The following is a 57,671-nucleotide window of genomic DNA, read 5'->3' as shown; positions in this document are numbered from 1 at the left end:
CACATCGTCCCGCCGTTCAAAAATGCCGCGACAGGGTTCACAGCAGGCGCACACTGCGCCAACGTGAATCATCGGCCTTTGGCCAAGCGTCTGGCACACTGACGTCAATGCTCGCGCTACGCCGTAATCGAGACGCCGATGCCCTCCGAACGGATCATCAAGAAATATCCGAACCGCCGGCTGTACGACACCGAAGTCAGCCGCTATATCACCCTCGAAAACATTCGCCAACTCGTGATCGCCAACGAAGACTTCAAGGTCGTCGATAAGCGCAGCGGCCGCGATATCACACGCAGCATCCTGTTGCAGGTGATCAGCGAGCAGGAAGAAGGCGGAAACCCGATCTTTCGGACCGAGGTGTTACGCAACATCATCCGTTTTTACGGCGATTCGATGCAGAGCACGATGAGTTCCTATCTCGAACTGTCGCTGGAGTTCTTCAACGAACAGCAGTCACAGTTCCGAGGGCGCCTCCGCCGCTTACTGGGCGCCAACACCCCGCTGGCCGCCCTACGTGAGCTGTCGCAGGATCAGTTGCCGATATGGCGAAGTGTGCGGCGCGAGTTTCTTTCCAATCTGGCGCGACGCGATGCATCCCCGCCTCAAGAGTTACAGACGACCGACGAAGACCCGGACACGCCCGATAGCCACGAGGCTCGCTCATCGGACTGACAACCCTAAAAATTTTCCGATCGTCGTTGCTTGATTTATACGAAAGTCGTACTATACTTAGGTCTCGGTCGCCAAGGCGACCCTCGAATCTCCTCCGAAAGGCCTAACGGCCTTTCTCGCACTTAGCCCCCTTACCCAAGGGGGCTTTTTTTATGGTCACGATCCCATCGTCGGAGTTTTCAGGGCTCTCGCCCTGAACATGAACCGCTCATTCGGCGGCCGCGCGCATCAAAAGTTCTTCGCGGATTTCTTCAGGCGCCATACCTGAAGCGTCTCGATTCACAGGGCGCCATGGCCTTGTGAATACGCGAACCCCATAAAAAAAGGTTCATCGCGGGTTAGTGGGGCCATGATTCCGGCGAGTCCCGGGGGTTCAGGCATGGGTAGATACGACTAAGCCATGCAATGGGTCAGCCCCTCCGACCTCGCACTCGAACAGTCTAACCTGCGGGTCTTCGCCGGCCTTTGGTTTCGCGCTGCAGCGCGAGTCACTTCTCTTGCTTGCTCAAGAGAAGTAACCAAGAGAAGAGCACCCGGCACAGCGCTGGCTTCGCCGGTTCACGGCGAGGCGTGGTGCCGGCGGGATGCGCCCACCTGGTCGATGACAATGGCGCATCGCTTTGGCGATGCTCAGACAGGCTGGACGCACCGGCGCCGTGCGCCGGACACCCGCCGACACCACGCCTCGCCGTCGCCGCACAACGGGACGGGAATACAGACGCGGCGCATTAGGGCTTAGCGTATTCCGTGAACGGTGGCACCGCAGCCCACCTAACCATCCAGCCGAGACCATGATCCGGTTTTGCATCGGCCCGCTAATATGCGAAGAGCCATAAAAAAGGCGCCTCCGGAGAGGCGCCCTTCGCGTTGCCGTTATGGCTCGCTGCCGAAGCGAAATTACTCTTCGGCGCTTTCCTCGGGTTCAGCCAGTTCCTTCATCGACAGGCGCACACGGCCCTGACGGTCGACTTCCAGAACCTTGACCTTGACCATCTCGCCTTCGGACAGCTCGTCCGAGACGTTCTCGACCCGATGCTGGGCGATCTGCGAGATATGGACCAGACCATCACGGCCCGGCGCCAGATTAACGAAGGCGCCGAAGTCGACGATGCGAACGACCTTGCCCTCGTAGATCTGACCGGCTTCGATATCCTTGGTGATCTCCTCGATCCGTTTGATCGCGAGATCGGCCGCCGACTTGTCGACTGCGGCCACGTGGATCGTGCCGTCGTCCTCGATGTCGATGGACGCCCCGGTTTCCTCGGTGATCGAGCGGATGGTGGCGCCGCCCTTGCCGATGACGTCGCGGATCTTCTCGGAGTCGATCTTGATCGTGAAGATGCGCGGCGCCCACTCGGAGACTTCCTTGCGCGGGGCGTCGATCGCCTCGGACATCACGCCGAGGATGTGCATCCGGCCTTCCTTGGCCTGATCCAGCGCGACTTCCATGATCTCGCGGGTGATACCGCCGATCTTGATGTCCATCTGCAGCGCGGTGACGCCGTTCTTGGAGCCCGCCACCTTGAAGTCCATGTCGCCGAGGTGATCCTCGTCGCCCAGGATGTCGGTGAGCACGGCGAACTTGTCGCCTTCCTTGATCAGGCCCATGGCCACGCCGGCCACCGGCGCCTTGATCGGCACACCGGCGTCCATCAGTGCCAGACTGGTGCCGCAGACCGAGGCCATCGACGACGAGCCGTTGGATTCGGTGACTTCCGAGACCACACGCATGACGTAGGGGAACTCGTTTTCGAGGTCCGGCAGCACGCCCATGATGCCGCGCTTGGCCAGCTTGCCGTGACCGATCTCGCGGCGCTTGGGGCTGCCCATGAAGCCGGTCTCGCCGACGCAGTACGGCGGAAAGTTGTAGTGCAGCATGAACGGATCTTCATACTTGCCTTCCACCGCGTCGATCAGCTGTGCATCGCGGCCGGTACCCAGCGTGGCCACCGCCAGCGCCTGCGTCTCGCCACGGGTGAACAGCGCGGAACCGTGAGTCCGCGGCAGCACGCCGGTGCGGATCGTCAGATCGCGCACGGTGCGGGTGTCGCGGCCGTCAATACGCGGCTGACCTTCGAGGATGCGCGAACGTACCGTCTTCTTCTCGAGGTCGCCCAGAGCGGCCTTGACGTCTTCGGACGCATAGCCATCCTCGCCTTCGGCCGCGGCCAGTTCCTCGACCACCTTATCCTTGATCTCGCCCAGGCGCGCCTGGCGCTCCTGCTTATCGGCGATCTGGTAGGCGGCGGTGACGTCGTCGGAGGCAACGCGCGCCACGGCTTCAGCCAGCGACTCGTCCTTGGCCGGCGCCTGCCAGTCCCAGGCCGGCTTGCCGGCTTCGGCGGTCAGCGCCGAAATCGCCTTGATGGCCGCCTGCAGCTGTTCATGGCCGAACAACACGGCACCCAGCATGATCTCTTCCGACAGCTGCTTCGCTTCGGATTCGACCATCAGCACCGCGTCGGAGGTACCGGCGACGACCAGGTTGAGGTCGCTGTCCTTGAGCTGGGTCGCGCTCGGATTCAACACGTATTCGCCGTTGGCGTAGCCGACGCGCGCGCCGCCGATCGGGCCGTCGAACGGCATGCCGGACAGTGCGAGCGCGGCCGAGGCACCGATCATCGCCGGAATGTCCGAATCGATTTCCGGATCGACCGACATCACGGTCGCGATGATCTGGACTTCGTTATAGAAGCCCTTCGGGAACAGCGGACGGATCGGCCGGTCGATGAGACGACAGGTCAGCGTCTCCTTCTCGCCCGGGCGCCCTTCGCGCTTGAAGAACCCGCCCGGAATCTTGCCGCCGGCGTAGGTCCGTTCCTGATAATTGACGGTCAGCGGAAAGAAATTGGCGTCGGGCTTGGCTTCCTTCTTGCCCACCGCGGTCACGAGAACCACGGTGTCGCCCATGCTGACCATGACCGCGCCGTCTGCCTGGCGCGCGATTTCACCGGTTTCCAGGGTGACGTTGTGCTCACCGTACTGGAAGGTTTGCCGGCTGGTGACTTCTACTTTACTCACGTATTTTTTCCTGACTTCCTGCTTTCGAAAACAAAAAAGCGCCCGACTCGGGCATCCCGAGGGGCGCTTCGTACGATCAATCGGAACCGACCGCGCGTTTAACGGCGCAGACCCAGGTCCTGAATGATCGCCTTGTAGCGATTGGCGTCATGACGTTTGACGTAATCGAGCAGCTTGCGGCGACGATTGACCATTTTCAGCAAGCCGCGACGCGAATGATGGTCGCCCTTGTGCTGGTCGAAATGAGCGCCGAGCTGGCTGATGCGAGTCGTCAGCAGCGCGATCTGTACTTCGGGCGAACCCGTGTCGTTCGAACCGCGTCCGTATTTCTCGATGACGTCGGCTTTTTCTTGCGTCGACAGAGCCATAATCACTCCTGGAGTTGTTTTGGCGAGTCCGCACAACTGGATTGTGATGCAGTCTGGCTTTTTCCAAACCGGGGCCAAGTCGACGTTCAGCTCACCGTTTGGAAAAAGCCCGTGCGCGGCCAGTTGTTAAGAATGGACCGCCGGATTCAATGGAGCGCGTATTCTAGCGGCGAAGTGGCCACGGCACAACCGATGCCGCCCACTATCTTAGGGGATTTAGGCGCATTTACGGCTGTGGGCGCGCAAACAGGCGCTTCGGCCGCAATTCGCCCTCGATTTCACAACGCCCGAGCCCGAGCAGCAGACCGTCATCCGACTCCAGCCGGACCAATGTGTCGCCGGCTTCCCAGTCGCCACGCAGGCGTTGACCGTGTAATACAGCCTCTGTCTGCTCGGAATCCAGCCGTACCCGCGGCCAATCGGCGATCAAGGACGAGATCGGCTGCAACCAATTCCCGAGCCGGGCGGGATCTTCGTTGGCCGCGGACTCGATCTGCTCGAGATCGATCATCGGCCGCTCGAAGCCCAACGGGCCAACCCGGGTCCGGCGCAGCGCCGCGACGTGGGCACAGCCGCCCCAGGCCCGGGCGATGTCCTCGACCAGCGTACGGACGTACGTGCCGCTGCTCACGGCGACGTCGAGCGTGAGTCGGCCGTCTCCGGCCTCAACGAGCTCGACAGAATGGACGGTGATCGGCCGCGGCGCGCGTTCGATCGTCTGTCCTTCGCGGGCATATTCGTAAAGGGGCTTGCCGTCGACCTTCAGCGCCGAATACATCGGCGGAATCTGCTGTTGCGGGCCCACGAAGCCGGCCAGCAGGGTATCGAGCGCAACGCCCGTCGGCATATCGACATCGCTGGCACGCGACATCTCGCCTTCGGCGTCACCGGTCGTGGTCTCGTATCCGAGCCGCGCGGTGACGCGATAATGCTTGTCCGACTCCAGCAGATAGGACGAGAGCTTCGTTGCCTCGCCGAGGCATATCGGCAACAAGCCGGTGGCCAGAGGATCGAGACTGCCGGTATGGCCGGCCTTGCGGGCGTCGAAAGCGCGTCGGACGCGCTGGAGGGCGTGATTCGAGGACAAGCCCAACGGCTTGTCCAGCAAAATCACCCCGTCGACGTCACGTCCTTTTTTACGACGCGCCACGATCCGGGTCTGTCGAGTCTTCGTCCGTGGGCTCGGCGGACTCTGCATTCGCGCGATCCTCACGCACCGCACTGGAGATGATCTGGTCCAGGCGCTGCGCCTCGCGCTCGGTGGCGTCCTCCACGAAGCGGAGATCCGGCATTACGCGCAGACGAAGCCGTTTGCCGAGCTGTTTCTTCAGATAACCGCGGGCCGCGCGCAGCCCTTCGACGGCCTCCGCCGACTTCTCGGCAGGCGCGGTCACGTCGAAATTGCCGACGTACACCTTGGCGTGTTTCAGATCCGGGGACACATCGACATCGGTGATGGTCACCAACGACACCCGCGGATCCTTGACCTGCGTGGTGATGAGGATCCCAAGCTCACGCTTGAGTTCCTCACCTACACGCTCACGACGTGAGAATTCTCGTGCCATTACCGATATCAGGCCGTTTCGGTATCGGCGACCTTGCGCTGCACCTCGGTGCGCTCATACACCTCGATCTGATCGCCCGGCTTCACGTCGTTGTAGTTCTTCACGCCGATACCGCACTCGGTACCCGCCGGCACGCGGTCCACAGCGTCCTTGTGACGACGCAGCGACTCGAGCTCGCCTTCGTAGACGACCACGTTATTGCGCAGCACGCGGATCGGCTGACCTCGCACCACGGCGCCGTCGACGACCACACAACCGGCAATCGCGCCGAGCTTGGACGAGCGGAACACGTCGCGAACCTCGGCTAGGCCGATGATCTCTTCGCGCAGCTCGGTACCGAGCAGACCGCTGACGGCGTCGGTGACGTCCTGGATCGCTTCGTAGATCACGCTGTAATAGCGCACGTCCACGCCGGTTTCCGCGATCGTCTTGCGCGCCTTGTTATCGGCACGAACGTTGAAACCGATGATGATCGCCTGTGACGCGAGCGCCAGTTCCACGTCCGACTCGCTGATACCGCCCACGCCGCTCGACACGATACGGATCTTGACCTCTTCGCTCGGGATCTTGCGCAACGACTCGACCAGCGCTTCCACGCTGCCTTGCACGTCGCCCTTGATGAGCAGGTTGAGATCCTTGCTCTCGGCCGGGCCGTCTTCGCCGATCGCGGAGAACACTTCCTCGAGCCGAGCCGCCTGCTGTTGGGCCAGCTTCGACTCGCGCTGGTGTTCCTCGCGCTGGGCAGCGATTTCGCGGGCCTTTTTCTCGTTGGCCACAACGAAGGCATCGTCGCCGGCTTCCGGCGTACCCGAAAGACCGAGCACCTCGACCGGAATCGACGGGCCGGCTTCTTTCACCTGTTCGCCGAGCTCGTTGAACATCGCGCGAACGCGGCCGTAGTGCGGCCCGGCGAGGATGCTGTCACCCCGCTTGAGCTTGCCCGCCTTGACCAGAATCGTCGCGACCGGGCCACGGCCCGTCTCGAGGCTCGACTCGATCACCACGCCGCGCGCGGCGACGTCGATCGGCGCCTTGAATTCGCTGACTTCGGCCTGCAGCAGCACCGCGTCCAGCAGATCGTCGACACCCTCGCCAGTCTTGGAGGAAACGGGGACCACCTGGATGTCGCCGCCCCAATCTTCGGGAATGAGATCTTCGCTCGCCAGACCCGACTTGACCTTCTCGATATCCGCGCCGGACACGTCCATCTTGGTCACCGCAACCACGATCGGTACGCCCGCCGCGCGCGCATGCTGGATCGATTCCTTGGTCTGCGGCATGACGCCGTCATCCGCGGCCACGATAAGGATCGCGATATCGGTGATTTCGGCGCCACGCGCCCGCATGCGGGTAAACGCGGCGTGGCCGGGCGTATCGATAAACGTGATCGCGCCCTTGTCGTGCTTCACGTGATAGGCGCCGATATGCTGCGTGATGCCACCGGCTTCGCCGGCCTGCACCTTGGTCCGCCGGATGTAGTCTAGCAGCGAGGTCTTGCCGTGGTCGACGTGCCCCATGATCGTAACCACGGGCGCACGGGCGACGCCTTCGACCTGATCTTCTTCGGCGCGTACTTCCTGGGCCAGCGCTTCCTCGGCGGTTTCCGAGCTCACAGGCTTGGGGTTGTGCCCCATCTCCTCGACGATGATCTGCGCGGTTTCCTGGTCGACCGTCTGGTTGATGGTCGCCATGACGCCCAGCTTCATCATGCGCTTGAGCACTTCGCCGCCCTTGACCGCCATCCGCTGTGCCAGATCGGCCACAGTGATGAGTTCCGGGATTTCGACGTCGCGCACAACCGGCGCAGTCGGCCGCTCGAAAGTGTGCTCGGTAGCCACGTTGACATTCTTCTGTCGACGGCCGCCGCCACGCTTTTTCTTGTCCTTGCGCCGGCCCTGCTTGCCTTCCGCGACATGCAGTTCCTTGCGCGACTTACCCTTGCCCTTGCCGGCATCGCCCGCGGCGTTAGCAGGCTGGGCTTGTCCGCGCGCGGCGCGTTCGCGCTCGCGTTCACGCGCCACGTCTTCTTCGGTCCGGCCATGGCTTTCCGCGGCACGACGCAGGTTTTCCTGCGCCCGGGAGCGCGCGGCGTCCACGCGCACGCCAAGGCGCGCACGTTCACGCTCCATGGCTTCGCGGTTGGCCTGAGCCTCGGCTTCCTTCTGTGCCTGGATCTGGGCCTGACGCTTGGCTTCGGCTTCAGCGCGCTGGCGTTCTTCTTCCTCGCGACGCGCGCGCTCTTCGGCCTCCTTGCGTTCTTCTTCCTCGCGGCGGGCACGCTCGGCGGCCTCGGCTTCCGCGCGTTCCTGCTCGGCTACGCGCTGGGCCTCGGCCTGCTCTTGCGTGATCTCGCTCGCCTCGGCTTCAGGCGCGCGCGCCGGAGCCTGCTCATCGTCGGACTGCTGCCCCCGATTCGCATAGGTCCGGCGTTTGCGCACCTCGACGCTGACCGTGCGTCCCGACGATCCACCACGCCCGGTGTTTACCTTGAGCTCGGACGTCGAGCGGCGTCGCAGGGACACGCTCGAACGCTTCGCACCCAGCTTTCCACCCGACCGGCTACTTTCCGCCGAGCGCAAGTGACGCAACAGCTTGAGTTTATCGTCGTCGCTGATCTGATCGTCGGCCGACGAAGCGGACACGCCCGCCTCGGCCAAGCGCGAGACAAGTCGCTCCACCGGAATACCGACTTCCGATGCCAGCTGTTTGACTGTCGTTTGCGCCATATTTTGCTTACTCCGTGGTGCCACGCGTTGTTCGCGCCGGCAATCCGTCTGTCTTATCGCCCTATTATTCTGCGCTGGCCTGCTCGTCGGCAAACCAGTGCGCACGGGCGGCCATGATCAATTCGCCAGCGGCTTTCTCATCGATCTCGACCAGCTCGATGAGCTCGTCGGCGCCGAGTTCGGCCAACTCGTCGCGCGATTTAATGCCTGCCGCGGCCAACTGACCCGCGAACTCTTCGTCGACCCCGTCGACTTCGAGCAGATCCGCATCAAACTCCGCACTACCACCCTCGGCGCTCGAAATTGCCTTGGACAGCAGATAATCGCGGGCGCGGCTGCGAAGCTCGTCGACGATATCCTCGTCGAATTCCTCGATCTCGAGCAGCTCCGCTTCGGGAACGTAGGCGATTTCCTCGGTGGAAGTGAAACCTTCCTGTACGAGGATGACCGCCACTTCGTCATCCACGTCGAGCTGGTCGCGGAACATGGCCTGAAGCTGCTCGCCCTCAGCCTCGCTCTTCGCGTCCGCATCCTCGAGCGTCATGACGTTGAGCTTCCAGCCGGTCAACTCCGATGCCAAGCGGATATTCTGCCCGCCCCGACCGATGGCCTTGGCCAACGATTCCTCGGCAACCGCCAGATCCATACTACCCGAATCTTCGTCGAGGACGATCGATTCCACATCCGCCGGCGCCATGGCGTTGATCACGAACTGCGCCGGATTTTCGTTCCACATGATGATATCGATACGCTCGCCGGCCAGCTCGTTCGATACGCTCTGTACGCGCGATCCGCGCATTCCGACGCAGGCGCCGACCGGGTCAATGCGACGATCCTTGGCCTGTACGGCGATCTTCGCACGTAGCCCCGGATCACGCGACGCACCGCGCAGCTCGATGAGCCCTTGTCCGACTTCGGGAACTTCCAGTTTGAACAACTCGATCAGAAACTCGGGCTTGCTGCGCGACACGAACAATTGCGGGCCGCGTTGCTCGGGCCGTACATCGTACAGATATCCACGCACGCGATCACCCGGACGCATGGGCTCGCGCGGAATCATCTGATCGCGCGGGATAATCGCTTCGGCGTTGCCGCCCAAATCCAGAATGACCGCGCCGCGCTCCATGCGTTTGACCAGCCCGGTAATGAGCTCGCCCACGCGGTGCTTGTAAGCGTCGACGATCTGAGCACGCTCGGCTTCGCGCACTTTCTGCACGATAACCTGCTTGGCCGCCTGCGCGGCGATGCGCCCGAACTCGACCGACTCCATCGGCTCTTCGATATATTCGCCGGCTTCGACTTCGGGATGCGTTTCGCGCGCGGTTTCAAGCGAGATCTCGCGCTCCGGCGCTTCGATGAACACGGGTTCACCGTCTTCACCCTCGGCGCCCGGATCGATCACGAGCCAGCGACGATAGGTTTTGTAATCGCCTGTCTTACGGTCGACATCGACGCGCACGGCAATCTCGCCACCGTGTTTCTTGCGCGTAGCCGAGGCCAGGGCCGCTTCGATCGCCTCGAAGATGATCTCGCGATCGACGCCTTTTTCGTTCGATACCGCTTCGGCGACCAAAAGGACATTTTTATTCATAACACCACCTGAGTGTTTCTCTTACGCCGACCCTTGACGAGCCGTTGCGGGCCAAATCCGTCGCCTTAATCGTCGCTGTCGAATACCGGCTCCAGTCGCGCTTTGGCCATATCGCCAATAGGTAGGTCATATGTGGCGTCATCGCATGCCAACTCAACCACCTCGCCCTTTACGGCGCGAATCTGGCCTTTGAATTTACGCTGCCCTGCTACGGGCGCGAACATGTTGACGCGCGCACGCTCGCCGATGAAGCGCTCGAAATGCGCTGCACTGGCAAGCGGGCGATCCAGCCCGGGCGACGAGACCTCGAGCTGATAACTGTCGCCACGATCGTCGTCGGCCACGTCCAGCGCCGCGCTGACCTCGTGACTTACCGCTTCGCAGTCTTCGATACCGATGCCTTCGGACGAGTCGATATAAAGACGCAATACGGCGTTCTTGCCGGCACCCACCGATTCCAGGTGCCACAACTCATAACCCAGATCGGTTACTACGGGCTCGAGCAGCTTGTGCAGGCGGTGCGGCATAGACGTGATGACTCGGCGATTATGAGTCGCCAACAAAAAAGCCCCACATCGGGGGCTTTTCAATAACCAGTTGTGGTAGCGGGGGCAGGATTCGAACCTGCGACCTTCGGGTTATGAGCCCGACGAGCTGCCAGACTGCTCCACCCCGCACCCGATGAGCGCGAAACTATATCTAGTTGCGGACTAAATTGCAAGGCGAAATTTGCTTCGACTTGCTTTTGAAGCCCGCCCGATTGGCTGTCCAATCGGTCAACGCGAGGCGCAGATTACCATAGACACCGGTAGACGCAAGCCTTTTATTGCGAGTTTATTTCACAAGTGTCGCAAAGCCCGGCATGACGGGCGATGGCGACGTCGGAGCGCCCCTTTGCCGCCAGGCTCATCGCGGTGTCCGCGCCGCCGGCAGCTCCGTTCTCGGATCAATGTCTTCCGGCCCCGTTGCCGTTGATTACGACATCGCGCCGGATACCGCAGAACAAACGCACCTGCTCCGTCTCACGAGACGGCATCGGAACAGGCGTCTTTCGGCTTTCGGGACCTCCTTCCTCTAAGAGGCCACCCGCAGACAATGCAGATCGCCGACCGGGTTTTCGCGGCCTATGGTCTGTTGAGGTTTCGTGGGAGTCCGCGCCAAGCGCAGTTTGGCAGCGAGACGAGGCATAGCGCACGCTGGCGTTCGCGCCATGGGCTCATAGCGCCGCCGACGCTTAACCGCTTCAGCTGCGTAAATCTGCATCGATCCGCGGATCGATGTCTCAAGGAACGAAGCGACACACCTGAAAACCGAATACGTTGCGCGCTCCGTCAGCCAATGAACGCAGATGAAGCAAATGGCGAGCGGGTGTCGACTTGGTTGATGCAGGGCGCCGTTGTGTGTTCCGGACTTCGTTCGGCGAGGAAAACGACTCGCAGATTACACAGATGAGGTTGCGCTTTCGCGATGTAGCGCATTCGAGACGCTAACTGGCGGCAGAGCTAGCGAGAACATCCAAATCCAAAACTCTCGTTGACGACGAAGCGCATTTAGCCGTCCGCGCCACGGCCTGTTTGTTGCCCAAACGCTTAACGGCCATCTGTGTAATCTGCGCAATCGGCGGATACACGTCTTCAGAAACGGAGAGACAGCTCAAAAGGTGCCCGGGACCGTGGCGGTCGAAAAACTCGGTCCGCCATTTGCGCTGTCTGCATTCAGCGGCGGACTACCGACGCGAAATGCCGCCGATCCGGGAACGCCAACGCACCGCCATCGCCCGGACTACGCGGAGATGGACAAAAAAAAGCCGCGCCCTGAAACAGGACACGGCTTTAGATGGTGCCGACGGCCGGACTCGAACCGGCACAGCTCTCGCTACTGCCCCCTCAAGACAGCGTGTCTACCAATTCCACCACGTCGGCAAAATCGTCCCGTGGGCTAGTCGGGGATCTTGGGCCCGTTGTTCTTGCTCTTATCGCTCGATGCGCTGCCAGCCGATCCGGAGGATTGCCCACCCTGAACCTTCTTGGCCTGATCGCCAGCGCCCTTGTTCTCGGTCTGTTGCTGCACCACCGACGCGCCGCTACCGGCGCGCTGGGTCAGCTGATCGGTCACGCTACCGCCGCCAGCGCCAACGCTCGCTCCGTTAACCAGGTACGCCAACGTCAGACTGGTCAACATGAACAACGTGGCCAGCCCCGCGGTAGCACGGCTCATGAAATTGGCCGAGCCCTTGGCGCCGAACACGGTGCCCGAGGCGCCACTGCCGAATGCCGCACCGGCGTCGGCGCCCTTACCGTGCTGTAGCAGAATCAGCGCGATGAGAGCCAACGCGATGACGACCTGCGCAATGACCAGAATCGTATAAACCATGCAACCTAATGTCCGCTCGGCGCGCTAGATAACAGCGCGCGCGATATCGACGAATGAGTCCGCTTTGAGCGATGCCCCGCCGACGAGCGCCCCGTCGACGTCAGCGCCAGCGAAAAGCGCCGACGCATTATCCGGTTTTACGCTGCCGCCGTAAAGTATCGGCAGCGAGTCGGCTATTGTAGCATCCCAATTCGCGATTTGGGACCGCACGAAGGCATGAACCGACTGAGCCTGCTCCGGGGTGGCCGAGCGGCCGGTACCAATGGCCCAGATCGGCTCATAAGCGAGCACCATGGCTTCCAGCGTGCGTCGCTCGCAGCCCCGTGTCAGCGCGCCGATCTGGCGCGCCAGCACATTTTCGGTCTCGTCCGCCTCGCGCTGTTCCAAGGATTCGCCGATGCATACGATCGGCGTCAGACCAGCCGCAATCGCGGCCTCGGCCTTAGCGACCACGATGTCGTCGGTCTCGCCGAACATTTCGCGGCGCTCCGAGTGCCCGACCACGACATAGCGCGCGCCGCACTCAGCCAGCATGCTGCCGTTGATCTCGCCCGTAAACGCGCCCGGATCCACTTCGCTCGACAGATCCTGGGCGCCGGCGGCAACATGCGTCGACTCGAGTGCGCGCGCCAGGCGTTCGACATAAACGAACGGCACGCAGACCGCCAGATCGCAGTCCAGCGACGGCGCGGCCTCCACCAGCGCGCGGCCGAACGCATCGACCTGCCCCACGCTGCCGTTCATTTTCCAGTTACCGGCAATGAATTTGCGACGCGTCATGGTTTCTCCGTCGATAGTGAATCGCGTTTGGATCAGACTGCGGCGCGCTGGTCGACCACGTCGGCCAGACGCCTGGCATGGCGCTCGACCGCCTCGCCATCGCGCCCCTCGACCATCACTCGCAGTAATGGCTCGGTGCCCGAGGGGCGCAATAATACCCGTCCGTCGCCGCCAAGCGTAGCCTCGACTTCGGAAACGGCCTGTGCCACCACATCGTCTTGCATCAGAGCTTCGGCTGCGCCGCGCCCGACGCGTACGTTGATCAGAGTCTGCGGGCATTTTTCCACCGGGGCCACCAGACTCGACAACGGTTCGCCGCGATCACACATTGCGGTCAGCACCTGCAGCGCGGATACGGTTCCGTCACCGGTTGTCGCACGGTCCAGACAGAGCAAATGCCCGGACGATTCGCCGCCGATGATGCCGCCGCGCTCCTGCAGACGTTCGAAGACGTAGCGATCACCGACGCGGGCGCGTTCGAATTCGACACCGCGGGCCTCAAGAGCGAGCGCGAGCCCGAGGTTGCTCATGAGCGTGCCCACCACCGGCCCGCGTAATTCCCCGGCTCTCCGACGCTCTTCGGCGATGACATAGAGCAGCTGGTCACCATCGACCACGGCACCGCTTGCGTCGATCATGATGCAGCGGTCGCCGTCGCCATCGAGCGCAATGCCCGCATCCGCACCGCGACGCCGGACTTCGGCGGCCAGGTTGGCGGGATGCGTCGAACCACACTCCTGGTTGATGTTGAGACCGTCGGGCGTATTGCCGATGACATGCACCGTAGCGCCGAGCTCGCGGAATACCTCCGGCGCGGTCTGGTATGTCGCGCCGTTGGCGCAATCAACCACCAGGCTGAGGCCGCGCAGGCCACCGTTCGCCAGACGTGCGGTGGATTTGCAGAATTCGATATAGCGGCCCGAGGCGCTCTCCACACGCCGTGCGCGCCCGAGCTTGTCCGAGGCGACGCACGCCAGCGGCTCATCGAGCTCGGCCTCGATCTCGGCCTCGAGCGCGTCGTCCAGCTTTTGGCCATGATGGGAAAAGAATTTCACCCCGTTGTCCGCAAACGGGTTGTGCGACGCGCTGATCACGACGCCGGCCAGCGCACGGAACGTGCGTGCGAGATAGGCAATGCCCGGCGTGGCCAGCGGCCCGACCAGCAGCACATCGACGCCGGCTGATGCGAATCCGGCCTCGAGGGCGGATTCGAACATATAACCCGACAGCCGCGTGTCCTTGCCGATAACGACGCAGGGACGCGCGCCGCGCACATCATCGCCCGAGCGTTCGTTGAGCCGTCGCAGTAGAACGCGACCGGCCGCCCACCCCAGGCGCAGTGCAAAATCCGGCGTCATCGGATACTCGCCGACTTCTCCGCGAATACCATCCGTTCCGAAATATTTCTGACCCAAGTCCGTTCTCCCCGTTGCCGTGTCTATCGCGACACGCCTCAACCACCGTGAAGCGGCATCAAACGATAGGCGAGACACACCATCTCGGCTGTCTCGCGCACATCGTGGCAGCGAATAATACCGACGCCCCGTAGCGTCGCCCAGAATGCGGCGCCCAAGCTGCCGTTGATGCGCGAGCCCATATCGTCGCGATCGAATAGATGCGCGAACATCGATTTTCTCGATACGCCCATCAGGACCGGGCAGCCCTCGACGCCGAGCTCATCCACGGCGCGCAGCAGCGCCAGATTGTGTGCCAACGTTTTGCCAAACCCGAATCCGGGATCGACCGTGATGCGATCGAGCGTCATGCCGGCGGCACAACACGCCGCGACACGCTCGGCCAGATAGCTTTTGATCTCGCCGACGACATCGTCGTAAACCGGTTTCGTTTGCATAGTGGCCGGCTCGCCCTGCATGTGCATGACGCAGACGGCCGCGTCGGCGGCGATCGCAGCTTCCAGCGCGCCCGGCCGCGTTAAACCACGAATATCGTTGATCATGTCGGCGCCGGCCGCGCAGACGGCCTCGATTACCTCGGGGTTACTCGTATCCACCGAGATGAAGATATCGCTGCGCGCCCGCAGTGCTTTGACCACGGGCAAAACACGATCCAGTTCGGCCCCGGTCGATACCGGGGAGGCGCCGGGACGCGTCGATTCACCGCCGATATCGATGATCGCGGCGCCCTGCTCGATCATGGCGAGCGCCCGCTCGACCGCGGCGTCGGCCGCCGCATAGAGCCCGCCGTCGGAAAACGAATCGGGCGTAACGTTGAGCACGCCCATGACCGCGGGTGGTTCGAGCGCGACTTGTCTTTGGGCGCCGTTAACGACCCGGCGCGGCGTCTGTCGAGTATTGAAAGCCATGCGCTACCTACAAAAAAGCCGGCGACTTCTACCAGAAGTCGCCGGCTCGTTTCCCAGGTCAGGATTGTCGGTGATGCGCCGGACTCGGCACGCTATCGCCGCCACTTTGCTTGCCGCTGCCGGATTCGCTCGCGCCTTCATCCGTCCCGACGCTCGCACCGGAACCACCATTGCCCGGGCCCGAGGCATCGGAATCGCTCCAGCTCTCCGGCGGACCCGGCTCGTGGCCCTGCATGATCTCGTCGATCTGTTTGCGGTCGATGGTCTCGTACTTCATGAGCGCATCGGCCATCAGATGCAGCTTATCCATGTTGTCTTCAAGGATCTGGCGCGAGCGCTCGTAGCAGCCGTCGATGATCGCGCGGATCTCTTCGTCGATGGCATGCACGGTCTCGTCCGAGATACCGCCGCCCTGGGTCGCGGCCTTGCCGAGGAAGGGCTCGCTGTCCTCGGTGTTGTACGCGATCGGCCCCATGCGATCGGACAGACCCCACTTGGTGACCATGTTGCGGGCGATCTCAGTCACGCGCTCGATATCGTTCGAGGCGCCGGTCGTGACCATGTCCTTGCCGTAGATGATCTCTTCGGCCAGACGACCGCCGTACAGCGAGCAGATCTGGCTGATCAGACGCTGTTTGGAATAACTGTAGCGATCTTCCTCGGGCAGGAACATCGTCACACCGAGGGCACGGCCACGCGGCACGATGGTGACCTTATGCACCGGGTCGTGCTGCGGCACGGACAGACCGATGATGGCATGGCCGGCCTCGTGATAGGCCGTCATGCGCTTGTCGTCCTCGTTCATGATCATGGATTTGCGCTCGGCGCCCATCATGATCTTGTCCTTGGCGCGCTCGAAGTCGTCCTGCGTGACTTCCTGGCGATTCGCGCGGGCGGCGAACAATGCCGCTTCGTTGACCAGGTTCGCCAGATCGGCGCCCGAGAATCCGGGGCAGCCGCGCGCCAGAATGCTCGGCTTGACGTTCTCGTGCACCGGCACATTCTTCATGTGCACCTTGAGGATCTGCTCGCGGCCGCGCACGTCGGGCAGCGGCACCACGACCTGGCGGTCGAAACGGCCCGGGCGTAGCAACGCCGGGTCAAGCACGTCCGGGCGGTTGGTGGCCGCGATGACGATCACGCCTTCGCTGCCCTCGAAACCGTCCATCTCGACCAGCAGCTGGTTAAGCGTCTGCTCACGCTCGTCATGGCCGCCGCCGAGACCAGCACCGCGCTGGCGGCCGACCGCATCGATTTCGTCGATGAAGATGATGCACGGCGCCTGCTTCTTGGCCTGCTCGAACATATCGCGAACACGCGAGGCGCCGACGCCGACGAACATTTCGACGAAATCGGAACCCGAGATCGAGAAGAACGGCACCCCCGCCTCGCCGGCGATCGCCTTGGCCAGCAGCGTTTTGCCGGTACCCGGGGAACCCACCATCAGCACGCCGCGCGGAATCTTACCGCCGACCCGCTGAAACTTGGATGGGTCCGACAGGAACTCGACCAGCTCCTGCACCTCGGACTTGGCTTCCTCAACGCCGGCCACATCGGCAAAGGTCAGCTTGATCTGATCCGCGGCCATCATCTTGGCCTTGGATTTACCGAACGACATGGCGCCACCGCCCTTGCCGCCGCCCTGCATCTGGCGCATGAAATAAATCCACACGCCGATCAGCAGCAGGAACGGGAACCAGGAAATCAGGATCTGCTTGAGGAATGACCCCTGATTCGGCGGCTCGCCCGTGATCTCGACGTTATGATCCAGCAGCGTGCCGATCATCGCCTTGTTGTCGGTTTCCGGGCTGTAGGTATGGAACTTCTGCCCAGAGGTCAGCTGACCCGAGATCTGATGATCCTCGATATGCACCTGAGAGACATTGTCGTTCTTGACCTTCGTCAGAAAGTCCGAATACGCCATGCTCGATCCGGTCGAGCCGGACGGCGCGAAGCTGGAGAACACACTCATCAGCACGAGCGCGATCACCACCCAGAGCAGCAGATTCTTCGCAAGTTCGTTCAAGATTGTCGTCCTCGATCGCCGACCTCGGCGATCGTATTGGTTATTCGTTCGACTCTATGCCGACAGTGTAAACCATCATGTACCTACACTACGCGGTCGACCGATGCGACCGACGCATCGATTCAATCGCCCTGCCAGCCCATACCCAGCAGATACATTTCGCGGCTCGCATCCCGAGAGGCCTTGGGTTTGCGAACCGCGACCCGGGCGAAGCGCGAGCGCATGTCGGACAGCAGCTCGTCGAAACCCTCACCCTGGAAAACCTTGATCAGCAGCGCGCCATCGGGACGCAGTACATCGCTACACAGGGCGAGCGACAGTTCGGCAAGCTGCATCACGGCGGCCTGATCGGCTGCCTTTACGCCGGTTAGATTGGGGGCCATATCGGAAAGTACAAGATCGACCGGCGTGCCATCGAGTTCGGCCATCAGCGCGTCGAGGCCTTCCTGTTCACCAAAATCGACTTGCAGAAACCGGACACCGTCGATCGGGTCCATGGGCAGGCGATCAAGCGCGATCACGCGGGCGTCCGGCTGCTTCCGCCGCACATACTGACTCCAGCCGCCCGGCGCCGCGCCCAAATCGATTACGCAACGAGCGCCGGCAAGCAACCGGTCCTTGTCGTCGACTTCGGCGAGTTTATAAACCGCTCGCGATCGATAATTGTCGGATTGGGCCGCCTTCACGTACGGGTCCGACCGGTGCGCCGCCAACCAGCGTTTGGTGTCGCTTCGCTTGCTCATGGCTTTATACTGCTCGTTTGCTCGTACACGTGGACACCATGCCCGTCGCCCTGGATAAAACGACCCGACTTTCGCTCAAGAAGCAGGCCCATCATCTGAAGCCGATCGTGCAGTCGGGGGCGGCCGGATTGTCCGACGCCGTGCTCGCCGAAATCGACCGGGCGCTGACCGATCACGAACTGGTAAAGGTCAAGCTGGTGGCGGATGACAAGGCCGCGTTCAAGGCGGACGTTGAACAAGCCTGCGAGGCCATGGACGCGGTCTGCGTCCAGCAGATCGGTCGGACTGCCACACTTTATCGGCCGAATCCGGACAAAGGCGACGACTGAGACCGTCGCCGCCTTTCACGTCTTAACGGTAGCGTACCTCGACCACTTCCAGAGTACGCTTGCCGCCGGGCACTTCGACGTCGACGACATCGCCTTCGCTCTTGCCGATCAGCGCCCGCGCGATCGGCGACGCGAACGACAACAGGCCTTTCTTGATATCGGCTTCGTCCTCGCCAACGATCTGATAGGTCAGCTCGTCTCCGGAATCTTCATCGGCCAGGTCCACCGTGGCACCGAAGATGATCCGGCCGTTAGCCTGGGCACCGGCCTTGGCAACATCGACGATCTGGGCGGAAGCGAGCTTTGACTCGACTTCGGCGATCCGGCCTTCGTTGAAGCTTTGTTCTTCTTTGGCGGCGTGGTACTCCGCGTTCTCTTTGAGATCGCCATGCGCGCGCGCTTCCTCGATGGCCGCGACGATACGCGGACGCTCCGTCTTCTTCAGACGTTCGAGTTCTTCGCGCAGCGCTTTCGCACCGCTTTCAGTCAGTGGCGTACGATCCATCAAACCACCTCGGTATGATTCATAGCGTTGAAAACAAAACGGTCGCCCGAGACGGCGACCGTTTCGCGACGTTCGAAAATGGGAGCGCAGGGCGTCGCCCGTACGCGAATGGCACAGGCTAGCAGCGCGCGTGATTCAAGTCGAGACAGCGTGATCGATCCCTTCCGCGGCCACTTCGGCCAGATGATCGATCTGCTCCGGCGAGATCACATAGGGCGGCATAAAGTAGATCGTGTCGCCCAACGGGCGCAGCAACGACTGCCGAGTCAGCCCGTGGCGATAGACACGCAGGCCGCGTCGCTCGCGCCAGTCGAACGGCGTGCGACTGGCCTTGTTCTTGACCATTTCGATGGCCAGCACCATGCCCGTCTGACGTACTTCCGCGACGTTCGGGTGATCGGCCAATGGCGCCGTCGCCTGGGCCATGCGCTCGGACAGTACACGGTTGGCGTTGATCTGGTCGCGCGCGGCGAACTCGTCCAGGGTCGCCAGCGCCGCCGCACAGGCCAACGGGTTGCCCGTATACGAATGCGAGTGCAGAAACGCGGTGAGATTCTCGTATTCGTCGTAGAACGCGTCGTAGATTTCGTTGGTGGTCATCGCCACCGACATCGGTAGATAACCGGCGGTAATGCCTTTCGACAGACACATGAAATCGGGGGTGATGCCGTTGTCGCCGGCCTGCTCGCAGGCGAACAGCGTCCCGGTGCGCCCGAAGCCGGTGGCGATCTCGTCGGCGATCAAATGCACGTTGTAGCGGTCACAGGCTTCGCGCAGCAGCTCGAGATACACCGGATGGTACATGCGCATGTGGCCGGCGCATTGCAGCAGGGGCTCGACAATCACTGCGCAGGTTTCGTGCGCATGCTCGGCCAGGAGCGCCTCCATGTCGGCGAACACCAAACGGCTGTGCTCTTCCCACGACATGCCCGGCTCACGGTGGAAGCAATCCGGCGAACGCGCGGTTAGAGGTTTGAGCAGCAACGGCTCGTAGGTCTTCTTGTAGAGCGAGACATCGCCGACCGCGAGCGCGCCGAGCGTTTCACCGTGATAGCTATTGCTCAGATTGATGAAACGCGTCTTTTCGCCGTGGCCCGTATTACGCCAGTAGTGAAAGCTCATCTTGAGCGCGACTTCCACCGCGGCCGAGCCGTTGTCGGCATAAAAGACCTTGTCGAGGCCCGGCGGCGTGATATCCACCAGGCGCTCGGCCAGCTCGACCGCCGGCTCATGGGTGAACCCGGCCAGCATGACATGCTCGATCGTATCCAGCTGGGTCTTGATGCGGGCGTTGATGGCCGGATTGGCGTGGCCGAAGATATTGACCCACCAGGAACTCACGGCGTCGATATAGCGGTTGCCGTCGAAATCCTCGAGCCAGACGCCCTCGCCGCGCCGCATCGGAATGGGCGGCAGCTGCTGGGTATCCTTCATCTGTGTGCACGGGTGCCACAGCACGTTCAGATCGCGAGCGATCAGATCCTGGTTGGTCATGGCTTACGCTTTATCTGCTGAATGGAATCCGCCGCGCGCGGCGGGCCGGCATTCTAAACACTCTCACCGCCGGGCATCAGGTCAGGCTCCTTGGACGAGTTCGAGCAATGTATACGGCGCCTCATGCATCTGGCGCCGGTCTTGCGGATGCTCGGCCTCGAGCGTCAATTCCCGGTCCGGGTCGTAGACGACGAACAAGCGACCGTCAGGCAGTACCGCCACGCCTTCCGCCTTGTTGTGAAACTCCAGCGGCGCGCCGTCGGTCGTTTCCACCAGCGTCGGTTGTTCTCCGGCATGAAACGCAGCCCGTGTCAGCGACCAGAGATAGGCACCGATCCGATCGCCGCCCTGGCCGTCGTCGACTTCGAAACTCGTCAGGAAGTAGAGACGATCCTCGCGCGGATCGTACTCAAGACTCGACAGGCCGACCTCGAACCGCACGCCCGGCCAGCGCGACGGATCGAATGCGTACAAGTCGACGAAATCGCCGCTCAGCGTGACTTCGTTACCGTCTACGCGATACGGCACGCCGACGACCCGGGCCACGTAGTCGAAGTTCTCGTGGTCCGCACCGACTTCGCGAGTCCCGAACAACAGCAGCGGATCGCCGCCGTCCGCGGTCGGCACACTCGCCAGACCCTCGATCTTGAAATACGGCGCGCCCAGAATGGCCGACAGATGATCGCGCAGCACCACGGAGCTGCGCACGCCTTCATTGCTGCGCTCGGCCACGAGCTGCGGCGCATCGGGCGCCTCACACGGCCAGACCAGCAGCCGGTTATAGACATCCTGATGTGCGCCGTCCTCGGCCACCCGATCGAAGCCGGTCGTCGCCACGAGATGTCGCCCGTCGTCCGTCAGCGCGAAGTCCTCGTATTTCTCGGCATGCTTGATCAGCTCGGCGGTGTAGTACGACACCGAATTCTCGTGCGGCACGCCGTCCGCGACCGCCATGGAGAATACCGGCGAGCGATGCGCGCCCGGAACATCCTTGTCGCTGCCGAATACCAGGCGCTCGCCGTTCCAGGCCACGGCTGATATCTCGACATTGACCGGATTGTCGTCGGCATCGGTGAGACCGGACTCGAAGCAGGCGAACAGCCCCTTGGCTACGATACGTGCTTGCATGCGAATCAGCCCTTGAAAGTGTCGGGTTTGTGGGCAGCGACCCTGCTGCTTATGCCAGCGCCAGGTCGAGCACCAAACCGAGAAATACGATGCCGCCAAGGAAATTGTGCTGCATGAAGACCTTGAAGCAGGCCTCGCGACTCCGGTCGCGAGTGATCCATTGATGGTAGATCGACATGACGACCGCGGCCGCCAGCCCGAGATAGTAGAAAAAGCCCAGCCCGAACATCACGCCAACGATCACCAGCAGTGCATAGAACAGGCATTGGAACGCGCCAATGATGGCGCGGTCGCGCTCGCCCCAGAGCACGGCGGTGGATTTCACGCCGATCTTGAGATCGTCGTCGCGATCGACCATGGCGTAGTAGGTATCGTAGATCAGCGCCCAGATGAGCGTGGCGATGAACAGCACCCACCCGCCGGCCGGCACGTGCCCGCTCTGGGCCGCGAACGCCATCGGCACCGCCCAGCCGAAGGCCGCCCCCAGAAACATCTGCGGCCAGTGCGTCACGCGTTTGGTGAACGGATAAAGGGCGGCGAGAAATACGCCGACGAACGCCATGGCGATGGTCAGCCCGTTAAGCGTGAGCACTAGGGCAAACGCCGCCAGACACAGCACGACAAACAGCCCTAGCGCTTCTTTCTCGGCGACTTCGCCGGTCGCCAGCGGTCGCGCCCTGGTGCGCTTCACGTGGCCGTCGATATGCCGGTCGGCATAGTCATTCATCACACAACCGGCCGACCGCATCAGCACCGCGCCAACCACGAACACGAACAACACCCACAGGTTCGGCAGGCCGCGGGCGGCCAGCCACAGCGCCCATAGCATGGGCCAGACGACCAGGAAAATGCCGATCGGCTTGTTCAGGCGCGTGAGTCGCAGGTAGCAGTCCAGCCGGCTTGCGGGCTGCGTCGTGGTGATCATTGGTCGAATCCTTTGTGGCCGTCACGGCCTCGGTAAATACAGGCAGGGACACCCGTGCATGGCACAACTACCCTCGCACAACCTCGAAACGTTACCATGTCGCAAAATTCCGGCGGCCGCGCTGACTACTCGCGATGCCGCCCTTGGGAGAAACCATGTCCGCTCCTTCACAGTCCGGCGGCGCGCCGATCACCGACGAGCGTCAGCTGGTCGCCTACTTCGAAGACGCTTGTAAGCCGCCCAGCCGCTGGCGGCTGGGCACCGAGCACGAGAAATTCGTGTTCGATCGCGACACGCTGCGCCCGCTGCCTTTTGACGGCGACCAGAGCATTTCGACCTTCCTGCACAAGCTCCAGCGTTTCGGCTGGCAGCCGATGGTCGAAGACGGCCGCGTAGTCGCGCTCGAAATGGGGCAGTGCCACATTACGCTCGAACCGGGCGGCCAGCTCGAGCTGGCAGGAGCGCCGCTGCATACCATTCACGAGACCTGCGACGAGATCCATATCCACTTGCGTCAGGTCAAGGAAGTGGCCGCCGAGATGAACGTCGGCCTGATTGGTCTTGGCTTCCAGCCCAAGTGGCCGCGCGAGGACTGTCCGTGGATGCCCAAGGCGCGCTACGACATCATGAAGGCCTATATGCCCAAGGTTGGCACCCTCGGCATCGACATGATGCTGCGGACCTCGACCGTGCAGGTGAACCTGGACTACGGCTCTGAAGCCGACATGATCAAGAAGTTCCGGGTCGGCCTCGCGCTTCAGCCGATCGCTACCGCCCTGTTCGCCAACTCACCGTTCAAGGAAGGCAAGCCCAACGGCTTTGTCTCCTATCGCAGCCATATCTGGACCGATACGGACCCGGATCGCTGTGGCATGCTCGACTGGGTGTTCGAGGAGGACATGGGCTTCGAACGCTACAAGGAATTCGCGCTCGATGTGCCGATGTATTTCGTCTATCGCGACGGACGCTATATCGATGCGTCCGGCCAATCCTTCCGCGATTTTCTGGCCGGCAAACTGCCCGCCCTACCCGGCGAGCGCCCGACCATGGGCGACTGGGACGATCATCTGACAACGATCTTCCCCGAGGTGCGCCTGAAGCGCTTCATGGAAATGCGCGGCGCCGACGGCGGGCCGTGGCGTCGCCTGTGCGCCCTGCCGGCGCTCTGGGCCGGCTTGTGCTACGACAGCGTCGCGCTGGACGAAGCCTGGAACCTGGTGTCCGACTTCACCCGCGAAGAGCGCAACCATCTGCGCGACCAGGCGCCGATGTACGGCTTGAAGACCCCGTTCCGTGGCGGCACGCTCGGCGACATTGCCCGCGAGACGATCCGCATCGCACAGGGCGGCCTCCGGCGCCGCGCGCAGCTCGATAGTACTGACCGCGACGAGTCGATGTTTCTGGATCAGTTGGCCGAAATCGCCGAGACCGGCGTCACGCCGGCGGAGCAGCTGCTCACGCTTTATCACGGGCGCTGGAACGAATCGGTCGACCCGGTGTTCGAGGAATTCGCCTACTGATGCAGATGACGCGGGCTCGCCATGCCGCCCGTCGATGCAACAGCCGGGGCGCGGTCACAGCTGCGCCCCGGGGCGATGACACCCGACCGCCCCGCTAGCCGGCTACCGAGCCCGCTCGCGAGCTAAAGCGAATACATGCCCCACGATGGTGTCGCGCGCTCGACGCGCGTGACTATCAGCTTTCGGAGCCGTCCGCCGGCTGTTTCAACCAGGGATATTCGCCGCGGCCCGAGCTCGGCACCGGGCTTTTCACTGCCTCGCGACCATAGAATTTCACGCCTTTCTGGATCCGTTCGCGGCCCATCTCTCGGCGGTGCTTATTGGTGTCGCGCAGGCTGTAGACGCAACCGCAATACTCCTGCTGATAGAACGCCTCGCGCTTGGCGATTTCGATCATGCGCGCTGCGCCACCCTTCTTGCGCCAGTTGAGCGTCCAGTAGGTGACCTCGGGATAACGAGAGGTCGCGCGCACGCCGGCTTCGTTGATCTGCGCCATATTCTTCCAGCGCGAGATCCCGAGCGTCGACGAGATCATGTGATAGCCATGCTCGGCCGCGAACAACGCGGTGCGCTCGAATCGCATATCGAAGCATACCGTGCAACGCCGCCCGCGCTCGGGTTCGTCCTCGAGCCCGCGAATCCGATCGAACCAGTTGTCGGTATCGTAATCGCCGTCGATGTGCGGGATGCCGAGCTCTTCGCAATAGCGCGTGTCCTCGGCCTTGCGCATCTCGTACTCGGCCTGCGGATGGATGTTGGGGTTATAGAAAAACACCGTGACGTCGATACCCGAGGCCTTGACCGCCGCCAGCACTTCGCCCGCACAGGGGGCACAGCAGGAATGCATGAGCAGTTTCGTACCCGGTTCCGGCGGGATCAGCTCGGGGCGTTCGTAATTGTCGAGACTATGGGCATTCATGTCGCGGTCCCACCTAGCGATGCGATAATTGCGTGCATTGTCCGTAATGTGAAGCACCGAGTCCACGAGGGAGCATGCATGGAAAAAGGTAGTCTGGTCATGGCCATCATTTGGATGGTCGTCATCTCGCTGGTATTGTTCTGGCTACCGGTCGCGGGCCCTTTGCTCGCCGGATTCGTCGGCGGCCGCACCGCCGGCAGTGCTGGGCGCGGCGTACTCGCTGCCATCCTGCCAACCATCGTCCTGTGTCTGATCTTGCTGGGCGCCGGCACCGCACTCACCGGGTTGCCCATCATCGGTGCGATCGCCTCGATCAGCCTGTTTCTGGTGCTGGTGATTCAGCTTTTCCCGCTCATTGTCGGGGCATTGATCGGCGGGTTGACCGTCTAGCCGAACACCGACCACCCCACGCCCATGAAAAAACCCGGCCTCGGCCGGGTTTTTTCATCGCTGGCATACACGATGCCGGCTCGTCCGGATCAGTCCTCCGGCGGAACGTAGGCGCCATCCTCATCGTGAATCTCACGCCCCGTCACCGGCGGGTTGAAGGAGCAGACGAGCTTCATTTCCGTCTTGGCCTTCAGCGTATGGCGGTCGTGGTTATCCAGCGCGTATACCGTGCCCGGGCGGATTTCGAATTCCTCGCCGGTATCGCGATTTACGATCGTGCCCTCGCCCTGATAGCAGAACACCGCTTCGAAGTGGTGCTTGTACCACATATCGAATTCGAGGCCGGGCGGGAACGTCGTTTCGTGAAACGAGAAGCCCATGCCGTCCTTGGCCAGCAGCCAACGAACGCTGGTCCACCCATCCGGGCTCACCACTTCCCGATCAGTACCGCGCAGGTCCTCGGTGCGGATGATCTTCATAACGACTCCTTAGTTGTTTACAGCCACCGGTTTCATCCTACAGCAAAGATACCGGCGGCTGTGTGCCCGAATTAAAACGTATTGGAACGTTCGGCTCAGGCCGCGTTATTCAAGAGGCCGTGCTTATCCAGCACCGTCTTGATGGCCGTTTCGAGAATATCGAGGCCGGCCTCGATATCGGCATCCGGGCTGATCAACGGCGGCATCACCTTGATAACGTTGTCGTCCGGGCCGGCCGTTTCGCAAATCAGGTGATTCTTGAAGCACTCGGCGGCGATTTCGTCAGCCAACTCGGCCTGTTCGCAATCGATGCCGATGAAGAAGCCACGACCGCGCACCTCGGCCTTGAACGCCGGGTTCGCGCTCAAGATGCCGTTCAAACGCTCCTGGATACGATCGCTCATGCGCAGAACCGACTTCTCGAGCTTATCGTCGCGCCAGTATTCGTTGAGCGCAGCCATGGCGGTGATGAACGCATGGTTGTTGCCACGGAACGTGCCATTGTGCTCGCCCGGCGCCCAGATGTCGTACTCGGGCTTGATCATGGTGATCGCCAAAGGCAGGCCGTAACCCGACAACGATTTCGAGACGGTGATGATGTCCGGGCTGATACCGGCCGGCTCGAACGAGAAGAACGGGCCAGTTCGGCCGACGCCGGCTTGGATGTCATCGACGATTAGCAGCATGTCGTGCTTGCGACACAGCGCTTCGATCTTCTTCAGCCAATCGAAATCGGCGACGTTGATACCGCCTTCGCCCTGGACCGTTTCCAAAATAATGGCCGCCGGTTTCTCGAGACCGGATGAACTATTCGACAGCATCATGTCGAGATCGTCGGCGGTGTCGCGGCCCTCGCCGAAGTAGCCGGAATACGGGATCGGCGTCGCGCCCGGCATATTCACGCCCGCACCGCCGCGCTTGGACGCGTTGCCGGTCACCGCCAGCGCACCCAGTGTCATGCCGTGATAGGCATTGGTAAAAAACAATACGCGATCGCGCTTTTTGACTTTGCGCGCGATCTTGAGCGCTGCTTCGACCGCGTTGGTACCCGTCGGCCCCGGGAACTGGATTTTGTACTCCATGTTCCGCGGTTTCATGATCACGTCCTCGAAGGTAGCGAGGAACTGCTGTTTGGCATCCGTAGCCATATCCAGGCCGTGGGTCACGCCATCCGACTCGATGTAATCGAGCAACGCTTTTTTCATGACCTCGTCGTTATGGCCATAGTTCAGCGCGCCGGCGCCGGAGAAGAAATCGAGGTATTCGGCCCCGTCCTCCGTCGTCATCTTGTTGGCCTTGGCGTGCGTGAACACTTTCGGGAACGAGCGGACGTAACCACGCACTTCCGACTCGAGACGGTTGATAATTTCCATGATGAACTCCTGAGCGCGAACTCGGCTGCTTTCGGATGAGAGAGCGACAGTGGGGTGCGAACTAGTCGAACAAGGCGCCGCGAACCGTCTTGGCGTCGAACGGTCCGATCCGGAATAATATCTCGGGCTCGTGCTCTTGGTCGTCGAAGTCGCCAAACAAGTCGCTCGAAAACAACTCGGTTTCCTCGACGTACGTATCTAGGCGTCGGGCTAAACCGCGGAACAGCGCCTGCGAGGGTTCGTTACTCGGCCCGATCGTTGTATCGAGATAATGCACGTCGAAACAGGCGGGCCGCTTGAGGATCTCGAATAACATGCGAGTGGCCAGCCCTTGGCCGCGCCCAGCCTCGGACACCCCTACCTGCCAGACAAACAGGATGTCGGGATATCGCGGCAGAATATAAGCGGTTATGAAACCGGCCAGGCGGCCGTCGATCTCGGCCACAACACTGGTATCGGCATGATGCTCGCCAATGAGCATGTAAGCATAGGCCGAGTTCGGGTCGAGTACGCCCAGATCGTGTACGAGTCGAAGAATACCGGCGCCGTCGTGTTTGGCTGGCGGCCGGAACTGGACTTCATCTGAAGTCGAAGAGTCAGTCTTTGCGATGGCTCTTGCTTTTCGGTTCGAGTGAGGCTTTGGATTATACCATCCGCTCATTTTTTTGCTGGCCGCCCCTTAGGGCGTGTTGAGGTTTCGTGCGAGCGCCGCGTTGGAGACCGCAAATCGTGTCCGGCAAGGCGCGAGTCGCCGCGTCGTGGCGTGCCACGCCCCAGACTCGCAACGCAGCAGGGCGCGATTTGCGGCCCAACCCTTCGGGACAAGCGCTGTTTTGCGGCAATCCAGCGTTATAGCTCTCTCGCATAGGTCCACTACGCCACGTTCGCTACGCCTCGTCTTGCCGCAAAACAGCGCTTGGCGCGGACTCGAACGAAACCTCAACACGCCCTAGCGCGGCCAGCTTCGGCCGGTTCAGAGCGACTACGCCGTGACCTGCGCCTGGATTTCCTGCAGCGCGTACACATCGAGCGCCCGCTCGTCCGACAATGCGGTCGCACAGGCCTGGCCGCCGGCGATGGTCGTGAAATACGACACCTTGTAGCGCAGCGAGGTCATGCGGATCGACCGCGACTCCTCGATCGCCCGCTTGCCTTCAGTGGTATTGACCACGAGCTGAATCTCGCCGTTCTTGATCATGTCAACGATATGCGGGCGGCCTTCCTTGACCTTGTTCACCGCCGTGCATTCAATCCCGGCGTCGGTCAGGGCCGTGGCGGTGCCGCGGGTGGCCACCACCGTAAAGCCAGCCGCGACCAGCTCACGCGCCATCTCGATCGCCAGCGGCTTATCCGCATCGCGCACCGTGATCAGCGCCACGCCCGGCGCCTCGGGCAAACCGACGCCGCTGGCCAGCTGCGACTTGGCGAATGCTTCGCCAAACGTCTTACCCACACCCATGACCTCGCCGGTGGACTTCATTTCCGGACCGAGCAGCGGGTCGACGGTCGGGAACTTGGAAAACGGGAACACCGCCTCCTTGACCGCGAAGTGCGGCAACTTGCGCTCCACCCCGGCGTTCTGGGCAACCAGCGTCTGCCCGACCATGCAGCGCGCCGCGATCTTGGCCAGCGGCATGCCCGTGGCCTTGGACACGAACGGCACCGTACGCGAGGCACGCGGATTGACTTCGAGCAGGTAAACCTCACCGCCGCGGATCGCGAACTGAACGTTCATCAGGCCGACAACCGAGAGCCCCTTGGCGAGCGCCGCCGTCTGGCGCCGCACTTCGTCCAGCACCTCGGCGCCGAGACTGTAAGGAGGCAGGCTGCAGGCCGAGTCGCCGGAATGCACGCCAGCCTGCTCGATATGCTCCATGATGCCGCCGATAAAGACATCGGTGCCGTCGCACACGGCATCCACATCGAGCTCGATCGCGTCTTCGAGGAAGCGATCCAGCAGCACCGGCGAATCCGGTGACACTTTCACCGCCGCCGACATGTATTGCTGCAGATCCTCCGGCTCGTAGACGATTTCCATGGCGCGGCCGCCGAGCACATAGGACGGACGCACGACCATGGGAAAGCCGACTTCCTCGGCCAGGCGCATGGCCTCGGCCTCGGAGCGCGCCGAGCGGTTGGCCGGCTGCTTCAGCCCGAGCTTGTTCACCAGGTTGAGGAAGCGATCGCGATCCTCGGCCAGATCAATGGAGTCCGGCGTAGTGCCGATGATCGGCGCGCCCGCCGCCTCGAGCCGCCGTGCAAGCTTGAGCGGCGTCTGGCCGCCGTACTGCACGATCACGCCCTTGGGCTTTTCGACGTCGATGATCGACATCACGTCTTCGAAGGTCAGCGGCTCGAAATACAAGCGATCCGAGGTGTCGTAGTCGGTCGAGACCGTCTCCGGGTTACAGTTGACCATGATGGTCTCGTAGCCGTCTTCGCGCATGGCAAGCGCGGCATGGACACAGCAATAGTCGAACTCGATCCCCTGACCGATGCGGTTGGGCCCGCCGCCGAGCACCATGATCTTGTCGCGATCCGTCGGATTGGCCTCGGATTCCTCGTCATAAGAGGAATATTGATAAGCGGTCGCCGTGGGGAATTCGGCCGCACAGGAATCCACGCGCTTGTAGACCGGGACGATGCCGTGCGTCAGACGCGCGCGACGTACGGCGAATTCGTCGCAGCCCAGCAGCGTCGCGAGACGCAGATCGGAGAAACCCTTGCGCTTGTAGGCGCGCAACGTGTCCGCATCCAGGTCGCCGATGGTCGAGTGAGCGAGCTCGCCCTCCATCTCGATGAGTTCCGCAATCTGGTCGAGGAACCACGGGTCGATATGCGTAAGCTGGTGCACCTCGTCGACCGTAAAGCCGGCCCGGAAGGCATCGCCGATGTACCAGATCCGATCATAGCGCGGCGTGGACAGCTCGCTGCGCAGCGTGTCTCGTGCGGCATCGGTGCTGACATCGTCGAGCTTCGGCTCGAAACCATCCGAGCCGATCTCCAGGCTGCGCATTGCCTTGTGCAGCGATTCCTGGAAGTTGCGGCCGATCGCCATCGCCTCGCCCACCGACTTCATCTGGGTGGTCAGGCGATCATCGGCCGCCGGGAACTTCTCGAAGGTGAAGCGCGGCATCTTGGTGACGACATAATCGATCGACGGCTCGAAGGAGGCCGGGGTCGCACCGCCGGTGATTTCGTTCTGCAACTCGTCCAGCGTATAGCCGACCGCCAGCTTGGCCGCGACCTTGGCGATCGGAAAGCCGGTCGCTTTAGAGGCCAGCGCCGAGGAACGCGACACGCGCGGATTCATCTCGATGATGATCATGTCGCCGCTATCGGGATCGATCGCGAACTGCACGTTCGAGCCACCGGTATCAACACCGATCTTGCGTAGACAAGCCAGCGAGGCGTCGCGCATGACCTGATATTCACGGTCGGTCAGCGTCTGGGCCGGCGCAACCGTAATCGAGTCGCCGGTATGCACGCCCATGGCGTCGATGTTCTCGATCGCACAGATGATGATGCAGTTGTCCGCATGGTCGCGGACGACTTCCATCTCGTATTCCTTCCAGCCGAGCACCGACTGCTCGAGCAGGACTTCGTTGGTCGGCGACAGTTCGAGGCCGCGCGAAAGCAGATCCTCGAACTCTTCCTTGTTGTAGGCGATACCGCCGCCGGTGCCGCCCAACGTGAACGACGGCCGCATGATGATCGGGAAACCGATACGCGCCTGGACTTCCTCGCCCTCGGCCATGGTGTGCACGGTCTTGGACTCGGGCGTCTTGAGCCCGATTTCCGTCATCGCCTCGCGGAACGCGTTGCGGTCCTCGGCCATGTCGATGGCATCGCGCGAGGCACCGATCATTTCCACGCCGTGCTCTTTAAGCACGTCGTTGTAGAACAGATCGAGGGCACAGTTCAGCGCAGTCTGGCCGCCCATGGTGGGCAATAGCGCGTCCGGCTTTTCCTTGGCGATGATCTTGGCGACCGTTTGCCAGGTGATCGGCTCGACGTAGACCGCATCCGCCGTCTCCGGATCGGTCATGATCGTGGCCGGATTGGAGTTCACCAGGATGACGCGAAAGCCTTCGTCCTTGAGCGCCTTGCAGGCCTGCATGCCGGAGTAGTCGAACTCGCAGGCCTGGCCGATCACGATCGGGCCGGCGCCGATCACGAGAATGCTTTTTAGGTCGGTGCGCTTGGGCATATTTCTCAGTCCGCAAGTAAACGCAAATGAGCGCGAATCAGATCACGATCGAGTCGTCGTATGACTTGACGATCCGTTTCACGCCCAACCGCGGCGTTCCAAAATTCAACAGCAAACCAACGGTAATACCCGTCGCCTGCAAATAATTCATCAGCTGCGCTTCATGCGTCGGCGTGATCGCCGAAAGCGCTTTCACTTCGAGAATCAGCCTATCGTCGATGATCAGATCGGCGATGTAGCGACCGACGATCGTTCCGCTGTAATAGACATCGAGCGCTTTCTGCTTCTCGAATCGGATATTCTGTTTGCCAAGTTCTACCGCCAGCGCGCTTTCGTAGACATTCTCTAGAAAGCCCGCGCCGAGCTCGTTACTGACCGCAAATGCACAACCGATGACGCGCCTGGAGATATTGTCTTCATTTGCGCTCATCTTGCGTTTATTTGCGGACTATCGATGCGCTTCCATCAGGCGGATGAACCGCTCGAACAACGGCCCGACATCGTGCGGGCCGGGGCTCGCTTCCGGGTGCCCCTGGAAGGAAAACACCGGCGCGTCGATCATCTCCATCCCCTGGAGGGTCTGGTCGAACAGCGACCGGTGCGTCACGCGGACGTTCTCCGGCAGGCTGTTTTCGTCGATCGCGAAGCCGTGGTTCTGGCTGGTGATCATCACCTCGCCCGACGCCACATCCAGCACCGGATGGTTCGCACCATGGTGGCCGAACTTCATCTTCAGGCTCTGGCCACCGGCCGCGAGACCCAGAATCTGATGGCCGAGACAGATACCGAACGTCGGGAATTTGCGCTCGATCAGCTCGCGGCACGTGGCGATCGCATAGTCGCAGGGCTCGGGGTCGCCGGGCCCGTTGGAAAGCAGCACGCCGTCCACGCCCATGTCGAGCACTTCGTCGACCGGGGTCTTCGGCGGCACGACCGTCACTTTCGCGCCGCAATCCACCAGCCGGCGCAGAATATTGAACTTCACGCCGTAGTCATACACCGCGACCGAAAACCGCGGCTCGGCCGGGCTGTGCAGGTCGTTCGGACCGATCCAGGTGCCTTCGGTCCAGGTATAGGATTCGCGGGTGCCGGCGTCAGCAGCCAGATCGGCGCCTTTCAGACCGGGGAACGCTCGAGCGGCGGCGATCGCTTCGTCCTCGTCGATATCGTCGCCGGCAAGAATGGCGCCGTTCTGTGCGCCTTTTTCACGCAACAGACGCGTCAGGCGCCGCGTATCGATATCGCCGATGCCGACGATGCCATTGGCTTCCAGATAGGCGATCAGACCGTTGTCGCTGCGCCAGTTACTGGGCGCGCGCGGGACTTCACGAATGATCAGGCCGGCGGCCTGCACGCCAGCGGATTCGATATCCTCGCCGTTGGTGCCGGTATTGCCGATGTGGGGATAGGTCAGGGTGACCATCTGCTGTCGGTAGGACGGGTCGGTCAGGATTTCCTGATATCCCGTCATGGCGGTATTGAATACCACCTCTCCGATCGTACGGCCGCTCGCACCAATGGCGCGGCCGCGAAAAATACTTCCGTCTTCGAGCGCAAGTACGGCTTTCGGGCGCAATGGGGACTCCAATACTGGATGACACAGGCCGCAAGGCGGCGAGAGTATATCGATTCACCGGCTGCGCCGCCAGCCGTCCGGGGTATTGGAGCCTACGACAGACCCAGCACGTCGCCCATGTCGTAGTGCCCGGCGCGTTGTTCGGCCGCCCAGACTGCCGCGCGCATCGCGCCACCGGCAAAAGTCTGGCGAGAACTCGCCTTGTGCGTGATTTCGATGCGCTCGCCCTCGCCCGCGAACATCACCGTATGCTCGCCGACGATATCGCCGCCGCGTACGGTCGAAAAACCGATGGTATTGCGATCGCGGGCGCCGGTATGGCCTTGGCGTGCATAGACGGCGCATTCATCGAGATGACGCCCGGTGGCTTCGGCCGCCACTTCGCCCAGCTTGAGCGCGGTTCCCGACGGCGCATCCACCTTGTGACGATGATGGGCTTCGATGATCTCGATATCGAAATCGTCGCCGAGCGCGGCCGCCGCACGCCGTACGAGATCCAGCGAGAGATTGACCCCGGCGCTGTAGTTGGGTGCCTGAACGATCGCGATGTCGCGGGTCGCCGCATCGATCTCGTCCTGTTGCGCCCCCGAGTAGCCGGTGGTGCCAATGACCATCGCCGCGCCCTTGTCGCGACAGACACGCAGGGCCGCAATCGACGGATCGGGCAGCGAGAAATCGACCAGCACGTCGAAATCCGTCGCGCCCATGGTGCTGGAGTCGGCCAGTTTCACACCGGTTTCGGCGACCCCGGCCAGGCGACCGACATCCAGGCCGAGCGCATCGTTGCCGGATGAGGCAAACGCCGCGGTCAGCTCCAGATCCTCGCGTTTGCCACAGGCCACGACCAGTTCACGGCCCATGCGGCCCGACGCGCCGTTGATTGCTACACGCGTGGTCATGACCGATCAGCTCAGATGTTCGCCGAAGAAGCGCTTGGCCTTGTCCAGCCAGCTGGTCGTCGCCGGGCTGTGGCTGCGGCCGCTTTCTTCCAGCGAGTCGCGGAATTCCTCGAGCAGCTTCTTCTGCTTATTGTTCAAGTTGACCGGCGTTTCGACGCTCACCTTGACCAGCAAATCACCGGGCGACGAAGTCCGGACCGATTGCACGCCCTTGCCGCGCAGCCGGAAGGTTTTGCCCGACTGGGTCTCGGCCGGCACACGCAGGCTGACCTTGCCCTTGAGCGTCGGCACGTCGATCTCGCCGCCGAGCGCGGCCGTGATCATGTCGACCGGTACGTTGGCGCGCAGGTTGTTGCCGTCGCGCACGAAGAACTCATGCGGCTTGACGTTGATCTGCACGTAAAGATCGCCGGCCGGGCCACCCATTTCGCCGGCTTCGCCCTCGCCCGACAGGCGAATGCGATCGCCGTTGTCGACGCCCGGCGGCACTTTGACCGACAGCGTCTTGGACGATTGCACGCGGCCGTCGCCATGACATTTCCGGCACGGGTTTCGGACTTTCTTGCCCGAGCCCTGGCAGTCCGGACAGGTCTGCTGGATCGACAGAAAGCCTTGCTGGATCCGCACTTGGCCGTTGCCCTTGCAGGTATCGCAGGTATCGACCGGCGATCCCGGCTCGGCGCCGTCGCCGCCGCAAGCTTCGCATTGTTCCAGCGTGGGGATACGGATTTCGACCGTATCGCCTTCGATCGCGGTTTCCAGATCGAGGTCCAGGTCGTAGCGCAAATCGGCGCCACGCGCGGCCCGCTGGCGTCCGCCGCCCATGCCGCCGCCGAAGATATCGGAGAAAATGTCGCCAAAGATGTCGCCGAACCCGCCGGCACCCGCGCCGCCGAAGCCACCACCGCCGGCGGCGCCGCCCAGCCCGGCATGGCCGAACTGGTCGTAGGCGGCTTTTTTCTGATCATCGGACAGGACTTCGTAGGCTTCGAAAGCCTCTTTGAACCGCGCCTCGGCGTCCTCGTCACCCGGATTGCGGTCCGGATGATTCTTCATGGCCAGACGGCGGTAGGCCTTCTTGATCTCGTCCTGTGAAGCGCTCTTCGAAACGCCCAAAACCTCGTAGTAGTCGCGTTTTGCCATGATCGTTGTCCAAGATCCCTGATTGAACCGCACGGCCGCTGCCATCGACCGCGAAGCCTTTGAAAATAAAAGACGGACAAGCGCTGGCTTTTATTTTCAAAGGCGTTGAGAAACAGCAGGCTATCAACTGTCTTCGTACCGAACCGGTCGCCCGGCCGTTTTCACCTGCGTTGAATCAAAAATGCCGGGGCAGCGGCTGGCGCTGCCCCGGCGCGTGGCGATATTCGCCCGGTCTTACGAGTTAGTGCCCGACTTCTTGTCGTCGTCCTTGACTTCCTCGAAGTCGGCATCGACCACGTCGTCGTCGCCGTGACCCGACTGGCTCTGCTGGCCGCCCTGGGCCTCGGCAGCGCCTTCCTGGGCGCCTTCGCCACCCTGGCTGTAGGCTTTTTCCATGATCGGCGCCGAGGCTTCCGACAGCTTCTGCGTCTTGGCCTCGATGTCGTCCTTGTCGTCGCCTTCCAGCGCGGTGCGCAGTTCGGCGATGGCGTCGTTGACGGGCTTCTTCTCGTCGTCCGAGACCTTGTCGCCCAGATCACGCAGCGCCTTCTCGATGCCGTGGATCAGGCCATCGGCCTGGTTGCGCGCCGTAATCAGTTCGTTGAACTTGGCATCTTCCTCGGCATGCGCTTCGGCGTCCTTGACCATCTTCTCGATCTCGTCGTCGGACAGACCGGATGAGGCACGAATCTGGATCGACTGTTCCTTGCCGGTCGCCTTGTCCTTGGCCGACACGTTGAGGATGCCGTTGGCGTCGATATCGAAGGTCACTTCGATCTGCGGCGTACCGCGGGGCGCCGGCGGGATGTCCGACAGGTCGAAGCGGCCCAGCGACTTGTTGGCGCTGGCCTGCTCACGCTCACCCTGGAGCACGTGCACGGTCACGGCCGGCTGATTGTCTTCGGCGGTCGAGAAGGTTTCCGACTTGCGGGTCGGGATCGTGGTGTTCTTCTCGATCAGCTTGGTCATCTTGCCGCCGAGCGTCTCGATACCGAGCGACAGCGGGGTCACGTCCAGCAGGAGCACGTCCTTGGTGTCGCCCGACAGGACCGAACCCTGAATGGCAGCACCCACGGCCACGGCTTCGTCCGGGTTGACGTCCTTGCGGGCGTCCTGACCGAAGAAGCTCTTCACCGCTTCCTGCACCGCCGGCATACGGGTCTGACCACCGACCAGGATCACGTCGTCGATGTCCGAGGCCTTCATGCCCGCATCCTTGAGCGCGGTGCGGCACGGGTCGATCGTACGGGCCACTAGATCTTCGACCAGGCTTTCCAGCTTGGCGCGGGTGATCTTCATGTTGAGATGCTTCGGACCCGACTGGTCGGCCGTGACGTACGGCAGGTTGACCTCGGTCTGCTGGGTCGAGGACAGCTCGATCTTGGCCTTCTCGGCGGCTTCCTTCAGACGCTGCAGGGCCAGCTTGTCCTTACGCAGATCAACGCCCTGCTCCTTCTGGAACTCGTCGGCGATGTAATCGATGATCTTGTTATCGAAGTCTTCGCCGCCCAGGAAGGTGTCGCCGTTCGTGGCGTGCACTTCGAACTGGTGTTCGCCGTCGACTTCCGCGACCTCGATGATCGAGATATCGAAGGTACCGCCACCCAGGTCATAGACCGCGATCTTCTTGTCGCCGCCCTTCTTGTCCAGGCCATAGGCCAGCGCGGCCGCGGTCGGCTCGTTAATGATGCGCTTGACGTCCAGCCCGGCAATGCGGCCGGCGTCCTTGGTCGCCTGACGCTGGCTGTCGTTGAAGTAGGCCGGCACGGTGATGACCGCTTCGGTGACCGTCTCGCCGAGATAATCTTCGGCGGTGGCCTTCATCTTCTGCAGCACTTTGGCCGAGATCTCGGGCGGCGCCATCTTCTTGTCACCGACCTGCACCCAGGCGTCACCGTTGTCGGCCTTGACGATCTGATACGGGACAGACTCGATATCCTTCTGCGTGGTCGGATCCTCGAAGGTCCGGCCAATCAGGCGCTTGATCGCGTACAGCGTGTTCGTCGGGTTGGTGACGGCCTGGCGCTTGGCCGGACGACCAACCAGGGTTTCGTTGTCGTCGGTAAACGCGACGACACTTGGCGTGGTGCGCTCGCCTTCCGCGTTCTCGATAACTTTCGGCGTGTCACCTTCCAGCACCGCCACGCACGAGTTGGTGGTGCCCAGGTCGATACCGATGATCTTGCCCATGTCTTGGTCCCTCTTGATTCTTCAATTTGCGCTGCGTTGGCAGCGGCTCAAAACTTTGCTTGACAAACGATTTGGGGCGACGCCCTCGGCTTTTCAAGCAGCCCGCGCTGCTTTTTAACTATCCCCGGCCGGCTTGGCGACCGTCACCATGGCGGCGCGAAGCACGCGGCCGTTCAAGGTGTAGCCCTTCTGCATGACCGAGGCGACCGTGTTCGGCGCCAGCTCGTCAGTCGGCTGGGTCGACACGGCTTCGTGATATTCGGGATTGAAGGTCTCACCTTCCGGATTGATCGGCTCGATCCCGACTTTTTCCATGCTCGAAGCCAGCATGCGATTGGTCATCTCCATGCCTTCCTTGAGCTTGTCGAAATCGCCGTGGTTGTCCTCGGCGGCCTTGAGACCGAGTTCGAGGCTATCGCGCACGCCCAGCAGTTCCGATGCGAATTTCTCGATCGCGAACTTGCGGGCGGATTCGACGTCCCGCTGTGCCCGCTTGCGCACGTTCTCCAACTCCGCGGCGGCACGCACGGCCTGATCGCGGTACTGCTCGGCTTCCGCCCGGGCTTGATCGAGTTCGGCCATCAGTTCGTCCGTCTCGGCCACACTGTCGGCGCTCGCCTTGCCGGCGTCCACATACTCTTCACTGCCGTCCTGGACCTTCTCGATATCCGGTCGCGGCGCATTTTCGGCAGCAGAATCCTGCTCGCCGTGTGGTGTCTGGCGCTCGTCGTGCTGACTCATTGCAAATCCCCACTTCCTTACTTATTGCAGGTAATTGGTTGTTCGCCGGGCCGAGTTCTCGGCCGCGACGCCGACTGAAGCCAAGAATTGGGCTGGCCGCCGGCATTTCAAGACATCGCGCAATCTTTCGACGCGGCTTGTGCCGGGTATTAGCCATTGCCCACGCATGCGTTGAAATTGTGCGTCAACGTGTGAATGCTTAAGCCCTTCACCCGGCCATGGACTCGGCCTCGATGGGCACCACCTTTTCCACCATCGGCATTTTCGCGAAACACAACGATGAGGGCGTGACCCGCACGCTCCATGCCCTGACCGCCGATTTGCTCGGCCGCGGCAAGCGCGTATTGATCGACGATTCGCATTCGGCCGCGGATTATGGCGTTATTGCCTGCCCGCGAAGCGAGCTCGGCGCGGCAAGCGATATGGTCGTGGTGGTCGGGGGCGACGGGACGCTGCTGGACGCTGGACGCGCGGTCGCGGCACACGGGGTGCCGTTGCTCGGCATCAATCTCGGCCGGCTGGGCTTCATGGTCGACGTCCTGCCAGACGACATGAAGACAACCTTCGACGACGTCTTCGCCGGAAATTACATCGCCGAAGCCCGGCTGATGATCACGGCTCGCCTCAAACCGGCCGGCGACGACCTAGACACCGAGGGCGTACTGGCGATCAACGAGTGCGTGGTCCGCAATCAGGCCTTCGCCCGCGTACTGGACTTCGACACTTACATGAACGGCGATTTCATCAGTCATCACCGCGCCGACGGCATGGTCATCGCCACCCCCACCGGCTCGACGGCCTACGCGCTGTCCGGTGGCGGCCCGGTCATGCACCCCGGCATGAATGCGCTGGCGCTGGTGCCGATCTGTCCGCATACCCTCTCCGACCGGCCGCTGATCGTGGATGCCCATCACGAGATCGAGATCCACGTCGCCCATACGATCGAAGGCGGCGCGCTTTACACCAGCGACGGTCAGGTCAGCCAGGGGCTCGCTGCCGGTGACAGCGTGGTCGTGGCACGGGCGCCCTACGATCTGCATCTGATCCATCCGCCCGGCTACGACTACTTCAATATCCTGCGCAACAAACTTCACTGGGGCCGTGGCCAGCAGGCAACCGGAGTCTGATACAGTAGAACTGTATTTCCATACAGTTTAGGACGACGCCCTTCGCGGGCGCCGAACGGAACACGCGATGCTGGCAGAAATCACGATCCGGAACTTCGCCATCATCGACCGCCTGGCGGTCGAATTCGGCAACGGCATGACGGTATTGTCCGGTGAAACCGGCGCCGGTAAATCCATTCTGGTGGATGCACTCAGCCTTATTCTGGGCGACCGGGCTGATGGCGCGGCGGTCCGCGAAGGCGCGGATCGCACCGACATCACCGCGCGCTTCACGCTGGCCGATGCCCCGGCCGCGACCGCCTGGCTGGCTGATCACGAGCTGGACGCCGACGAAGAATGCGTCATCCGGCGCGTGGTGGCCCGGGAAGGCCGCAGCCGGGGCTGGATCAACGGCACACCGATGCCGGTCCGAGAACTGAAGTCGCTCGGCGAATGCCTGGTCGATATTCACGGCCAGCATGCGCATCAATCTCTGCTCAAGCGCGAAGCACAACGCGACCTGCTCGATGAATACGGCCAGCACGGGCAGGCCCTGGCCGCGGTCCAGGCGTCAGCCAGCCGGCTACGGGCCACCCGCGCCGCCATCGAACGCATCGAGCAACGCGACGGACGCGGCGAGTCGCGTATCGATCTGCTGCGTTATCAGGTCGAGGAACTGGACGCGCTCGGGCTCGAGCCGGGCGAACTCGAGGCACTCGAGGCCGAACACAAACGCCTGGCCAGCGCCGAACGCCTGATCGGCGACGGCCAGCGCGCGCTCGCGCTGCTCTACGAAGCCGATGACGGCGCCGCCACGGAGCGCCTGGGCGCCACCGAGCGATTGCTTGCCGAACTCTCCGGCATCGACGCCGGATTCGAACCGATCGCCGAGCTGGTCGGCAACGCGCTTATCCAGGCCCAGGAGGCCGCCGACAGTCTGCGACGTCACGTCGAGGCGCTCGACATCGATCCGCAACGCTTCACCGAAGTGGAAAATCGGCTTGGCACCCTGCGGGACATCGCGCGCAAGCATCACGTCGCGCCCGAGGAACTCGACGCCTTGACCGAGCGCCTGCGCGCCGAACTGGCCGAACTCGAGGGTGCCGACGAAAAACTGGCACAACTCAAGGCCGATGAACAGAGCCAGCGCAAGCGTTATCTCGAGGCCGCACAGGCCCTGAGCGCCGCGCGCCAGCAGGCGGCCGAACCACTCGGTCGCGCCATCACCGACATCATCCGATCGCTGGGTATGCCTGAGGGGGAATTCAGCGTTCGTGTACGGGCAGACGCGAGCGAGCGGGTTTCGCCCACCGGCACCGACCATATCGAATTCCTGATCGCCGCAAATCCGGGCCAAAGCGCCCGCCCGCTGGACCGCGTCGCCTCGGGCGGCGAACTTTCGCGCATCAGCCTCGCTATCGAAGTCATCGCGGCCTCGCGCACCCGCGTGCCGACCCTGGTCTTTGACGAAGTGGATACCGGAATCGGTGGCGGCGTGGCCGAAATCGTCGGCCGTCAACTGCGCGCGCTCGGCGTGAGCGGACAATCGCTGTGCGTTACCCACCTGCCCCAGGTGGCGGCTCAGGCCCAGCACCATCTGCACGTGTCCAAACAGGTCAAAAATGGCCAGACGAGGACGCGCATTAACACGCTCGACGATGAAGATCGCGTGGAAGAACTTGCGCGGATGTTGGGTGGCGTCGAGCTGACCGAACAAACGCGAGCCCATGCGGCCGACATGATCGCGCGCGCCGGCCAAGCGCCGGGGTGACGGGTTCGACGGTACCAGCACGGCGCCCAATACCGGGCCGAGGCCCGTCGGCATGCGTTTATCGTTTGGCAGCCGAAAAAGGCCTGCCGTATGATGCGGTTCGCGACAAGGGGCTTTGATCTTATGAAACTAATCGCTGCGCTCGTGATGCTGCTGGCGCTTTCCGCCTGCAGTCTCCCGGTGTTCTTTCGCGTTCCGATCGTGCAGGGCAACATCGTGACCGCCGACCAGGTCGCCAAGCTTCAGAAGGGCATGACCAAGAAACAGGTCGCCTATGTCCTCGGCACGCCATTGATCCAATCGCCGTTCGAAGCCGATCGCTGGGACTACGTGTTCTATTACCGCAATCCCAACGCGCATGTCCGTCAGTCGAAGCTGGATCTGTACTTCGTGAACGACAAGCTCTCGGATATCGAAGGCGACGAGGAATACGCCTCAAAGTCGTTCAAGTCGAACAACGCGTCCGGGCCCAACGACAGTGATGAGTTGCCTGCCGCCACTAATACGAGCGGCGCTGCGCTTGACACGCGCAATGCTGGCACGCCTAACAACAGTGCCAATACTGGGAGCGGTCCAGGTTCGACTAACGCCCCGATGCCGGGCCGGAACCGGCCATCGAACGTGGGTACGGCGCCGCAAACACAGCCGATGGGAGACCACGGCGAGCCGCTACCGGGGCAACGCCCGATCACACCGTAATGGACCGGCCCGGGCGGCGCGCCCAGTCGTATCGAGGCTTGGCAGGAGGCGTAACGCATCAGCGTGCGCCCCTCCGCCCTGCCGTCCGGCCGGTGACGAGTCGCCGAACCCTGGACTATGACCTCCGGAATTGAAACGTCGCGGGTTGGTTCGGGGCTACCGCCCGCACGGCTCTCGCCTTCCCCATTAAACGCTGTTTCACGGCGAGACATGGCATACAAAGCCGGGTGCCGCCGCGCCGCCTGCAACCGTTGGTGCGGGATCGCGGATACCCCGGCATTTCTTTCGGCGCTGCTCGAAGAGTCGAGAGCTGAGGAGTCGGCCCGACTTAGCGGATGACTCTGCTGCCGCCCCACCGAAGTATGGCAATCGGCGCCTCGAACGGCGCCCGCGCAAGGATTCCAGCCGAGCAACGCAGCGCTCGGCTGATTCTATGTCTTTTCGGTACGACGCCGACGACGCTCGCGCGGGTCGACGGTCAGCGGGCGATACAACTCAAGCCGCTGACCGTCACCCACGACATCCGCCGCATTAATCTTACGTCCGTATACGCCGTAAGCCGCGGGCCCTCGCCCGGTCGCCTCGCGGCAAACCATAGCCAGGCCGGACGCTTCTGCCACCGCCTGCGCATCAGCATCAACAGGCACACTTACGTTTTCCCGCCAACACCGGCCCGGCAATGCGAAAACCACCTCAACGCGTTTGCTCGGTTGTTCGCTCATCGGCTTACGGGTTCCAGATGGCTTCGATCAGATCCAACGCGCCCAGCGCGTAAGCGACTACAGCGATCAAGGCGATTCGCGCCGGATAACGTAACAAGCCGTGCCAAAGCGCGAACGTCGCCATGCCGGCTTCGTCTCGATACGGACTCCATGCCTCGATCAAACGGCGGCGTGCCAGCACTCGACCAACGAGCACACACAGCATGAGCCCGGTAATGGGAATCAGCCAATGCGTACTGATCAGACTGAACCAGTCGAACAGGTTGCGACCGAACATCCGCCAACTCGATAGCACACCGAACGCATTCTGAGCCATAAGCCCCAGAGCCGCCACCAAGACCCCAGTGTATACCGACGCTTGCAACCGCGGCACGCGTGCACGGTGCGATACCGTCTGGACTAGCGTCTCGAACAAGCCAATACCGGTCGTCATGCTGATCATGGCCAGCAGAATGAACAACAACGCCATGGTCCAAACCGGCTTAACCCCGACGGGCAGCACTTCGAATACACGCTGCACCCCCGCGGAAAACTCAAGCCCGACACCCGGCATGAGACTGGCGAGCACCAACGCGAAAGCCAATGCGATGATCTGGCTGGCCACGATCACGATAGCCGACAGGCGTACGGCCGGCGCCCGGGCGGGTAAGTGTGATGCTAGAGCCACGATGACGCCGGTGCCCAAGCTCAAAGAAAAGAACGCCTGATACAGCGCTTCAAGAACGCCACGAGCCCCGACAGCGGCCGGGTCGAAATACAGTAGATGTCGAGCCGCCCCGCTAGCCGGCCCTTGCCAAATCGTCACCACCAAGAGCAACGTCAACACGCCCAGCATACAGGCGGCCAGCGTGCGCATGACCGGCTCGGTTCCTCGCTGTAAACCACGGGCGGTGGTGGCCACCAACAGCAGCACGAACAGGAGCAGCCATCCCAGACCGCGCTCTCCATCGCGTGCGAACGTCACGAAATGAGCCGCGGATTGCGCAACCGACGCGCCCGGCAGACCGCCGAACACGGCGCGCATGCAATAGGCCAGCGACCAGCTCGCGATCACGGCATAAGCCGATAACAACAACAACGCACCGACAAGCGTTGCGTAGGCGCCGAATATCCAGAACCGGGAGTGCGGCTTATTGCGTGTCCACAACGACACGACACCGGGTACGTCCGTATGACTGCCGCGCGCCATAAGCACTTGCGCGCTAAACACCGGCACACCCATCAACACCAGCGCCAACAGATAGATCAACAGAAACGCCGAGCCACCGTAGGTCGACAACAGATACGGCAGCCGCCAAAAATCGCCCAAGCTCACGATCGCCGCGGTGCATACGATGACGAACCGCGCAGAAGACGACCAGAGCTGTGGTGACGGACGATATGGAAGAACCATGGCCCGCAGAGCTTGCCTCGACGGCTATAATAAGTCCATGAGCAAGAGTAAGGACAAAAAGCAGTCGTCGAGCACGATCGCGCTTAACCGGCGAGCGCGCCACGACTACTTCATTGAAGACCGTCTCGAAGCGGGTCTGGTTCTCGAGGGCTGGGAGGTCAAATCGCTGCGCGCCGGCAAGGGACGGATCGCCGAAGCGTACGTCCTGATCAAGGATGGCGAGGCGTTTCTGCTGGGCAGCCATATCCAGCCGCTCGAATCCGCGTCCACGCACGTGGTGGCCGACGCAACTCGAACGCGCAAGCTGCTGCTACACGAACGCGAACTCGCCACCCTGATCGGCGCCACCGAACAGAAAGGCTACACGATCGTGCCGCTGGCGATGTACTGGAGCCGCGGCAAGGCCAAGCTCGAGATCGCGCTCGCCAAGGGCAAGGCCAAGCACGACAAGCGCGAGGCCAAGAAAACCCAGGATTGGCAACGCCGCAAGGCGCAGATCATGCGCAGCGACGGCTGATCGGGCGGCCGCCGACGCGTCTTTTGTTCGGCGGCTATTGAAAATTGGATCACACACCGCATCTCAGACGCTGTTACAATGAATACGCTTTTTCGGGGGCGACATGGCTTCGACGCGGATGTCAAAACCCGAGGTGCATGCCGAGGTTGCAATCTTCCTCGTTAATCCGGTTGCATCCTAAGCTAGTTGCGAACGACGACAACTACGCTCTAGCGGCTTAAAGCCCGCTAGTGCCCGCCCGGTAAGTGTCTGTGCTTCCGGTCACGGGTATCGACTCTCATAGACTCGCGGCGAGGCCCCGCTTCGGGCCGACCCGTTAAGAGCAAACGAAGATACGCGTGAGTTGTCCCTTTTCGTCGGGTAGCTCACGCCGACAATCAAAGACGAAATAAGCATGTAGACCCGAGGGTTGAGAATCCGCGGACGCGGGTTCGATTCCCGCCGCCTCCACCAACGCGTGGAGACACTGAAACGCCAATGGCGTGACCGTGGCTCCAGGAAAGCCCGCCTCGTTACAACGTGGCGGGCTTTTTTATGCGCGTCGCCGCCTTCTTGCGAAGATTTGGCTCGACCTCATCAGCTCCACCAGCCGAGCCGCTGCACCAGCATGACCGTCCCGATCGCGATCATGCCGATGGCAAACACGAGTTGGAGCGTACGCCCTGCGAGATACTGGGCCAGTGCTCGGCCGGCGCCCATGCCGACGATTCCGCCGATGATGAACAGACTCGTGAGCATGGGTTCGATGTGTCGCCCGGCGAACACGGCGGAAACGACGCCGGATAACCCAATGAGTGCGATGACCAGCAGCGACGTTGATACGGCCCGGTGGATTCCCATGTCGGTAATTAACATCAAGGCCGGTACGATCAGGAACCCCCCGCCCACTCCGAAAAAACCGGATAGCACCCCGACCAACACACCGGCGCCCAGCAACGCGAGGCTGCAGCGCGCGGTGAGCCTGAGCCGACCGTCGGCGCTATAGCGGCATACCGTGGCCGCATCAGCGGCCGCATCATCGGCGACACGCGCGCGAATGACGCTGGCCTGCTCCGGCGCGCTATAGGATTTGATGATCATGCGCACCGCGACCATCAACATCAGACAGGCAAACGCCACCACCGTGACTTCGCCGGGTACGCGGTTCCCGAGCCACACGCCCACGGGCGCGCAGGCGACGCCAGCCGCCGCGAAGATGGCAGCTGCGCGCAGCTCGATCACGCGACGCACGGCCCCTTCGACCGCGCCCGCGGCCGCGGTGACGGCCACCGCAATCAAGGATATGGCGACAGCGTCACGCGGCGCGACATGCAGCGCGTAGATGAGTAGCGGCACCGCGAATATGGAGCCGCCTCCGCCCGTGAGGCCGAGGGCGAGCCCGACCAATACGCCGAAAATAATCGCCATGGCCGACCGTTATTTCTAAATGCTCTATGCATATTCTAATCGGATCTTTCGCCAGATAAAGCGCACTTCAATTACGGCGAGTCGCGATTCGGGAACGGTCCAGCTCCAATCGGTTAACGTTAATAACAAACACGCGACGCTGCCCGCCGATTACGCTGCCGCATGAGCGATATTAATATCATCCTCTTTTTTATTGGCCTGATCCTGTTCCTCAGCGTGCTGGCCAGCTCGCTGGCGCGCTTCGGGCCCCCACTGCTGCTGATCTTCCTGGTCTGCGGCATGCTCGCCGGCAGCGAAGGGATCGGGCATATCCAGTTCAACAGCGTGCCGCTGGCGTTCTTCATCGCCAATCTCGCGCTTGCGGTCATTCTGCTCGACGGCGGACTACGTACCTCGCTGGAAACATTCCGCGTGGCGCTACGCCCCGCCCTATCACTGGCCACGGTCGGCGTACTCGTCTCGGCGTCGCTGGCCGGCGCGTTCATCGCTGCGGTGCTCGACGTCGACTGGCGCTACGGTCTGCTGCTCGGCTCGATCGTCGCCAGCACCGACGCAGCCGCCGTGTTCTCGCAGCTACGCGGCAGCGGCGTGACCCTCAACCAGCGCGTTAGCGCAACGCTCGAGATCGAATCGGGTACCAACGATCCGATGGCCATCTTTCTCGTGACCTATCTGATGAGCGCCATCGGCCAGCACAAAGGGTTTCATCTGACCACGGTCGCCGAGGAACTGATCCGTCAGTTCGGCATCGGCATCATCGGCGGGGTAGCGCTCGGCTATGTCCTGTCCTGGCTCGCCTCGCGCCTGCCGCTGGTCGAAGGCTTGTACGCCCTGCTGATCGCCTCGGGTGGCGTCATGGCCTTTACCGCTATCAATCAACTCGGCGGCAGCGGCTTTCTCGGGATTTATCTGGTCGGAGTCGTGGTCGGCAATCGGCGTAACGAAGCCACGGAACACGTTTTCCGCGTCATGGACGGGCTGGCATGGCTGGCTCAGGCCGGCATGTTCCTGGTACTCGGTCTGCTCGTGAACCCGAGTCAGCTGCTTGCGGACGCCGTGCCGGCGTTCCTGATCGCCTTGTTCCTGATCTTCGTCGCGCGGCCGGTCGCGGTATGGCTGAGCCTGCTGCCGTTCCATTTCCCGAGCCGCGAACAAGGGTTCATCGCCTGGGTGGGACTGCGCGGCGCGGTGCCGATCGTTCTGTCGCTTTTCCCGCTAATGATCAATCTCGAGGGCGGCCAGTTTCTGTTCGACCTGACCTTCGCCGTGGTGCTGGTCTCGCTACTGATCCAGGGCACATCGCTGGGCGCGATGGCTCGACTGCTCAAGCTGCAGATGCCGCAGGCGCCAGAACCGGTCGAAACATTCGAGCTCGACGGCAAGCGCGACGATCGATTCGGCATCGTGGCGTTTCGTATCGAGCCGGACTCCATTCTGGCCAACACCGCCGGCGACGCCCTATCGCGCTACGAGGAGCTCCGAGTGATCGCGGTCACTCGCGGAGCGCGGCTGCGCTTTCCGCGCCAGGGCTTTGTTTACACCGTAGGCGACAAGCTCTATGTGCTGGCCGGACACCGCCATCACAGCGAGCTCGCTCGGCTATTCCGCGGCGATACCCGCCACGACGGAGTGAAACCCGCGCGTTTCTTCGGCCCCTTCACGATCGAAGGCCACGCAGCCAGCAGCGAGTTGGCCGATGTCTACGGCATCGAATTGTCCGATGAAGAACGGCAGTACGACGTGGCTCAGCTCATGCGCAAGCGGTTGCGCCGCCGACCGGTCGAAGGCGATATCGTGGAGCTGGGTCCGTTACGGCTCATCGTGCGCCAGCTGGATGCGGGCACGATCGATCAGGTCGGCTTGCAGCTCGCCCCAGAGCGAGCGCCGGAACGATAAACGATAGGCGCGTCCACAGCGACGCCGACGGCCACCGGGCGCATATTGTGATGAAGCGGCGGGCGCTGGCGTGGCTCGTCCCGGCGGCAACCGCCCTCGTCCGGTCGCGCCGCGCGTTGTGCGGCGTCAAACAAAATCGAGGATCAGCCCGACAATCGTTTATAACGCATGCCGGGGACGCGTACTTGGCTCACGCGCTACGAGCGCCGGGCGTCAGCTTTCCGTCGGTTCTCGCCGCGGCCGATGAGCGCCACCGAAGCTATGCCCTTGCGCCAGGCAATAGGCCAGCCACTTGTTGAGCAGCAGGTTACGCGGCCACTGGCTGTCGAGAACGGCGTCGTCAATATCGGGGACACCGGCAAGCGAGGCATAACGCGAACGTGCATCGCAGTAGATCGCCTCCGCGAGCTGGGCATCACGGTACAGACGTAGCGTGAGATCCGGATCGGCGTGCGCTTCATCGCCCTCACCGAACCAGTACGTCAGGTTCACCGTGGTGGTATAGCGACAGCGCTCGACGACGCGCAGATACAGCGTCGCGTCTTCGCCGACCGAAGTCGCCTGCTCGAACGGCAGATCCAGCTCGGGCGCGAGACGCTCGAAACGCCGGTAATTGCTTTCGTAAAGACCCATGAGGCCGGTGAAGCTGCGCGGGGTGACCTCCGCGAGCCAGTGGTTACGCTTTACTTTGACCATGCGCCGACTATAAGGCAGACGGTGGTCATTTCAACTGACGAATCATGAAGAAGGCGCATCAGAACGACCGCCGCCTGAGATGTTTGTCTTCCATGATCAGAGTCGCGATCTCTTCAATCGACTTGTTGGTGGTGTCCGCGTACGGGATACCGTGACGCTTGTAGAGCTGCTCGGCCTGGCGCAGTTCGTAGCTCACCTGGCCGACATCGGCATACCGGCTGCCGCGCCGACGGGCGCTGCGAATCTGATGCAGGCGTTCCGCCGAAATACACAAGCCGTAAAGCTTGTCCTTATAGGGCGCCAGGGCCGCGGGCAGTCGGCGCCCCTCGAAATCGTCTTCCGCCAATGGGTAATTGGCGGCGTAGATGCCGTGCTGCATCGCGAGATAGATGCACACCGGCGTTTTACCACAGCGCGAGGGCGCGACCAGAATCACATGCGCGTCACCATAGCCCTGCTCGCCCACGCCGTCGTCGTGGGTGAGCGCATAGTTCATGGCCTCGATCCGCGATTCGTAGACATCCTTGTCGGCGATGCCGTGCGCCCGCCCTTCCAGATGGCTGGACTTGGTCTCGAGCTCGGCCTCCAACTGCGGCAGGAAGCTGTCGAACAAGTCCATGAACAATACATTGCCGGCACGCAGGATATCGCGGACGCTATCTGACACCGTGGTCGAGAATACGATCGGCTTGAGGCCGCTCGTGCGCCCCATGTATTCGATGTATTCCAACGCCGAGCGTGCTTTTTCGTCCGAATTGATGAACGGCAGCGTCGATTGCTTGAACTGGCTTTCGTCGAACTGCGTCAGCAGCGTCGCGCCCAGGGTTTCGGCCGTGATACCGGTCCGATCGGACAAGAAGAAAATCGATCGCAGCGGCGTGTCGGAAGTCGTGCTCATGACGTCATCGTGCACGAGCCGGGCCGGTGCCACCAGAGGCCCCTCACCCAGGGTGCCCAACCGTTCACTGTTACGCCCCGGTTCACGTCCGCACCATGTAAAATGCGGCAGCAAAGATTTTCATATTGCCATTCCAGTATTCACTTCGGAGGAGAGCGAGCGTGGATAACTCGTATGTAGCCTGGTTCAGCCAGCTGGGGATGAACGACGTCGAATCGGTGGGCGGCAAGAACGCCTCGCTGGGCGAGATGATCAGTCACTTGGCCGACGCCGGCGTCTCGGTACCGGACGGTTTCGCCACCACGGCGGCCGCCTATCGTGAATTCCTGGCCCACGACGGGCTGGCCGACCGCATCAACCAGGCACTCGATGCCCTGGACGTCGACGATGTCGATGCCTTGACCGCCACCGGATCGAAGATCCGTCAGTGGGTGCTGGATCACCCCTTCCCGCCGGCGCTCGAAGCCGCCATCCGCGACTCGTTCGCCACGCTGGCCGAAGGCCAGGACGACATGGCCGTGGCCGTACGCAGTTCGGCCACGGCCGAGGACCTGCCGGATGCCTCGTTCGCCGGCCAGCAGGAAACCTTCCTCAATGTGCGCGGGCTCGACAACGTCATGCTCGCCATCAAGGACGTGTTCGCCTCGTTGTTCAACGATCGCGCCATCTCGTATCGCGTGCACAAGGGTTTCGAGCACAGCCAGGTCGCGCTTTCGGCCGGCATCCAGCGCATGGTTCGCTCGGATACCGGTGCCTCGGGCGTGATGTTCACCATCGACACCGAATCCGGTTTCGACAAGGTGGTGTTCATCACCAGCTCCTGGGGCCTGGGCGAGGCCGTAGTTCAGGGCGCCGTCAACCCCGACGAATACTACGTTTACAAGGGCAATCTCGAAGCCGGCCGCCCCGCGATCCTGCGTCGCGTCAAGGGTGGTAAGGCCGTGAAGATGGTCTATACCGCCGATCGCTCGCACGGCAAGACCACCGAATTCGTGGATGTCGACGCCGCCGATCAGCGGCGTTTCTCGCTGTCGGACGAGGATGCCGAGGCGCTGGCGCGCCAAGCCATGATCATCGAGAAGCACTACGGCCGGCCGATGGACATCGAGTGGGGCAAGGACGGCGAGACCGGCAAGCTCTATATCCTGCAGGCGCGCCCGGAGACGGTGAAATCCAACTCGGCCACGCTTGAGCGCTACAGCCTGAACGCCGCCGGGCACGACGTGCTCGTCACCGGCCGTTCGATCGGCCAACGCGTCGGCGCCGGTCGCGTGCGCAACGTGTCTTCCATCAAGGAGATGAACAAGGTCGAAAACGGCGACATCCTGGTCACCGACATGACCGACCCGGACTGGGAGCCGGTCATGAAGCGCGCCTCGGCGATCGTGACCAACCGCGGCGGGCGCACCTGCCACGCCGCGATCATCGCGCGCGAGCTCGGCATCCCCGCCGTCGTGGGTACCGGCCACGCGACCGACCAACTCGCCGACGGCACCGACGTCACGGTGTCCTGCGCCGAGGGCGATACCGGCTATGTCTACGAAGGCATCATCGACTTCAACGTCGACGAAGTCTCGCTCGACAAGATGCCCGAGATCGGCACCAAGATCATGATGAACGTCGGCAACCCCGACCGGGCCTTCGACTTCGCCTCGATCCCGAACGAAGGCGTGGGCCTGGCGCGGCTGGAGTTCATCATCAACCGTCAGATCGGCATCCATCCGCGCGCCCTGCTCGAATACGACCAGCAGCCGGATGATTTGAAGGCCACCATCGACGCGCATATCGCGGGCTATGCCGATCCGGTGAATTTCTATGTCGACCGGCTGGTCGAGGGTATCTCCACCATCGCTGCGGCCTTCCACCCGAAGCCCGTGATTGTGCGTCTGTCGGACTTCAAGTCCAACGAATACGCCAACCTCATCGGCGGCGAGGCCTACGAACCGGAGGAAGAGAACCCGATGATCGGCTGGCGTGGCGCCTCGCGTTATCTGGCCGAGGACTTCAAGCCCTGCTTCGAACTAGAGCTGGAGGCCATGAAGCGCGTGCGCGGCGACATGGGGCTGACCAACGTCCAGATCATGATCCCGTTCGTGCGCACACTCGGCGAGGCCAAGGGCGTATCCGAACTGCTCGAATCGCACGGCTTCAAGCGCGGCGAGAACGATCTCAAGATCATCATGATGTGCGAGCTGCCCTCGAACGCCGTGCTTGCCGACGAGTTCCTGGAATACTTCGACGGCTTCTCGATCGGCTCCAACGACATGACCCAGCTCTCGCTCGGCCTGGATCGCGACTCCGGCCTGATCTCGCATTTGTTCGACGAACGCGATCCGGCGGTCAAGATCATGCTCGAAAAAGCAATCGCGGCCGCCAAGCGCAACAACAAATACGTCGGCATCTGTGGCCAGGGCCCGTCCGACTATCCGGATCTGGCGCGCTGGCTGCTCGATCAGGGCATCGAGAGCATGTCGCTCAACCCCGATACCGTGGTCTCCACCTGGCTGTTCCTGGCCGGCGAGGACGTCTAGACCGCGTCTCGGCAATAGGCCGGCGACCGAACTGTGGCGGCGGGCATGCTGGCCCGTCGCGTGGGCCGGTCGCGTCTCCGTGGATCGGCGCTTTGCCGTCCAGCGCCGCGTCGCGCTGATGTAAACTGGGAGCACGCTGAGGCCGCGCCGTGGCGAGAGGCTATGGCGCGGCTGCGCGATGCCGCCCACCGGTGATCGAGGAGAATCATGGCCGCCAAGCTGGACCTGTTCGTCAAACCCGCCACTTTGCATGCCGCGATGGACGACGCCGATGTTCAGATCGTGGCCGTCGATACACCGGACGATTTCGCCGACGCCCATATCCCCGGAGCGCATCGGCTCGCCATGGCGGATTTCACGGCCAAGGACGGCGCGGTCGGCGGCCTCATCCCCGACGACGCCACCCTGGCCGACGTCTTTTCGAAGGCCGGGCTGCGCAACGACGCTCATATCGTCGCCTACGACCGGGCGGGTGACGGCCAGGCGGCCCGCCTGCTCTACACGCTCGACGTGATGGGCCACGCGAAATTCAGTCTGCTCGATGGCGGCCTGGGTGCATGGCATGCGGCCGGTCTACCGCTCGAATCCGGCACCGTGCGGCATGACGCCACTGACTTCCAGGTCACGCGGCAAGGCCAGGGCATCGCCGACCGCAACTGGATCACCCAGCATCGAGAGGAAAGCGATGTCCGCATTCTCGATGTGCGCAGTGCTGCCGAATTCGCCGGCGAAGATGTGCGCAGTGCCCGCGGCGGTCATGTGCCCGGCGCGGTCAATCTCGACTGGCAACAGCTGAAGAACGACCACGGCCAGCTGCGGGATCTCGCCGAGATCCGGCGTATGCTCGCAGAGCGCGATATCGACCCATCCAAGGAAGTCGCGACCTACTGCCAAACCCACGTGCGCTCGTCGTATGCCTATCTGGTGCTCAAGGCGCTCGGCTACGAGCACGTGCGCGGCTACCCCGGCGCTTGGTCCGACTGGGGCAATGCCGAAGACACGCCCGTGGAAACCGGCGCTTGAGCGAGTCGTTCGAGCCGCCGCACGCCGGCGCCCATTTCGACGGGCGGCGGTTTTCCAACCCCTGGCGCCAACGCAGTAGCCGGCGTCGTCGCTTCGGATTATGGCGCTGGCTGCTGCGTCCGCGCAGCCCGAGCTGGCCACCCGCCGCTCCGGACGTCGACGCGCCGGACATCGAGATTCCACCGCGACGCAGCGAGACGCCGCGCATCACGTGGATCGGCCACGCCTGCGTCCTGATTCAGCTTGAAGGCCTGAACCTGATCACCGACCCGGTCTATGCCGCCCACGTTGGCCCGATGCCCGGGATCGGCGTACGCCGACATACACCGCCGGCCATCGACTGGGCCGATCTGCCGCCGATCGACCTCGTGCTGATCAGCCACGCCCATTACGACCACCTGGATCGCGCTACCATTACCGCACTGGTCCGGCGCGACGATCCGGTGCTGCTGGCCGGCCTGGGTCTGAACCGTTGGCTGGCACGACGCGGCAGCCGTCGGATCGTCACACTGGACTGGTGGCACAGCTCGAAGCCGCTGGACGACGGATTGTCGATTACAGCGGTGCCGGCCCAGCACTGGTCGCGACGCGGGCTGTTCGATCGCAATCGCAGCCTGTGGGCCGGATTCTGGATCGAGACCGCGTCACACCGGCTCTATTTCGCCGGCGACACCGGTTACGGCCCGCATTTTCGGTGGATCCGCGAACGCCTGGGCGCGCCGGACTTCGCCATGCTCCCGATCGGCGCCTACGAACCGCGCGAGCTCATGCGCGCGCAGCATATGAATCCCGACGAGGCGGTGACCGCGCACAACGAACTCGAAGCGGGCCAGTCGATGGGTATCCATTTCGCCACCTTCAAACTCACCGACGAGCCGCGCGACCAGCCGATTCACGACCTGGCGACGGCGCGCGCGCGTCACGGTCTGACCGATACGGCATTCATTGCGCCTGCATTTGGTCAGGTATTCGAGTTGTAGGCCGCCGGCGCCCGCAGTCGTTATTCTCCCGCGATAGGGCCCGGTCGCACCGACGCAGGCAGCACCCGGGGCAACCGCACGCTATGACACCGGGGTATGCGTATCGCGATCCCGCAGCCAACGCTCGAACTGCCCGACCGGCATGGGGTGTCCGACATAAAACCCCTGGATCAGATCGCAACCCAGCGCGCGCAGGCGTTCGAGCTGCGCGCTCGATTCCACCCCCTCGCCGACAGCACGCAGCTTCAACGCATGCGCCAGGCTGATCGTCGCGGACACGATCGACAGATCGGTATCGGACTCGAGCATATCCTGTACAAAGGAGCGATCGATCTTGATCTCCGACACCGGCAGGCGCTTGAGATAAGCCAGCTGGGAATAGCCGGTGCCGAAGTCGTCGATGGAAATCTGCACCCCGGTCGCGGCCAGCCGCTCCACGATCTCGAGCGTCCGGCTCTGATCGGCCATCAGGGTGTCTTCGGTCAACTCAAGCGTCAGCGCCGTGCCCGGCAGCCCCCGCTCATCCATTAACTTCTGTAGGTTATCCGGAAAATCGCGTCGCAGAAGCGAGCGCGCCGATACGTTGATCGAGATCCGCAGATCGCGCCCGCCCTGACGAAGCCGGGCCGCATATCCGATGCCTCGGCGCAACACCCAGAACGTCAGATCATCCATCAGGCCGCTGCGTTCCGCACGCGGAATAAAGTCGCCCGGCATGATCAGGCCGCGCCGCGGATGCTGCCACCGGACCAGAACCTCGGCGCCGTAAGTCTTGGCCGCCGAGACATCGACCAACGGCTGCAGATACAGGACCAGTTCGTCCTCGTCGATGGCACGTCGCAACTCGGCCGACAACGAGTGCATGACGACGCCGCGCACTTCGCGCTTCGAACAGACCATGCTGAAATCGCCGCCGCGCGACTTCACATCCTGCATGGCCTGGGTGGCCGCATCCAGCAAGCCGTAGGCATCGATGGCATTGTCGGGGTAGCACGCACCGCCGGCGCTAGCCACCAGTTGGAGCGACAAGCCATCGAGCGGACACGGCGGCGCGATGGCATCGCGGATACGCTCGGCAATGCGCTCGAGTTCGTCGGCCGAGGCGGGCTCAGTCACCGTCACGCCGAACCGATCCGCATCCAACCGTGCCAGTGTGGCCGCTGCAGGCACCGCGTGGCTCAGCCGACGCGCCATGGCCACCAGTACGCGATCGCCATTAGCCTGGCCGTAATGCTGATTGATCTCGGAAAATCCGTCGAGATCGACCACGATCACCCCGACGGTGGTCCTGCTCAGCTGGGCGGCCTCGATGTCGGCTTCCAGGCTGTCGACAAAATGACTGCGGTTGACCAGACCGGTAAGCGGATCGATCCGTTGCGAGCGCCGCGCCTCGGCCGCCAGAACCGCGTTATCGCCGCGCAGATCCTCGGTTTCATCCAGCACCATCGCGCTGGCTTCGGTGGAAACCACCAAACCGACATACTGTCCCCACAACAGGAATACGAACGGCATGCTGTCGAGAAGCCAGAGCGTCGGATTCTCCAGCTGCGCCCGCCAGATTGCGCCAAGCGAGGCAGCGCCTGCCTGGAGATAGGCATTGGCCAATGTGGCAACAGCGATGGCGATGATCGCGATCGCCAATCCGTAATAAGCCGTGCGCGTGACTCGCGTGCGTAAAACGCGCGACAAAGTGGTCAGGCGCAGACGACGGCTATGATCCAAGACGCCCCCTTTGCTCGCAGCGACCTCCCCCCGGTTGCGACAACCGTTTTTACTGCGGGCTCAACGATCTAGGTACTGAGCAAGACTACCTAAACCCTAGCGCGAGGTACAGGCGCCGGTCGGAATGGACGATTCGTTCAACGCGGACACCAGCGCATCGAACGCCTCGGCAGCCGGCGCCGGCCGTCCACGCACACCGAATTCGATCTTGCGCTGGCCGTCGGCAGCCGGCAGACAAGCGATCCGTACCAACGGATGCGCATCCATCACGCGCTGCATCAGGTCGATGAGCGCGCTTTCCGGTGTGTCGAATACCTCGACCAGATACTCAACGTTGCGCTCGGCATCGTGCAGATAAGCGTAGTGCGTATCCAGCACCCAGGCCACCATCGGCCACGCCATGCTCGGGAAACCGGGTACGAAATGATGATCGCCCAGGCTGAACCCCGGTACGCGATTGACCGGGTTCGGAATCACGGCGGCGCCGGCCGGCCATTCCACCATGTGGATACGATTCGGATAGGCCTCGTCGCCGAACTTGTCCTCCAGAATCTCGCGGCCTTCCGGATTGATTTCGAGCTCGCGGTGGGCGGCGCGTGCGGCACATTGCCGGGTGCGGTCGTCGGGCGTGGCGCCAATGCCGCCAAAGCTGAAGACGATGTCGTCGGTCTCCATCGTCTCGACCAGCGTGCGTTCGAGCAGCGCGGCATCGTCACCGACCATCCGCGCCCACGCGAGCTCCAGGCCGCGCTCCTGCAGCATCTCGATAACGGCCGGCATATGCTTGTCCTGGCGCTTGCCCGAGAGCAATTCGTCGCCGATCAGAATCACGCCGATATGAGGATTATCCGCACCGGAACTCATGCGCCGACCTCGCGATGAACGGGCCGGGCGCCATGAAATACAGCGTCCGGCCCGCAGAATACGAAATCGCCGCCGCCGACACGGTTAACGCACCGGTCGACGACGGCGTAATGGTTCGACGTGCTATCGCACGTCATGGTTCAGCCGTTGGCCGGCTCCTGGCCCGCCGCCTTCTGCAGCATCGGCTTCAACTCGCCGGACTGGAACAGGTCGATCACGATGTCGGAACCACCGACCAGTTCGCCGTTGACGAAAAGCTGCGGGATCGTCGGCCAGTTCGAATAAATCTTCACGCCCTGGCGGTAGATTTCTTCATCGTCGAACACGTTGACGGCCTTGAACGGCACGCCGCAGGCCTTGATCGCCTCGGCGCTGCGGGCCGAAAACCCGCACTGCGGGAAATCCGGCGTCCCTTTCATGTACAGCACGATCGGGTTGCCTTCGACTTCCTGCTTGATGACTTCCATAGCTTTCGCGCTCATTGGCCGTACCTCGGATCTGGGGGTTGAATACGAACCCATTATAACTGGGGTGTAAACGCATTCGGATCAAGCCCGCGGCACAAAAGCACGACCACGCGACGCGCAGCAGCGTGGGTACCGACGATTCCGGGCCGCCGCACAACGCGCCGTGGCGGACGGGCCTTTGAAATGAACGGTCTAATCCTTATATAAGTAGGCGACGTTGATTCATTCATGACAACAAGGACTACGTCATGGCATTCGAACTGCCCGATCTGCCCTACGATTACGATGCGCTCGAACCCTACATCGATGGGCGCACCATGGAGATCCATCATCAGAAGCATCACAATGCCTATCTGACCAAGTTCCAGAAGGCCATCGAGGACACGCCACTGGCCGATCAGGATCTGGAAACGATCCTGTCGAAAGCCGGCCAGCACGGCGCCGCGGTTCGCAACCAGGGTGGCGGTTATCTCAACCACATCATCTTCTGGGAAACCATGTCGCCCAACGGCGGCGGCAAACCCACCGGTAAGCTGGCCGAAGCCATCGACAAGAGCTTCGGCTCGTTCGACGACTTCAAGGAAAAATTCACCGGCGAAGCGACCGGCCTGTTCGGGTCCGGCTTCGTGTGGCTCGTGCCGGCCGGCGGCGATCAGCTCAAGATCGTGCCGACCCCGAACCAGGACAACCCCGTCATGGACGTGGTCGCGGAGTCCGGGAAGCCGATCATGGGCCTGGACGTATGGGAACATGCGTTCTACCTGAAGTATCAGAACCGCAAGCCGGAATATGTCGAAGCCTGGTGGAACGTCGTCAACTGGGACGGCATCGCCAAGAAGTTCGACGCCGCCAGCTAAGCTGAAGCGTCCCGGGCCAACGCCCGATCCGGCCCCGTCGCATTGCGGCGGGGCCTTTTTTATGGTTCATCGCACTTTACCGGGAAACGCGGCTTTGATTTTGAGGAAGAAGT

At 62.5% G+C, this 57,671-nt stretch carries 49 protein-coding genes, 2 tRNA genes and 1 other RNA gene; 14 read left to right on the top strand and 38 right to left on the bottom strand.

Annotation, left to right across the window (positions count from 1 at the left end; all coding sequences use genetic code 11):
- Positions 1 to 138 precede the first annotated feature (138 nt).
- Positions 139 to 672: a polyhydroxyalkanoate synthesis repressor PhaR gene (gene phaR / locus C41B8_RS12440; RefSeq protein WP_051883466.1), complete on the top strand. Its 534-nt coding sequence runs from the start codon at positions 139 to 141 to the stop codon at positions 670 to 672.
- Between the two features lie 897 nt (positions 673 to 1,569).
- On the opposite strand, the gene pnp is transcribed toward phaR, so the two are convergent.
- From pnp to C41B8_RS12365, 15 genes are all read right to left on the bottom strand, one after another.
- On the bottom strand, positions 1,570 to 3,693 hold the full coding sequence (gene pnp, locus C41B8_RS12435) for a polyribonucleotide nucleotidyltransferase (protein WP_037338650.1): 2,124 nt from the start codon (positions 3,691 to 3,693) through the stop codon (positions 1,570 to 1,572).
- 98 nt (positions 3,694 to 3,791) lie between these two features.
- The gene (gene rpsO, locus C41B8_RS12430; protein WP_037338647.1) at positions 3,792 to 4,061 is read right to left on the bottom strand and encodes a 30S ribosomal protein S15; all 270 of its coding nucleotides are present in this window, start codon (positions 4,059 to 4,061) and stop codon (positions 3,792 to 3,794) included.
- A gap of 226 nt (positions 4,062 to 4,287) precedes the next feature.
- A complete protein-coding gene (gene truB, locus C41B8_RS12425; RefSeq protein ID WP_037338644.1) occupies positions 4,288 to 5,211 on the bottom strand; it encodes a tRNA pseudouridine(55) synthase TruB in 924 nt (307 codons plus the stop codon).
- On the bottom strand, positions 5,198 to 5,626 hold the full coding sequence (gene rbfA / locus C41B8_RS12420) for a 30S ribosome-binding factor RbfA (protein WP_037338642.1): 429 nt from the start codon (positions 5,624 to 5,626) through the stop codon (positions 5,198 to 5,200). Before rbfA ends, truB begins: the two co-directional genes overlap by 14 nt.
- Before the next feature lie 8 nt (positions 5,627 to 5,634).
- Positions 5,635 to 8,352, bottom strand: coding sequence for a translation initiation factor IF-2 (gene infB / locus C41B8_RS12415; protein WP_037338640.1), 2,718 nt, complete (start codon positions 8,350 to 8,352; stop codon positions 5,635 to 5,637).
- A gap of 64 nt (positions 8,353 to 8,416) precedes the next feature.
- Positions 8,417 to 9,943 carry a transcription termination factor NusA gene (gene nusA, locus C41B8_RS12410; protein ID WP_037338638.1) on the bottom strand — a complete coding sequence of 509 codons (1,527 nt, stop codon included), beginning with the start codon at positions 9,941 to 9,943 and terminating at the stop codon, positions 8,417 to 8,419.
- 65 nt (positions 9,944 to 10,008) lie between these two features.
- Complete coding sequence (locus C41B8_RS12405) at positions 10,009 to 10,470, bottom strand: ribosome maturation factor RimP (protein WP_037338635.1); 462 nt, start codon at positions 10,468 to 10,470, stop codon at positions 10,009 to 10,011.
- Positions 10,471 to 10,543: 73 nt separating this feature from the next.
- Positions 10,544 to 10,620, bottom strand: a tRNA-Met gene (locus C41B8_RS12400).
- A 1,160-nt stretch (positions 10,621 to 11,780) separates the two neighbouring features.
- A tRNA-Leu gene (locus C41B8_RS12395) sits at positions 11,781 to 11,865 on the bottom strand.
- A gap of 16 nt (positions 11,866 to 11,881) precedes the next feature.
- The gene (gene secG, locus C41B8_RS20150; protein ID WP_084188925.1) at positions 11,882 to 12,316 is read right to left on the bottom strand and encodes a preprotein translocase subunit SecG; all 435 of its coding nucleotides are present in this window, start codon (positions 12,314 to 12,316) and stop codon (positions 11,882 to 11,884) included.
- A 24-nt stretch (positions 12,317 to 12,340) separates the two neighbouring features.
- The gene (gene tpiA / locus C41B8_RS12385) at positions 12,341 to 13,096 is read right to left on the bottom strand and encodes a triose-phosphate isomerase (protein WP_037338632.1); all 756 of its coding nucleotides are present in this window, start codon (positions 13,094 to 13,096) and stop codon (positions 12,341 to 12,343) included.
- A 32-nt stretch (positions 13,097 to 13,128) separates the two neighbouring features.
- Positions 13,129 to 14,511 (bottom strand): phosphoglucosamine mutase, encoded by a 1,383-nt coding sequence (gene glmM / locus C41B8_RS12380; protein WP_037338630.1) that lies wholly within the window; start codon positions 14,509 to 14,511, stop codon positions 13,129 to 13,131.
- Positions 14,512 to 14,549: 38 nt separating this feature from the next.
- Positions 14,550 to 15,419 (bottom strand): dihydropteroate synthase, encoded by an 870-nt coding sequence (gene folP / locus C41B8_RS12375; protein ID WP_232226061.1) that lies wholly within the window; start codon positions 15,417 to 15,419, stop codon positions 14,550 to 14,552.
- 58 nt (positions 15,420 to 15,477) lie between these two features.
- On the bottom strand, positions 15,478 to 17,445 hold the full coding sequence (gene ftsH, locus C41B8_RS12370; protein ID WP_037338624.1) for an ATP-dependent zinc metalloprotease FtsH: 1,968 nt from the start codon (positions 17,443 to 17,445) through the stop codon (positions 15,478 to 15,480).
- A gap of 122 nt (positions 17,446 to 17,567) precedes the next feature.
- Entirely contained in the window at positions 17,568 to 18,188 is a 621-nt protein-coding gene (locus tag C41B8_RS12365; protein ID WP_037338621.1) for an RlmE family RNA methyltransferase, read from the bottom strand.
- Between the two features lie 38 nt (positions 18,189 to 18,226).
- On the opposite strand from C41B8_RS12365, the gene C41B8_RS12360 reads away from it, so the two are divergent.
- Positions 18,227 to 18,517, top strand: a complete 291-nt coding sequence (locus C41B8_RS12360; protein ID WP_051883465.1) for a YhbY family RNA-binding protein — start codon at positions 18,227 to 18,229, stop codon at positions 18,515 to 18,517.
- A gap of 22 nt (positions 18,518 to 18,539) precedes the next feature.
- Here C41B8_RS12360 and greA read toward each other — a convergent pair whose 3' ends face one another.
- The 4 genes from greA to ubiA form a co-directional block, all read right to left on the bottom strand.
- Entirely contained in the window at positions 18,540 to 19,022 is a 483-nt protein-coding gene (greA, locus tag C41B8_RS12355) for a transcription elongation factor GreA (RefSeq protein WP_037338618.1), read from the bottom strand.
- A 135-nt stretch (positions 19,023 to 19,157) separates the two neighbouring features.
- On the bottom strand, positions 19,158 to 20,516 hold the full coding sequence (locus C41B8_RS12350; RefSeq protein WP_037338615.1) for an adenosylmethionine--8-amino-7-oxononanoate transaminase: 1,359 nt from the start codon (positions 20,514 to 20,516) through the stop codon (positions 19,158 to 19,160).
- Between the two features lie 81 nt (positions 20,517 to 20,597).
- Entirely contained in the window at positions 20,598 to 21,644 is a 1,047-nt protein-coding gene (locus tag C41B8_RS12345; protein ID WP_037338613.1) for an SdiA-regulated/phytase-like domain-containing protein, read from the bottom strand.
- A 49-nt stretch (positions 21,645 to 21,693) separates the two neighbouring features.
- Entirely contained in the window at positions 21,694 to 22,569 is an 876-nt protein-coding gene (ubiA, locus tag C41B8_RS12340; RefSeq protein ID WP_037338610.1) for a 4-hydroxybenzoate octaprenyltransferase, read from the bottom strand.
- 155 nt (positions 22,570 to 22,724) lie between these two features.
- Between ubiA and C41B8_RS12335 the strand changes: the two genes are divergently transcribed.
- Positions 22,725 to 24,089, top strand: coding sequence for a glutamate--cysteine ligase (locus tag C41B8_RS12335; protein WP_037338607.1), 1,365 nt, complete (start codon positions 22,725 to 22,727; stop codon positions 24,087 to 24,089).
- A gap of 175 nt (positions 24,090 to 24,264) precedes the next feature.
- Here the strand turns inward: C41B8_RS12335 and C41B8_RS12330 are convergent, their stop codons facing one another.
- Positions 24,265 to 25,008 carry an epoxyqueuosine reductase QueH gene (locus C41B8_RS12330; protein ID WP_051883464.1) on the bottom strand — a complete coding sequence of 248 codons (744 nt, stop codon included), beginning with the start codon at positions 25,006 to 25,008 and terminating at the stop codon, positions 24,265 to 24,267.
- Between the two features lie 78 nt (positions 25,009 to 25,086).
- On the opposite strand from C41B8_RS12330, the gene C41B8_RS12325 reads away from it, so the two are divergent.
- Entirely contained in the window at positions 25,087 to 25,398 is a 312-nt protein-coding gene (locus C41B8_RS12325) for a hypothetical protein (RefSeq protein WP_037338604.1), read from the top strand.
- Positions 25,399 to 25,487: 89 nt separating this feature from the next.
- Here C41B8_RS12325 and C41B8_RS12320 read toward each other — a convergent pair whose 3' ends face one another.
- From C41B8_RS12320 to grpE, 10 genes are all read right to left on the bottom strand, one after another.
- Positions 25,488 to 25,877, bottom strand: coding sequence for an ectoine synthase (locus tag C41B8_RS12320; protein ID WP_037338603.1), 390 nt, complete (start codon positions 25,875 to 25,877; stop codon positions 25,488 to 25,490).
- A 95-nt stretch (positions 25,878 to 25,972) separates the two neighbouring features.
- Positions 25,973 to 27,250, bottom strand: a complete 1,278-nt coding sequence (ectB, locus tag C41B8_RS12315) for a diaminobutyrate--2-oxoglutarate transaminase (protein WP_037338601.1) — start codon at positions 27,248 to 27,250, stop codon at positions 25,973 to 25,975.
- Between the two features lie 61 nt (positions 27,251 to 27,311).
- Positions 27,312 to 27,911 (bottom strand): diaminobutyrate acetyltransferase, encoded by a 600-nt coding sequence (gene ectA, locus C41B8_RS12310; RefSeq protein ID WP_084188923.1) that lies wholly within the window; start codon positions 27,909 to 27,911, stop codon positions 27,312 to 27,314.
- Positions 27,912 to 28,232: 321 nt separating this feature from the next.
- Positions 28,233 to 31,460, bottom strand: a complete 3,228-nt coding sequence (gene carB / locus C41B8_RS12305; RefSeq protein WP_037338598.1) for a carbamoyl-phosphate synthase large subunit — start codon at positions 31,458 to 31,460, stop codon at positions 28,233 to 28,235.
- Between the two features lie 37 nt (positions 31,461 to 31,497).
- Positions 31,498 to 31,890: a GxxExxY protein gene (locus tag C41B8_RS12300; protein WP_037338596.1), complete on the bottom strand. Its 393-nt coding sequence runs from the start codon at positions 31,888 to 31,890 to the stop codon at positions 31,498 to 31,500.
- 18 nt (positions 31,891 to 31,908) lie between these two features.
- Positions 31,909 to 33,048 carry a glutamine-hydrolyzing carbamoyl-phosphate synthase small subunit gene (carA, locus tag C41B8_RS12295; RefSeq protein ID WP_415752835.1) on the bottom strand — a complete coding sequence of 380 codons (1,140 nt, stop codon included), beginning with the start codon at positions 33,046 to 33,048 and terminating at the stop codon, positions 31,909 to 31,911.
- Between the two features lie 80 nt (positions 33,049 to 33,128).
- Positions 33,129 to 33,935, bottom strand: a complete 807-nt coding sequence (gene dapB, locus C41B8_RS12290) for a 4-hydroxy-tetrahydrodipicolinate reductase (protein WP_037338591.1) — start codon at positions 33,933 to 33,935, stop codon at positions 33,129 to 33,131.
- A gap of 6 nt (positions 33,936 to 33,941) precedes the next feature.
- On the bottom strand, positions 33,942 to 35,078 hold the full coding sequence (dnaJ, locus tag C41B8_RS12285) for a molecular chaperone DnaJ (RefSeq protein WP_037338674.1): 1,137 nt from the start codon (positions 35,076 to 35,078) through the stop codon (positions 33,942 to 33,944).
- Between the two features lie 234 nt (positions 35,079 to 35,312).
- Positions 35,313 to 37,268 carry a molecular chaperone DnaK gene (gene dnaK, locus C41B8_RS12280; RefSeq protein WP_037338588.1) on the bottom strand — a complete coding sequence of 652 codons (1,956 nt, stop codon included), beginning with the start codon at positions 37,266 to 37,268 and terminating at the stop codon, positions 35,313 to 35,315.
- A 114-nt stretch (positions 37,269 to 37,382) separates the two neighbouring features.
- Entirely contained in the window at positions 37,383 to 38,009 is a 627-nt protein-coding gene (gene grpE / locus C41B8_RS12275) for a nucleotide exchange factor GrpE (protein ID WP_037338586.1), read from the bottom strand.
- Between the two features lie 218 nt (positions 38,010 to 38,227).
- Between grpE and C41B8_RS12270 the strand changes: the two genes are divergently transcribed.
- The 3 genes from C41B8_RS12270 to C41B8_RS19655 all read left to right on the top strand — a co-directional run bounded on the left by C41B8_RS12270 (position 38,228) and on the right by C41B8_RS19655 (position 41,585).
- On the top strand, positions 38,228 to 39,136 hold the full coding sequence (locus C41B8_RS12270; RefSeq protein WP_232226060.1) for an NAD(+) kinase: 909 nt from the start codon (positions 38,228 to 38,230) through the stop codon (positions 39,134 to 39,136).
- Positions 39,137 to 39,203: 67 nt separating this feature from the next.
- Entirely contained in the window at positions 39,204 to 40,886 is a 1,683-nt protein-coding gene (recN, locus tag C41B8_RS12265; RefSeq protein ID WP_037338583.1) for a DNA repair protein RecN, read from the top strand.
- 123 nt (positions 40,887 to 41,009) lie between these two features.
- The gene (locus C41B8_RS19655) at positions 41,010 to 41,585 is read left to right on the top strand and encodes an outer membrane protein assembly factor BamE (RefSeq protein WP_051883463.1); all 576 of its coding nucleotides are present in this window, start codon (positions 41,010 to 41,012) and stop codon (positions 41,583 to 41,585) included.
- A gap of 431 nt (positions 41,586 to 42,016) precedes the next feature.
- On the opposite strand, the gene C41B8_RS21150 is transcribed toward C41B8_RS19655, so the two are convergent.
- On the bottom strand, positions 42,017 to 42,307 hold the full coding sequence (locus C41B8_RS21150) for an RnfH family protein (protein WP_084188919.1): 291 nt from the start codon (positions 42,305 to 42,307) through the stop codon (positions 42,017 to 42,019).
- A 4-nt stretch (positions 42,308 to 42,311) separates the two neighbouring features.
- Positions 42,312 to 43,700, bottom strand: a complete 1,389-nt coding sequence (locus tag C41B8_RS12255) for a sodium-dependent transporter (protein ID WP_037338580.1) — start codon at positions 43,698 to 43,700, stop codon at positions 42,312 to 42,314.
- 37 nt (positions 43,701 to 43,737) lie between these two features.
- Here C41B8_RS12255 and smpB point away from each other — a divergent pair, with 37 nt between their 5' ends.
- On the top strand, positions 43,738 to 44,217 hold the full coding sequence (gene smpB, locus C41B8_RS12250) for an SsrA-binding protein SmpB (protein ID WP_037338578.1): 480 nt from the start codon (positions 43,738 to 43,740) through the stop codon (positions 44,215 to 44,217).
- 94 nt (positions 44,218 to 44,311) lie between these two features.
- Positions 44,312 to 44,670, top strand: a transfer-messenger RNA (tmRNA) gene (gene ssrA, locus C41B8_RS20140).
- Positions 44,671 to 44,793: 123 nt separating this feature from the next.
- Here the strand turns inward: ssrA and C41B8_RS12245 are convergent.
- Positions 44,794 to 45,624: a sulfite exporter TauE/SafE family protein gene (locus C41B8_RS12245; RefSeq protein WP_037338576.1), complete on the bottom strand. Its 831-nt coding sequence runs from the start codon at positions 45,622 to 45,624 to the stop codon at positions 44,794 to 44,796.
- Between the two features lie 162 nt (positions 45,625 to 45,786).
- Here C41B8_RS12245 and C41B8_RS12240 point away from each other — a divergent pair, with 162 nt between their 5' ends.
- Entirely contained in the window at positions 45,787 to 47,520 is a 1,734-nt protein-coding gene (locus C41B8_RS12240; protein WP_037338573.1) for a potassium/proton antiporter, read from the top strand.
- 213 nt (positions 47,521 to 47,733) lie between these two features.
- Here C41B8_RS12240 and C41B8_RS12235 read toward each other — a convergent pair whose 3' ends face one another.
- Positions 47,734 to 48,216 (bottom strand): DUF1249 domain-containing protein, encoded by a 483-nt coding sequence (locus C41B8_RS12235; RefSeq protein ID WP_037338570.1) that lies wholly within the window; start codon positions 48,214 to 48,216, stop codon positions 47,734 to 47,736.
- Positions 48,217 to 48,274: 58 nt separating this feature from the next.
- Complete coding sequence (ppsR, locus tag C41B8_RS12230) at positions 48,275 to 49,114, bottom strand: posphoenolpyruvate synthetase regulatory kinase/phosphorylase PpsR (RefSeq protein ID WP_037338668.1); 840 nt, start codon at positions 49,112 to 49,114, stop codon at positions 48,275 to 48,277.
- Between the two features lie 161 nt (positions 49,115 to 49,275).
- Between ppsR and ppsA the strand changes: the two genes are divergently transcribed.
- From ppsA to C41B8_RS12215, 3 genes are all read left to right on the top strand, one after another.
- Entirely contained in the window at positions 49,276 to 51,645 is a 2,370-nt protein-coding gene (gene ppsA / locus C41B8_RS12225) for a phosphoenolpyruvate synthase (RefSeq protein WP_037338567.1), read from the top strand.
- Positions 51,646 to 51,852: 207 nt separating this feature from the next.
- Positions 51,853 to 52,668 (top strand): sulfurtransferase, encoded by an 816-nt coding sequence (locus tag C41B8_RS12220; protein ID WP_037338565.1) that lies wholly within the window; start codon positions 51,853 to 51,855, stop codon positions 52,666 to 52,668.
- On the top strand, positions 52,665 to 53,648 hold the full coding sequence (locus C41B8_RS12215; RefSeq protein ID WP_051883462.1) for an MBL fold metallo-hydrolase: 984 nt from the start codon (positions 52,665 to 52,667) through the stop codon (positions 53,646 to 53,648). The genes C41B8_RS12220 and C41B8_RS12215 overlap by 4 nt, the downstream gene beginning before the upstream one ends.
- Before the next feature lie 81 nt (positions 53,649 to 53,729).
- Here the strand turns inward: C41B8_RS12215 and C41B8_RS12210 are convergent, their stop codons facing one another.
- From C41B8_RS12210 to grxD, 3 genes are all read right to left on the bottom strand, one after another.
- Entirely contained in the window at positions 53,730 to 55,370 is a 1,641-nt protein-coding gene (locus C41B8_RS12210; protein WP_156962521.1) for a putative bifunctional diguanylate cyclase/phosphodiesterase, read from the bottom strand.
- A 96-nt stretch (positions 55,371 to 55,466) separates the two neighbouring features.
- Positions 55,467 to 56,234, bottom strand: a complete 768-nt coding sequence (locus tag C41B8_RS12205) for a competence/damage-inducible protein A (protein WP_037338563.1) — start codon at positions 56,232 to 56,234, stop codon at positions 55,467 to 55,469.
- A 140-nt stretch (positions 56,235 to 56,374) separates the two neighbouring features.
- Complete coding sequence (gene grxD / locus C41B8_RS12200) at positions 56,375 to 56,716, bottom strand: Grx4 family monothiol glutaredoxin (protein ID WP_037338562.1); 342 nt, start codon at positions 56,714 to 56,716, stop codon at positions 56,375 to 56,377.
- A 233-nt stretch (positions 56,717 to 56,949) separates the two neighbouring features.
- On the opposite strand from grxD, the gene C41B8_RS12195 reads away from it, so the two are divergent.
- A complete protein-coding gene (locus C41B8_RS12195) occupies positions 56,950 to 57,558 on the top strand; it encodes a superoxide dismutase (protein WP_037338560.1) in 609 nt (202 codons plus the stop codon).
- Positions 57,559 to 57,671 lie beyond the last annotated feature (113 nt).

Source organism: Salinisphaera hydrothermalis C41B8 (assembly GCF_000732535.1).
GTDB lineage: Bacteria > Pseudomonadota > Gammaproteobacteria > Nevskiales > Salinisphaeraceae > Salinisphaera > Salinisphaera hydrothermalis.
This window is presented reverse-complemented; position numbering and strand designations above follow the sequence as displayed.

Coding starts and splice junctions, on each gene's coding strand:
- C41B8_RS12405 (WP_037338635.1), bottom strand. CDS start 10,470: ATGCCGCACCGCCTGCACAAGCTGCTCGAGCCCGTAGTAACCGATCTG.
- nusA (WP_037338638.1), bottom strand. CDS start 9,943: ATGAATAAAAATGTCCTTTTGGTCGCCGAAGCGGTATCGAACGAAAAA.
- C41B8_RS12235 (WP_037338570.1), bottom strand. CDS start 48,216: ATGGTCAAAGTAAAGCGTAACCACTGGCTCGCGGAGGTCACCCCGCGC.
- C41B8_RS12330 (WP_051883464.1), bottom strand. CDS start 25,008: ATGAATGCCCATAGTCTCGACAATTACGAACGCCCCGAGCTGATCCCG.
- rpsO (WP_037338647.1), bottom strand. CDS start 4,061: ATGGCTCTGTCGACGCAAGAAAAAGCCGACGTCATCGAGAAATACGGA.
- smpB (WP_037338578.1), top strand. CDS start 43,738: ATGAGCAAGAGTAAGGACAAAAAGCAGTCGTCGAGCACGATCGCGCTT.
- C41B8_RS12245 (WP_037338576.1), bottom strand. CDS start 45,624: ATGGCGATTATTTTCGGCGTATTGGTCGGGCTCGCCCTCGGCCTCACG.
- C41B8_RS12240 (WP_037338573.1), top strand. CDS start 45,787: ATGAGCGATATTAATATCATCCTCTTTTTTATTGGCCTGATCCTGTTC.
- C41B8_RS12350 (WP_037338615.1), bottom strand. CDS start 20,516: ATGACCAACCAGGATCTGATCGCTCGCGATCTGAACGTGCTGTGGCAC.
- secG (WP_084188925.1), bottom strand. CDS start 12,316: ATGGTTTATACGATTCTGGTCATTGCGCAGGTCGTCATCGCGTTGGCT.
- tpiA (WP_037338632.1), bottom strand. CDS start 13,096: ATGACGCGTCGCAAATTCATTGCCGGTAACTGGAAAATGAACGGCAGC.
- rbfA (WP_037338642.1), bottom strand. CDS start 5,626: ATGGCACGAGAATTCTCACGTCGTGAGCGTGTAGGTGAGGAACTCAAG.
- grpE (WP_037338586.1), bottom strand. CDS start 38,009: ATGAGTCAGCACGACGAGCGCCAGACACCACACGGCGAGCAGGATTCT.
- C41B8_RS12205 (WP_037338563.1), bottom strand. CDS start 56,234: ATGAGTTCCGGTGCGGATAATCCTCATATCGGCGTGATTCTGATCGGC.
- grxD (WP_037338562.1), bottom strand. CDS start 56,716: ATGAGCGCGAAAGCTATGGAAGTCATCAAGCAGGAAGTCGAAGGCAAC.
- C41B8_RS12325 (WP_037338604.1), top strand. CDS start 25,087: ATGGAAAAAGGTAGTCTGGTCATGGCCATCATTTGGATGGTCGTCATC.
- C41B8_RS19655 (WP_051883463.1), top strand. CDS start 41,010: ATGAAACTAATCGCTGCGCTCGTGATGCTGCTGGCGCTTTCCGCCTGC.
- C41B8_RS12300 (WP_037338596.1), bottom strand. CDS start 31,890: ATGAGCGCAAATGAAGACAATATCTCCAGGCGCGTCATCGGTTGTGCA.
- C41B8_RS12255 (WP_037338580.1), bottom strand. CDS start 43,700: ATGGTTCTTCCATATCGTCCGTCACCACAGCTCTGGTCGTCTTCTGCG.
- ectB (WP_037338601.1), bottom strand. CDS start 27,250: ATGGAAATTATCAACCGTCTCGAGTCGGAAGTGCGTGGTTACGTCCGC.
- C41B8_RS12220 (WP_037338565.1), top strand. CDS start 51,853: ATGGCCGCCAAGCTGGACCTGTTCGTCAAACCCGCCACTTTGCATGCC.
- C41B8_RS12335 (WP_037338607.1), top strand. CDS start 22,725: ATGTCCGCTCCTTCACAGTCCGGCGGCGCGCCGATCACCGACGAGCGT.
- dnaK (WP_037338588.1), bottom strand. CDS start 37,268: ATGGGCAAGATCATCGGTATCGACCTGGGCACCACCAACTCGTGCGTG.
- phaR (WP_051883466.1), top strand. CDS start 139: ATGCCCTCCGAACGGATCATCAAGAAATATCCGAACCGCCGGCTGTAC.
- C41B8_RS12345 (WP_037338613.1), bottom strand. CDS start 21,644: ATGCAAGCACGTATCGTAGCCAAGGGGCTGTTCGCCTGCTTCGAGTCC.
- ppsR (WP_037338668.1), bottom strand. CDS start 49,114: ATGAGCACGACTTCCGACACGCCGCTGCGATCGATTTTCTTCTTGTCC.
- C41B8_RS21150 (WP_084188919.1), bottom strand. CDS start 42,307: ATGAGCGAACAACCGAGCAAACGCGTTGAGGTGGTTTTCGCATTGCCG.
- greA (WP_037338618.1), bottom strand. CDS start 19,022: ATGGATCGTACGCCACTGACTGAAAGCGGTGCGAAAGCGCTGCGCGAA.
- dnaJ (WP_037338674.1), bottom strand. CDS start 35,078: ATGGCAAAACGCGACTACTACGAGGTTTTGGGCGTTTCGAAGAGCGCT.
- carB (WP_037338598.1), bottom strand. CDS start 31,460: ATGCCCAAGCGCACCGACCTAAAAAGCATTCTCGTGATCGGCGCCGGC.
- C41B8_RS12195 (WP_037338560.1), top strand. CDS start 56,950: ATGGCATTCGAACTGCCCGATCTGCCCTACGATTACGATGCGCTCGAA.
- ubiA (WP_037338610.1), bottom strand. CDS start 22,569: ATGATCACCACGACGCAGCCCGCAAGCCGGCTGGACTGCTACCTGCGA.
- C41B8_RS12365 (WP_037338621.1), bottom strand. CDS start 18,188: ATGAGCAAGCGAAGCGACACCAAACGCTGGTTGGCGGCGCACCGGTCG.
- recN (WP_037338583.1), top strand. CDS start 39,204: ATGCTGGCAGAAATCACGATCCGGAACTTCGCCATCATCGACCGCCTG.
- C41B8_RS12320 (WP_037338603.1), bottom strand. CDS start 25,877: ATGAAGATCATCCGCACCGAGGACCTGCGCGGTACTGATCGGGAAGTG.
- ectA (WP_084188923.1), bottom strand. CDS start 27,911: ATGAGCGGATGGTATAATCCAAAGCCTCACTCGAACCGAAAAGCAAGA.
- C41B8_RS12360 (WP_051883465.1), top strand. CDS start 18,227: ATGCCCGTCGCCCTGGATAAAACGACCCGACTTTCGCTCAAGAAGCAG.
- dapB (WP_037338591.1), bottom strand. CDS start 33,935: ATGACCACGCGTGTAGCAATCAACGGCGCGTCGGGCCGCATGGGCCGT.
- folP (WP_232226061.1), bottom strand. CDS start 15,419: ATGGCTTTCAATACTCGACAGACGCCGCGCCGGGTCGTTAACGGCGCC.
- infB (WP_037338640.1), bottom strand. CDS start 8,352: ATGGCGCAAACGACAGTCAAACAGCTGGCATCGGAAGTCGGTATTCCG.
- C41B8_RS12270 (WP_232226060.1), top strand. CDS start 38,228: ATGGACTCGGCCTCGATGGGCACCACCTTTTCCACCATCGGCATTTTC.